Here is a 45,639-nt window from a genome sequence, read left to right on the forward strand (position 1 = left end):
GTTAGCGCTTACGGACGTCGAGAGAAATTGGCCGTCTAAATGTGTATTCGCGGCCACCGCGGTTGTGCCCAGACCCCGCCAGTTGCGGAAACTCCGGTTCCTTGGCCGCCATGAACGGAGCCAGGGCCTGACTAATAGCCTCAGCCGAAGGTGTCCCGTCCTCGCCAAGGAATGCGGACGGGTTCAGGTAGGTGGTGAAGTCCTCGGGAATCTTGATACCGGCCTGGGCCGCGTGAGCCCTGAACTCCGCCTGGATCAGCTTCCCGGCGTACTCACGGTGAAGCTCTGTCCTCAAAGTCTCGGCTGGTTCAGGTGCTGATTCGATCTGGGCGTCCTGAGTTCCTGGTGTGGCGTTGTTTTCGCTCACGCTGCAATCTCCTTGTGCATGTCGGTCCTAAGCAATGAATCCAGAGACTCGGCAATGTTCCGGTCTGCAGAACCATCGTCCTCAATGAGAGCCAGCAGCGGAACACACAGGATGCGGGTGGCCGATACGAGCATGCGCAGGCTGGGGCATGTGGCCCCCGACTCCCACCTGTAGACAGTTGATGGGGCTACATGAAGCTCATCGGCCAGTTCCTCAACAGAAAGGCCCAGAGCGATACGACGAGCCGAGAAGTAACTACGCTTGAACATCTCTCCTCCTAGCGGCGAGTTGCCTAAATGCGAATCCTTGAGCAAAAGAGACAGCCCCGGTCTCCCTGAGGTAAGGAGGAGACCGGGGCCGACTAGAGAGACTTCACAAGTTCTCTCACTAAGTATGTACGTGTCCTCTTGAGGATTTGAGGACACTCAAATGAATGGAAGAGATAGAGATCACGGCCAGAGGAAGGGACGGACTGTGCTGCCCTGGATGGCTCGCAGGTGGCAAGGCTCTCTGAGCTCCCGGCCGCCTGGCTGGCTCTCAGCAGCGTTGAGAGCCGCTCTGCGGGCTCTTTGGTACCTGAACGAGGGAGGGACGTTCACGGAGGTTCTAGCAGTACCAAGAGGGCCCATTGGGGCTTCCCTGAGGTCGCCACCTTCGGAGGAGTGGGGGGCCAAGAGCCGGCCCGCGAACCACTCGCGATAACCCTGTGACCCTCGTCTCACTTCCCGTGGGTTCTGTCCAGCATCGTGCGAGAGGACACGTACATACTCTTTGAGGGGTTCTCTATATCTACTGGCAAGACCCTCACTCCTTCACAGATAGGGATTCACCAAAAGCAAAGGCCCCCTGCTTGAGGCAGGGGGCCCGCTACTTCGCCTAGCTCAGCGGCTGATCAACCTTCTGCACCGAAGGTGCCTTAACGGTCTTCTCTGAGTAGGAATCTGGCCTGGGCTCCACCTCAAAAGTCTTCTCTCCGACCATCACAACGTATCCGGAGTCAATGAGCTGCTTACGCTTCCCATCAAGGTCGAGGGTGGGCCAGAGCTCAGAGAAGGTAAGTCCTTGGTCCCCTTCCACCCAACCAGCCTTCCTGACCGGCTTCCCCTCAAGTTCCCGCTTACGAGCCTTGTACTGGTTCATTCGGAAGCGATAACCCTCCTGGTCATCCTCCCAATCGCCTTCCTCATCCTGCTTCCGCAGACGCTCCATGCGCTTGATGATTTCGGCAAGCTCTTTGGAACTATCAGATCCGGGAACCCACACCTTCTTGGTAACCCTGTTCTGCCCGAATTTCTGAAGAAAGTGGATTTCCACCATTTCTTCGATGGGCTCGGCACGGCAGGAAATCCCCGTACAGCGGTTTTCCTTGGGCCAGGCTCCGCATTGGTAGTACCGGTAGGTGACACCCCGGAGAGTCGAGACCTTATGAATGGCCTTGGCCCCGCATCGACCGCAATGCACCACTCCATACATGGGGCTGGTCCCGTTCACTCGTCGGACGGAGGTGTGCATCCGCCGCCGGATTGCTGCTTGAAGTGACTCCCACTCATCTTCTGTGAAGACAGCTTCGGCAATCTGAATGGGCCTTCCGTCCATGCCATAGATAACTTCCCGGTTGTGCTTTTTCCGCCCCAAGAGAGTCTCATCGGTCAGGAGCTTCTTCACGGAGGTCTCCGACCAGCGCTCAGGTGTACCCTCCTTCCCGCCCCGGGCCTTGACGGGCTTCCCCTTTCGCGCCCTGGCCCTGTCTCGGGCTGTCAGGACGCCTTCCGAGTTCAGGTGCTTGGCGAGGCCGGCGAACGACTCACCTTCGATCATGATTCGCCGCATCTCGCGAAGTTCCATGACCATGCCTTCATCGAGTTCGAGGTAGGCGGCCGTCTTGCCGTCCTCGAATCTGTGCACAGTCTTGTATCCAAACGGAGGAATCCCGCCCGGCCAACGGGTGGTGAAGCGGCGCCGGTCGTGGGAGTCCTGAACACGCGCCTTGATGCGCTCCAACTCCTTGTGCGGCCCAAGGGATTTGACGTGGGCGATAGCGCGCCCCTCTGGGGTGGTCAGATCCAGAGATGGATCATCCAAGACAACCAGAGTCTTGTCCCACTCGATCACCTTGAAGACGAAGGCCATAAAGTGCGGCTCACTGCGGGAAAGTCGGTCCTGGGTGGTGACCCAGAGTTCATCCCACATTTCACGACCCTCGGGCTTGAGCCATTCGCCGAGGTCAGGGCGGGCGAACATATCCACATCACCGGACACAGACAAGTCAACGGCGGTACCGACGATCTCCACCCCCTCCCTGACGGCCCTGGTCCTGAGCTTCAGGTCCTGGTCCTCAATGGACTCCGAGCGCTCCCCCTTGTCGTCGGAGATGCGCTCCGCCAGCAGTACCCGCCTCATGCCGTCCCCTCCTCTGCGCGGCGCTGCCGCGCCCCAGCGGCCCCGGCTTCCGTGGCCGTGTGCCGTGGTTCGGCATCGTAGCGAAGTTTTGCTAAAGAGTCGTCATCCGGCCGCGCATGTACGGGTCCACGGACATGTGGAGGTTGCGCACCAGGATCCGGCCGGGAGCCGGGGCGGCGACCGGTACCTCGCGCAGGGCGAAGTCCTCGGCCACTGGCCAGCCCTGGGGACGGCGGACGAGGTGCCACTCACGGCTGACGGCGGGGATCGCGGGGGTCTCGGACATGACGCACTCCAGATCGCAAAATACTTCAGGACGTGAAACAACCATGCGCCTGGATATTTCAGGTTGTCAAGCAAATGGGTACGCTGGATCCATGCCCAGTCGTCGTGTGGATCCCCTGACCGTCGAGGTCGTCGAGCTCATCGGCACCGTCGTGGCCCGCTACCACGAGGAGTACGAGCACGCCGCCGCCAGCCACCGGCTGACCGGCGCGCAGGCGCGCGTGCTGAACCTGCTGTCGCTCGAGCCGATGGCGATGCGCCGCATCGCGCAGAAGCTGAAGTGCGAGCCGTCCAACATCACCGGGATCGTGGACCGGCTGGAGTCGCGCGGCCTGGTGGAGCGCCGGCCGGACCCGGCCGACCGGCGCGTGAAGCTGGCCGCGCCGACGGAGGAGGGCCTGCAGACGGCCGACCGGCTGCGCGAGTCCCTGGACTTCGCGCGGGAGCCGCTGGCCGGGCTGTCCACGGCCGAGCGGGCGGTCCTGCGCGACCTGCTCAAGCGGATGCTGGGCTGAGCCGCCGGCTCAGCAGAAGATCCACCAGCAGGTCTTCGGCGGCTTCGTCGGCGACGGGCTCGGCAGCGGCGGGACGGGCTGCGGCGTGCCCGTGCCCGAGGAGCTCGGCGAGGGCTGCCCCGACTGGCCGGGCTTTACGGACGCCCCCTTCCCGGAACCCTGCTGCACCCCGGGCCCGCCCGAGGCGGAGGCCGACGCCCCCGACCCGGGCTGCGCGCTGCCCCCGGCGGAGTCCCCGGACCGGGCAGGCTGCGCAGCGCTGGCGGCGGCCTTCGCGACCCCGGTGGCCTTGGCCGGCTTCACGGGGGCCGGAGCGCCGGGCCCGCCGGTACGACTGGGCAGCGGGGCCGGCTGCTGCGGACCGTCGTCGTCGGTCAGCATGACGTTCGCCGCCCGGTCGGTGTGCTCCCCGCCGGCCATCACCTGCGCCAGGGCCACCGACCCGCCGACGGCGACCGCCAGCCCGAGCCCGACGGTGGCGAGGGTCCGCCGGCGCCGGCGGTTCTCGACCCGGGCGCGGGCGCCGGGCCGGCGCCCGGTGGCGCCGGACAGCACGACGAGGGAGTCCGCCAAGGGGTCGGCGGCCTCCGGCCGGGACGCGCCCAGGGGCACGGAGGGCCCGTACGGCACGTCGGTGGAGCCGTACGGGGCGCCCGTGGAGCCGTACGGGGCGGCGGACGCGACGGGGACGCCCGGCGCGGCGGGGGGCAGGTACTCGGCCGGGGTTCCGCATCCGGCGCACGCCAGTGCGCCGTTGAGGTGCCTCCGGCAGGCGTGGCAGTAGTCCATGGCGGATGCGACGCTACGTGCTTTCACGCCACATCCGCATCGCGAGTTCGTAAAGGTCCTGTGTGGAATCGTGGTCCGCATGACACCGACGCCCCCGCCGCCGACGCCTCCGGCACCGCCGTCCGCGCCGCCGACGGGACCGGGTGCTTTCGGCCGGACCGCCTTCCAGCTGGTGCTGCTGCGGCGGATGGCCGACTTCCGGCCGGAGCTGGCCGAGGAGGCCCGGCGGCGGCTCGGCGCCTCTCTCGCCGAGCAGCGCGAGGCGAACCGGCGCTGGCAGGCGATGATCCGCTCGCCCCGCTCGCGCGGGGCCCTGGCCCGCTACCGCTCGGTGCTCGGCCCGCCGGAGTCGACGGCCCGGCGGACCATCGGCGACCTGGAGTGCGAGGCCCTGCTGTGGCCCCTGCCGCTCTGGCCCGACCTGCGCTTCGAGGTGCTGGCCGCGCCGGACGGGGCGGTGTGGAACGAGTGGCTGGTGCGCGCGCCGGGCGCGCCCGGGCCCGTACTGCGCGCTCCGGAGGACCTGCGGCCCTGGTCGGCGACGGTGGACGAGGTGGCGCGGGCCTTCGCGCCGGTGCGGCCGATGGAGGGCACCGCGCCGACGCGGTGGCGGCTGGCCTTCACCGCGCAGGGGCGGCCCTGCGTGGCGGAGTTCACGTACGGCCTGCTCCAACGGGTGTCCGTGGACGGCACCGAGCTCGACGCCCGCTGAGCGGCCACGGTGGGTGCGCGCGCTTCGCCGTCATGCGGGTGCGGGGGCACCCCGGACGCCGGGATCTGCGTTGCAGCTGTGGCCGAGGGCCACGGGGCGGTGCGCGGGGGCCGCCGGCGCGGCGGCGCGGGCGGGCGGGCGGGAGCGGCGCGAGGAGGGCCACGCCGAGCGCCGCGCAGAGTGTCAGGAGCGGCGCCGTCAGATTCTGGCGGGGCGTCAGCACCGCGTCCCCCTTACCTTGTTACGCACCAGTAGCGCGGGTGGTGCGGGCATGGCGCTGCCTGTCGGTACAGAAATCCACCCCCGTGCAGCACGTCCCGCCCCGTGTGGCGCACCCCGGCTGGAGCATCTCAACGGGCGCCATGCCCCATTCGCCCCAGAAGATATGAAATGCAACCGGCAACCGCCGGTCTTCCAGCATCAGCGCTCTCGGGAGGATCTGCCGTGACCGTCAGTCTTGAGCAGTTGCGCCGCTGCCACGTTGCCGTCGACCTCGGGGCCGCCAGGACCCGCGTGTACGTCAAGGGCGCCGGCCTCGTCGTCGACGAGCCCAGCGCGGCCGCCGTCAACACCCGCACCGGCGCGCTCATCGCCGTCGGAAGCTTCGCCGAGCGGATGACCGGCCGCACGCCCGACTACATCCGGGTCGTCCGCCCCGTCTCCGGCGGTACCGTCGTCGACATCGACATGGCCCAGCGGATGCTGCGCCACCTGCTCGGCGAGAAGCTGCGCCGCGCCCTGCGCCGCAAGCCCCGGCTGCGCGCCGCCGCCTGCACCCCGCACGACGCCGACCCCCTCGCCCAGCGGGCCGCCGTGGAGACGATGGTCGGCCTCGGCGCCCGCCGCGTCGAACTCGTCGACACCCTGATCGCGGCGGCCGTCGGCTGCGGCCTGCCCGTGGAGCAGCCGACCGCGACGATGATCATGGTGTGCGGGGCCGCCGCCACCCAGGTCGCCGTCCTCTCCCTCGGATCGATCGTCACCGCCCAGCGGATCCCCGTCGGCGGCGAGGCCATCGACCACGCCGTCGTCCAGCACCTGCGCCACGCCCACGAGCTGATGCTGCCCAGCCAGGCCGTCCGGCCCCTTCAGCTGGCCCTGCACGGCAACGGCATCACCGCCGAGGGCCCCGCCTCCACCCTGATCCACGGCCGCGACGTGGCCACCGGCCTGGCCCGCTCGGTCCACGTCGACACCGCGGCCGTCCGCGACGCCATCCACACCCCGCTCACCGCCGTCCTCGACGGCATCGGCAAGGTGCTGCGGGACTGCCCGCCGGACCTGGTCGCCGACCTGACCGACCGGGGAATCATGATGGTGGGAGGCAGCGCCCTGCTGCCCGGCCTGGACCAGATGCTGCGCGACGCCACCGGCATGCCCGTCGCCATCGCGGAGAGGCCGGACGTGTGCGCCGTGCTCGGCCTCGGCGCGATGCTCGAAGGGAAGATCGCCCCGATGGTCCTCAACCCGCTGACCGGATGAGCCCGGCCCGGGAGCCCTCACCCCCGAGCAGGGGGCCGGCCCCCCATGCTGCCGGAGGCGGTCCTCGGCGTCGGTTCGGAGCGGGACCGGGAGGCCGCCCTCCAGCACATCGCGGACTCGGCCGCCGAGCGTGCGGAGCCCGGTACGGAGCGCTCGGGGTCGTCGACCCCGAGCGCGTCCACAGTTCGCCTCCCAGGCCGCGGGGGACGACGGTGACGCGGGAGTCGGCCCTGTAGGCCCCCGGCTGCCCTGGGCCCCGGCCGCCCTTACGCCCTTCAGGGCCGCGGGGTCAGCCGGTGTTCGGGCCGGACGGCGGCCGCTGCGCCGCCCGCAGCGCGATCCGGGTGCTGGACTGGGCCACCCCGGCCTCCCGCTTGAGGCGGCGCAGCAGGGTGTCCAGCGCGGCCGGATCGGCGGCCCGGGCCCGTACGAGGTAGTCGTACTCCCCCGTCACGTGCACCACTTCGGTGATCCCGAACAGCCCGGCGACGCGCTGCTCGAACTCCTCGTTGGCGGTGTCCTGCCGGAGGACGAGGTCGATGAAGACCACGAGCCCGCCCCGGGTGTCGGCGGCCGGATCCACGATGACCGTGAATCCCCGGATCACCCCGTCGCGCCGCATCCGCCGGACCCGGTCGGCGGCGGCGTTGGCGCTGAGTCCGACGCGGACGCCGAGGTCCCGGTACGAGATCCGCGCATCCTCCTGCAGGATGCCGAGGATTTCCCTGTCGAGGCGGTCCATACCGCGATTCTCGCAGCGGCGGCCGATAATCGCTGCCGCGGCCGCCACCGCGCACCGCACCCTGCCGGGCATGACGGAACTACTGACTCCCGCCCTGGCGGGCACGGTCGCCGGGCTCGGCGTGGCGATGCCGATGGGCGCGATGAGCGTGCTGCTGCTCCAGGAGGCGATGTGCGACCGCCGCACGGCCGTGGCCGCGGCGGCGGGCATCGCGGCCGTGGACCTCGGCTACGCGGCCCTGGCCACGGCGCTGGGGCCCTGGGTGGCCTCCCACGTGGCACCGGTCGAGGCGTGGATCCGGCTGGCCGCGGCGGCGATCCTGCTGGCCATCGCCGCGCACGGCCTCCGGGGGGCCGCACGGGAACCGGAGCCTGCGGCGCCGGATCCCGGGCACACGACGGATCGCAGGGTCGGCCATGGCGGTGGCCGGGTCAGGGCCTTCGCCCGCTACGTCGGCCTGACCGCCGTGAACCCCACCACCGCCCTCTACTTCGCCGCCCTCACCACCGCCCAGGCCGCCTCCCTGCACACCGCCGCCTCCGCCGCCGCGTTCCTCACCGGCGTGGCCGCCGCCTCCCTCCTGTGGCAGCAGACCCTCGTCGCCGTCGGGTCCCTCGCCGGACGCAGGGTGCCCGCCCGGGCCCGCGTCTGGACCTTCCGCCTCGGCTACGGCCTCGTCGCCGCGTACGCCGTGAAGGTCGCCCTCCCGCTGCCGTAACCCCATAGGGTGACCCCCGTGACGACCCGTCTCTCGGCCCGCGCGGCCATCGCCTCCGTGACCGACCCCGGCAGCTTCGCCGAACTGCCCTCGCCCCCGCGGGAGTCGGCCGCCGACGGCCCGCTGGCCTGGACCGGGTACGACGCCTCCCGGGCCCGCGCCGCGGAGCTGACCGGCGAACAGGAGTCCGTGGTCGTCGGGACCGCCCTCGTCGGCGGCCGGCGAGTGGCCCTGGTCTCCTTCGAGTTCGGCTTCCTCGGCGGCTCCCTCGGCGAACGCACCGGAGACCGGCTCGAAGCGGCCTACACCCACGCCCGCGAACACCGCCTTCCGCTGGTGTCCCTGATCGCCACCGGCGGCTCCCGGATGCAGGAGGGCATGCTCGCGCTGACCCAGCTCCAGCGCGTGGCCCGGCAGTCCGTCCTGACCCGGGCCGCCGGGCTTCCCCAGATCGCCGTCCTGCGCGATCCCACCACCGGCGGCGGCTGGGCCACCCTCGGTGCCGGAGCGGACGTCGTCCTCGCGCTCCCGGGCGCCCAGGTCGGCTTCGCCGGATCCCGGGTGCGGCCCCCGGATGCCGATCCGGCGGCCTACACCGCCGAGAGCCAGTACGCCTCCGGGCACGTGGACGCGGTGGTGGAGGCCGCCCGGCTGCCCGGCGTGCTGGCCGACTGGCTCCGGATCCTGGCCGCGCCCCGCCCGTCCGGGCCGGTCGAGCCGCCGGCTGCGCTGGGCGGCGTACCCGGCGGACTGCCCCCGGCCGGCGGCTGGGACGCCGTACGGCAGGCCCGGAACCCCGGCCGGCCGCACGCCGAGGCCTACCTGGACGCGTACTTCACGCTGCGCCTGCCCCTGTCCGGGGACCGGGCCGGCGGCACCGACCCCGGGATGCTGTGCGGCTTCGGGCTGCACGGGGGCCGGGCCGTCGCGTACGCCGCCCAGTGCGGCACGGCGACCCGCCCGGCGGGATACCGCACGGCCGCCCGCGTGATCCGCCTCGCGGACCGGCTCGGCATCCCCGTCCTGACCCTGGTGGACACCCCCGGCGCGGCCAACGACGCCGCGGCCGAGCGGGCGGGGGCCGGCGCGGCCATCGCCGACACCTTCGCGGCGGTCGCGGCGGCCGCGGTCCCGGTCACCACCCTGCTCATCGGCGAGGGCGGCTCGGGCGGGGCCCTGGCGCTGGCGGCTCCGGGCAACACCTGGGTCACACCGGACAGCTACTTCTCCGTCATCGCCCCCGAGCTCGCCGCCGCCATCCTCAAGCGGCCCCCGTCCGAGGCCCCGGCCACCGCGGACCAGCTCCGCATCCGCCCCCAGGACCTGGTCGCCCTGGGCGTGGCCCGCGGCGTGGTCCCCCCGGCCTGATCCCGCCGGGGCCGGTGCCAGGGCCGCGGCCACGGCGGGATCAGGCCTGCGGCGAGCGGGCGTCGTAGCGGGCGAAGCCGCGCCAGCGGGCGGCGAGCAGCGCCACGACCAGGACGCAGGCGAGGCCGCCGCCCGTGATCGCCACCGTCGGGGAGGTGAGGTCGGCGACGGTCCCGGCGAGGAAGTCACCGAGCCGCGGCCCGCCCGCGACGACCACGATGAAGACGCCCTGGAGGCGGCCGCGCATCTCGTCCGGGGTGGCGGCCTGCATCATCGTGGAGCGGAACACCATGGAGACGGTGTCCGCGCAGCCGGCGAGGGCCAGGAAGAACAGGCCGAGCCACAGGTTCCGGGTGAGCCCGAACACGGCGAAGGCCAGCCCCCATGCGGCGACGGACAGCAGGATGGCCAGCCCGTGCCGCCGGATCCGGCCCTGCCAGCCGGAGAACAGCCCGCCGAGCAGCGCCCCGACGGCGGGCGCGGCCGCGAGCAGGCCGACGGTGGTGGCGTCGCCGCCGTACCAGAGCACGGCGATGGCCGGGAACAGCGCCTTGGGGTGGGCCAGCACCATCGCGGCCAGGTCGGAGAAGAAGGTCATCCGGACGTTGGGCCGGGTCCCGAGGAACCGCAGCCCGTCGAGTACGGACGCCCTCCCCCGCTTGCCGCCCTCCCGGTCGGGCAGCATCGCCGGCAGCCGCCACATCGCGTAGAGCGCGGCGGTGAAGGTGGCGGCGTCGATCAGGTAGGCGGCCTCGTAGCCCCAGCGGCCGACGACGAGCCCGCCGAGGACCGGGCCGAGCATCGTCCCGGAGGTCATCGTCACGGAGTTCAGCGCGTTGGCGGCGGGCAGCTGCTCGGCCGGCAGCAGCCGGGGGATCATGGCGGACCGGGCGGGCCCGTTGAGGGCCCCGCAGACCGCCTGGAGCGCGACGATCGAGTACAGCAGCCAGACCCGGTGGTAGCCGAGCAGCGCGGCGCCCGCCAGCAGCACCGACAGGGCGGTCAGGCCGACGGCGCTGTAGAGGCCGAGCTTGCGCCGGTCCACGGTGTCGGCGACGGCGCCGCCGTACAGCCCGAAGGCGACGAGCGGGACGAGCGAGAAGAGCCCCACGAGGCCGACGGCGAAGCTGGAGCCGGTGATGTCGTAGACCTGGAGCGAGATCGCGAGGGCGGTCATCGCCTGGCCCATCCAGGAGATGGTGCCGCCGACCCACAGCCGCCGGTAGTCGGCCGAGGCCCGCAGCGGGGTCAGGTCGGCGAATAACCGCGAGAAGCGCCGCGGGGGCGCGGACCCGGGGGCGGGCGTGGGCGTGGGTGCGCTCGTACCGGTCACAGCGGATGATAACCGGCGGCCGCCGGCGGCCCCCCGGCCCGGAGCGCCGCCGTTCGCGCACCCGCAACAGCCGCCCCACCCGGATCCGCGGTTGCAGACCGCGCGGATCCTTGCCGGTAACTCGCCATTGCTGCAGGACATTTGACTGAATCGGCAGGCGCTCGCCGCCTGGTGTCGGCTCATGATGAAACGACTCGTATGTCCAGGGAGGCGTAGTGATCGAACCTGGCAACAGCACCACGAGCACCGACAGCACGGGCAGCGCCGTCAACGCGGACAACGACGTCCACGCACCCCTGACGGTCGGGGTCGAGGAGGAGTTCCTCCTCGTCGACGCCCGCACCTTCCGGGTGGTCCCGGCCGCCCCCCGTGTCCTCGAAACCGCCGCGGGCCTTCCCCACGAGGTCCACGCGGAGGGCACCCGCTACCAGGTGGAAATCTCCACCCCGGTCGCCGACTCGGCCCCGAAGCTGCGCGAGGAGCTGGCGGCGCTGCGGCGCACCCTCTCCCGGGCGGCCCGCGCCCACGGCTGCCGGCTGCTGGCCGCACCCTCGCCGGTCATGGCGGTCGAGGGGCCGCTGCACCTGACGGACGACGAGCCGCGCCAGCGCGAGCAGCACCGCCGCTTCGGCGCGCTCACCGACACCCTGGTCAGCTGCGGCCGCCACATCCACATCGGCACCTTCGACGTGGACACGGCGGTCGCCGTGTCCAACCGGGTCAGACCATGGCTGCCCACCCTGATCGCGCTGGCCGCCAACTCGCCGTTCTGGGGCGGCCGGGACACGGCGCACGCCAGCTGGCGCGCGATGGCCTGGTCGGGCTGGCCCTCGGCGGGCCTGCCCCCGCACTTCACGTCCACGGCCCACTTCCGGCGCTCGGTGCAGACCCTGCTCGGCTCCGGGGCGGCCCTGGACACCAAGATGGTCTACTGGGACCTCCGCCCGTCCGGGCACTGGCCGACGCTCGAGATCCGGGCGCCCGACATGTCCTCGGACATCGACACGGCCATCCTCCAGGCCGAACTGGTCCGCGCCCTGGTGGCCACGGTCCTCGGGGAGATCGCGCAGGGGCGCCCCGAGCCGGTCGTACGGGACGACGTCCTGTACCTGGCCCGCTGGCGGGCGGCCCACGACGGGCTGGAGGGCTTCGGCCTGGACCCGTACACGGGAGCCGAACTCCCGGCGGCGGACCTGGCGGAGGCCCTGCTCGACCTGGTGGCCCCGGAGCTGGCCGCCTGCGGCGAGCTGGACCACGCGGCGGAGACCCTGGGGCGGCTGCTCCGCGACGGCTCGGGCGCCCACCGCCAGCGCGCGGCGTACGCCCGCCGCCAGGACCTGAGGGACGTACTGCGCCACCTGACGGACGAAACGGAGAACGTCTGACCCCGCCGGGCCGCAGGCGGGCCATCCCTCCGCCCGCGGCCCCGGCCCCGGACCCGGACCTGTCGTGACGATCGCCACATCCGCGGCCCCGGCACATCCGGCCCGCCCGGGAACACCAAAGCCGCAGATGCAATCGTTTCTGCACCTGCGGCTTGCGGTGGGGCGGGTGGGACTCGAACCCACGGCCGACGGATTATGAGTCCGCTGCTCTAACCGGCTGAGCTACCGCCCCTTCACGGCGTGGCGCGTACAAGTGTGCGCGCCGTCTGCCGCAGCATAGCCGCTCATACGATCTCCTGCCTCGGCTGGGCCGTGTGATCGGCTTCGCTGTCGGTGGAGACCGGTTTGAGGGCTGCCCGGTTCCACCGGCGGGGCAGAAGTTTCCGCTCGAGGGCAAAAAAGAAGAGGACCCCTCGGGGTCCTCTTCCCTCTGCTCCCCCGGCTGGACTCGAACCAGCAACCCTCCGGTTAACAGCCGAATGCTCTGCCAATTGAGCTACAGGGGATCGCGCTCCCCCGACTGGACTCGAACCAGTAACCTGCCGGTTAACAGCCGGCTGCTCTGCCAATTGAGCTACAGGGGATTGCTGCGTTGCACCGAACGGCCCACCTCCGGCCTTGCCGGGGGGCGAGCGCCCGTTGCGAGTCATAGATTAGCGCAAGCAGGGGGGTGCTCCGCCAATTGGTATCGACAGCGGGCCGGGCACCACACGACGAAGGGTGACAGGCATGCGCTACAAGGTCACGTTCGTGAGCGGACTGGCCCTCGGGTACCTCCTCGGGACACGGGCCGGGCGGGAGCGCTACGAGCAGATGAAGAAGTGCGTGCGCGAGGTCGCGCGGAACCCGGCCGTGCGGAACGCGGCCGAGACCGCCGGCCAGCAGGGGCGGCAGTACGCCGGCAAGGCGCTCACCGCGGTGGGCGAGCGGGTCGGGGACGTCCTGCCCGCCTCGGTGACCGACCGGGTGCGGGTGCTGCGCGGCCGGGCCGGCGGCTCCGCCGGCTACGAGGACGACTGGGGCACCAGCAACACCTGAGGCGGGCGGGGCAGCCGGGGTGGCAGGGGTGGCAAGGGGCGGATGAGGCTCCTGTGACACCGCCGGGCATCGTCCGATCCACCGCCCGATCCACCGCCCGATCCGCCGCCCGGGCCATCCCCCGGTCCGCCCCCTGGCTCACCCTCGTTCCACCGCTGTTCCGGAGCCGGTTCCCCCGCCGGTGCACACGGGATCCGCCGCCCTGCGGGGCGGCGGATCCCGGCCGTGTGTGCGGCAGAATTCTCCGCATGGGGATAGTCGCCGGGCTGGACAGCTCTTCCGCCTTCACTCGCATCGTCGTCTGCGACACCGACACGGGTGCCGTACTGCGTCAGGGCTACGCGCCCCATCCGCAGCCCGCCGGTGATCCCGAGAGCCTCCACCCCCACGACACGGACCCGCAGGCCTGGCTGCTCTCCCTCGGCGAAGCCGCCGGCCGCGGGCTCCTCGAAGGCGTCCAGGCCATCGGCGTCTCCGCACAGCAGCACGCGCTGCTGCCGCTGGACGCGCAGGGCGCCCTCGTACGCCCGGCCCTGGTCGGCAACGACAAGCGCGGCCAGGTCGCCGCCGCCGACCTCGTCGAGGCGCTCGGGGGCCGGCACGCCTGGGCCGAGGCCGTGGGCTCCGTCCCGCACTCCGCGCAGCCGGTGGCCAAGCTCGCCTGGCTGGCCCGCAACGAGCCCGACGCGGCCCGCCGGGTGGCGGTGCTGATGTCCCCGCACGACTGGCTGGTCTGGCAGCTGCTGGGCCGGCCCGCCCGGCGCACCACCGACCGCGGCGGGGCCTCCGGGACCGGCTACTGGTCGCCGGCGACCGGCGCCTACCGCCCCGACCTGGTCGAGCTCGCGCTCGGGCACACGGCGCTGCTGCCGGAGGTGCTCGCGCCGGCCGAAGCCGCCGGGATGACCCCGGAGGGGCTGCTGATCTCCGCCGGCACCGGGGAGACCATGGCCGCCGCGCTCGGGCTGGGCCTGGCTCCCGGGGACGCCGTGGTGTCGCTGGGCGCCTCGGGCTCCGTGATGGCCGTCCACCACTCGGCGGTTCAGGAGCCGAGCGGCCTGGTCACCTCGCTCGCCGACGGCAGCGGCATGCACCTGCCGGTGGTGAACACCTCCAACGCGGTACGGGCCCTGCGGGGCACCGCCGACCTGCTGGGCACCGATCTGGAGGGGCTGTCCGAGCTCGCGCTGAAGTCGACGCCGGGCGCGCACGGCCTCGTACTCCTGCCGTACCTGGAGGGTGAGCGCACGCCCAGCCTGCCGCACACCGCGGGCACCCTGTCCGGGCTGCGGCGCGACTCGATGAAGCCGGAGCACCTGGCGCGGGCCGCGTTCGAGGGCATGCTGTGCGGGCTGGTCGACGCACTCGACGTGCTGCGCCTGCGCGGGGTCGAGGTCCGCCGGGTGTTCCTGCTGGGTGCGGCGGCCGAGCTGCCCGCCGTGCAGGCCTCGGCCCCCGGGCTGTTCGGTACGCAGATCGTCGTACCGGCGCCGGCCGACTACGCGGCGCTGGGCGCGGCACGCCAGGCGGCGTGGGCGCTCGGGGTGCAGCAGGGGACGCTGGCCCCGCACACCCCGCCGGTGTGGCCGGCGCCGACCGCGCAGGTCTTCGAGCCGGGCGAGGACTACCCGGCCTGGCAGGCGGTGCGCCAGCAGTACATCGCGACGCGGGAGCAGCTCCACCCGGGCGCCTTCCAGGCGTAGGGCGGCGCGGCAGAGGTCGTAGGGCCGTCTCCTGGCCGACTCCTCCTTTTGACCGGGCTTTGCGAAAACCGGTGGGGTTTGCACGCACACGTGGCCGAAGATGGGGTGCCCCCCTCGACCGTGCCGACCGGAGCCTGCGCGTGCTCATACGACTTCTGCGGACCCATCTGGGTCCGTACCGGAAACCCCTCGTCCTGCTGGTCCTGCTGCAACTGCTCCAGACCAGTGCGAGCCTCTACCTCCCCACGCTGAACGCGGACATCATCGACCAGGGTGTCGTCCACGGCGACACCGGCTACATCCTGCGCTTCGGCGCGCTGATGCTCGGTGTCTCCCTCGTCCAGCTGGTCTGCAACGTCGGCGCCGTCTACTACGGCGCCCGCACCTCCGCCGCCTTCGGCCGCGACATCCGCGCCGCCGTCTTCGACCGGGTGCAGAGCTTCTCCGCACGGGAGGTCGGCCAGTTCGGCGCGCCGTCGCTGATCACCCGTACGACGAACGACGTGCAGCAGGTCCAGATGCTGGTGCTGATGACCTTCACCCTGATGGTCTCGGCGCCGATCATGTGCATCGGCGGCATCGCCATGGCGTTCTCGCTCGACGTGCAGCTGTCGGGCGTGCTGCTGGCCGTGGTGCCCGTCCTCGGCCTGTCCGTCGGCGCGATCGTCTGGCGGACGCGTCCGCTGTTCCGCTCGATGCAGGAGCGCCTGGACGTCGTGAACCGGGTGCTGCGCGAGCAGATCACCGGCAACCGGGTGATCCGCGCGTTCGTCCGCGACGACTACGAGAAGGAACGCTTCCGCGGCGCCAACACCGAGCTGACCGACGTCGCGCTCGCCTCCGGCCGGCTGCTCGCGCTGATGTTCCCCACGGTGATCGTGGTCGTGAACATCTCCAGCGTCGCCGTGATCTGGTTCGGCGCGATGCGCATCGACAGCGGCGGCATGGAGATCGGCCAGCTGACGGCCTTCCTCGCCTACCTGATGCAGATCGTCATGTCCGTGATGATGGCCACGTTCATGTTCATGATGGTGCCGCGCGCCGAGGTCTGCGCCGAGCGCATCCAGGAGGTCCTGGACACCGACTCCAGCGTGGTCCCGCCCGCCGAGCCGGTGACCGGCGTCTCCCGGGCCGGAGTGCTGGAGCTGCGCGGCGCCGACTTCCGCTACCCGGGTGCCGAGGCCCCCGTGCTGCGCGGGGTGGACCTGGTGGCCCGCCCCGGCGAGATCACCGCGGTCATCGGCTCCACCGGCAGCGGCAAGTCCACGCTGCTGGGACTGGTCCCGCGGCTGTTCGACGCGACCGGCGGCCGCGTGCTGGTCGACGGCGAGGACGTACGCCGGCTCGACCCCGAGCTGCTGGCCGAGACGGTCGGCCTGGTGCCGCAGAAGCCGTACCTGTTCTCCGGGACGGTCGCCTCCAACCTGCGCTACGGGCGCCCCGACGCCACTGACGACGAGCTCTGGCACGCCCTGGAGGTGGCGCAGGCCGCGGAGTTCGTCTCCGCGCTCGAAGGCGGCCTGGACGCGCCCGTCACCCAGGGCGGGACGAACGTCTCCGGCGGCCAGCGCCAGCGCTTGGCCATCGCCCGCACGCTGGTGCAGCGCCCGGGCATCTACCTCTTCGACGACTCCTTCTCCGCGCTGGACTACGCGACGGACGCGGCGCTGCGCGCGGCGCTCGCCCGCGAGACGGAGGACGCGACGGTCGTCATCGTCGCCCAGCGGGTCGCGACGATCCGCGAAGCCGACCGGATCATCGTGCTCGACGAGGGCCGTGTCGTGGGCGAGGGACGCCACCACGAGCTGATGGCCGGCAACGAGACCTACCGGGAGATCGTGCTCTCCCAGCTGACGGAGGCGGAGGCCGCATGAGCGGGCCCGGAGGACGGATGATGGCGGGACCGGCCCAGCGGTCCCTGGACTTCAAAGGCTCGGGCAAGCGGCTGCTGCGGCAGCTCGCACAGGACCGGGCCAAGCTGTGGGGCATGGTCGCCGCGGTCTTCGGCAGCGTCGTCTGCACGGTGATCGGCCCGAAGATCCTCGGCCACGCCACCGACCTGGTCTTCGCGGGGATCGTCGGCCGGCAGATGCCGGCCGGGACCACCAAGGAGCAGGCGCTGGACGGGCTGCGCGCCAAGGGCGAGGACGGCATGGCGGACATGCTGTCCGGCACCGACTTCACCCCCGGCCAGGGCATCGACTTCGGTGCTGTCGGGGTGGTGGCGGCCTGGGCGCTGGCGGTCTTCGTACTGGCCGGCCTGCTGATGCTGGTGGCGACGCGGCTGTCGAACCACATCATGAACGGCACCGTGTACCGGATGCGCGAGGAGCTCCAGGACAAGCTGGCGCGGCTGCCGCTGTCGTACTTCGACCGGCAGAAGCGCGGCGAGGTGCTCAGCCGGGCCACCAACGACATCGACAACGTCGGGCAGACGCTCCAGCAGACGATGGGACAGCTGCTCAACTCGCTGCTGACGATCGTCGGCGTGCTCGCGATGATGTTCTGGATCTCGCCGCTGCTGGCGCTGGTCGCCCTGGTGACGATCCCGGTGTCGGTCGTCGTCGCCGCGAAGATCGGCAAGAAGTCTCAGCCGCAGTTCGTGGCGCAGTGGAAGTCCACGGGTGCGCTCAACGCGCACATCGAGGAGATGTACTCCGGCCACACGCTGGTGAAGGTCTTCGGCCGGCAGAAGGAGTCCGCGGCCGTCTTCGCCGAGCAGAACGACGCGCTGTTCCGGGCCTCGTTCAAGGCGCAGCTGGTCAGCGGCATCATGCAGCCGGTGATGTTCTTCATCTCGAACATCAACTACGTGCTGGTGGCGGTCGTCGGCGGGCTGCGGGTGGCCTCGGGCAGCCTGTCGATCGGTGACGTGCAGGCCTTCATCCAGTACTCGCGGCAGTTCTCCATGCCGCTGACGCAGGTCGCGTCGATGGCGAACCTGGTGCAGTCCGGCGTGGCCTCGGCGGAGCGGGTGTACGAGCTGCTCGACGCCGGGGAGCAGGAGCCGGACGTCGCGGTTCCGGAGCGTCCGGAGAAGGTCCGCGGCCAGATCACGCTGGAGAAGGTGGCGTTCCGCTACGAGCCGGACAAGCCGCTGATCGAGAACCTGTCGCTGGCCGTCGAACCCGGCCAGACCGTCGCCATCGTCGGCCCGACCGGTGCCGGCAAGACCACGCTGGTGAACCTCCTCATGCGGTTCTACGAGGTCACCGGCGGCCGCATCGCGCTCGACGGGGTGGACATCGCGAAGATGACCCGCGAGGAGCTGCGCGGCGGCATCGGCATGGTGCTCCAGGACACCTGGCTGTTCGGGGGCACCATCGCGCAGAACATCGCGTACGGGGCCTCGCGCGAGGTCACGCGCGCCGAGATCGAGGAGGCGGCGCGGGCCGCGCACGCCGACCGGTTCATCCGTACCCTGCCGGACGGCTACGACACCGTCCTGGACGACGAGGGCGCGGGGGTCAGCGCGGGCGAGAAGCAGCTGATCACCATCGCCCGGGCGTTCCTGTCGGACCCGGTGATCCTGGTGCTCGACGAGGCGACCAGCTCGGTGGACACCCGTACCGAGGTGCTGATCCAGAAGGCGATGGCGCGGCTCGCGCACGGCCGCACGTCGTTCGTGATCGCGCACCGGCTTTCCACGATCCGGGACGCGGACGTGATCCTGGTGATGGAGAACGGCTCCATCGTGGAGCAGGGCACGCACGGGGAACTGCTGGCGGCGCAGGGCGCGTACGCGCGGCTGTACGCGGCGCAGTTCGCGCAGGCGGTCGCCGAGGTCGACTGACCGGCCGCGGCATGCGGGCGCGGGGCGGGGCGGAGTCCGGCGGGGCGGTGTCCGGCGGTGCCGGACCTGTCCCGCCCCCGCCGTACGCCGGGCCCGCTGTCAGTCGAGGTAGCCGCGGAGCTGGTCGGCGAAGGCGTGGTCACGCAGCTTGCCCAGGGTCTTGGACTCGATCTGGCGGATGCGCTCGCGCGTCACGCCGAAGATGCGCCCGATCTCCTCCAGGGTGCGCGGCCTGCCGTCGGCCAGCCCGTACCGCAACTGGACGACCTTGCGCTCGCGCTCTCCGAGGGTCGACAGGACCGCCTCCAGGTGCTCGCGCAGCAGGAAGAAGGCGGCGGACTCCATGGGCGAGGCCGCGTCGCCGTCCTCGATCAGGTCGCCGAGGGCGACGTCCTCCTCCTCGCCGACCGGCGCGTGCAGCGAGACCGGCTCCTGCGCGAGGCGCAGCACCTCCAGCACCCGTTCCGGCGTCAGCTCCAGGTGGACGGCGACCTCTTCGGCGGTGGGCTCGTAGCCCCGCTCCTGGAGCATGCGCCGCTGGACCCGCACGACGCGGTTGATGAGCTCCACCACGTGGACGGGCACGCGGATGGTGCGTGCCTGGTCGGCGAGGGCCCGCGACATCGCCTGCCGGATCCACCAGGTGGCGTACGTGGAGAACTTGTAGCCGCGGGTGTAGTCGAACTTCTCGACGGCCCGGATCAGCCCGAGGTTCCCCTCCTGCACGAGGTCGAGCATGGTGAGGCCGCGGCCCACGTACCGCTTCGCGACGGAGACGACGAGCCGGAGGTTCGACTCGATCAGGCGCCGCTTGGCCATCCGCCCCATCACGACGAGCTTGTCCAGGTCGAGGGCGAGCCGCAGGTCCAGGTCGGGGGTGTTGCCCTGCTTCTCCTCGGCGAACAGCCCGGCCTCGACGCGCCGCGCGAGCTCGACCTCCTCGGCGGCGGTGAGCAGCGGGATCCGGCCGATCTCGCGCAGGTACTGGCGGAACAGGTCGGCGGAGGGCCCGGTCCCGGCGCCGTCGGCGCTTCGGCGCTGCTCGGGCAGCTGCTCGATCAGCACCAGCACCTCGGGCTCGTCGTCCTCGTCCTCGGCGGCCGGCCGGCTGCCGGGCTCGATGTCCGACCCGGGGTCCGTCCGGGGGGCTGTCCGGGGGGCTGTCCGTTGGTCTATCCGGGGGTCCGTCCCGGGCTCGGGATCGGCCTCGGGGTCCCCGCCCTCCGGGGCCTGGGCCGCGACGGCGTGGACGGGCGGGCTCACGTTGACGGTCAGGATCCGGGTCTGCACGGGGGCGACCTCCAGGGCTCCGAGGACGGTGGCACCGCACCTCAGTGTGGGGTACGGCACATCGCCGCCACGAGGGGCGTGCGGGCACTTTCTGAGTCCGGTGCGTGACCGGATGGTTACCCGCCGCGGAGAACCCCGATGCGGATCGGACGCATGTCCGACGCGATCGCTGCGCGCGGCACCGCACGGGCGGCACCGCGCAGTCGGTGTGCGGCTACTGCGCCGGCTCCACGCGGACCGCGCAGACCTTGAACTCCGGCATCCGGGAGACGGGGTCCAGGGCCGGGTTGGTCAGGGAGTTGGCGCGGCCCTCGCCCGGCCAGTGGAACGGCATGAAGACCGTGTCCGCGCGGATGGCGTCCGTGATGCGGGCCGGGGCGACGGCGCGGCCGCGGCGGGAGGTGACGGCGAGCGGGTCGCCGTCGGCCACGCCGATACGGGCCGCCAGGCGCGGGTGGAGCTCCACGAACGCGCCGGGGGCGGCCGCGTTCAGCTCCTCGACGCGGCGGGTCTGGGCCCCCGACTGGTACTGGGCGACGACCCGGCCGGTGGTGAGCAGGATCGGGTAGTCGGCGTCCGGGACCTCGGCCGCCTCGCGGTGGGAGACGGGGACGAAGCGGGCACGGCCGTCGTCGGTGGCGAAGCGGTCCAGGAAGAGCCGCGGCTCCCCCGGGGAGCCCTCGGGGCAGGGCCAGAAGACGCCCTGCTCGCTCTCGATGCGGGCGTACGAGATGCCCGCGTAGTCGGCCGGGCCGCCGGCCGAGGCGCGGCGGAGCTCCTCGAAGACCGCCTCGGCCTCGGTCGGGAAGCCCTTCTCGACGCCGAGGCGGGCCGCCAGTCCCTGCAGGACCTCCAGGTCGCTGCGGACGCCCGGCGGCGGGGTCAGGGCCCGGCGGCGCAGCAGGACGCGGCCCTCCAGGTTGGTGGTGGTGCCGGTCTCCTCCGCCCACTGGGTGACGGGCAGGACCACGTCGGCGAGGGCCGCGGTCTCGGAGAGGACGACGTCCGCGACGGCCAGGAAGTCCAGCGCGCGGATGCGGTCCTCGACGTGTGCGGCGCGGGGGGCCGAGACCACCGGGTTGGAGCCCATCAGGAGCAGGGCCCTGACGTCCGTGCCGAGGGCGTCGAGGAGTTCGTACGCGCTGCGGCCCGGGCCCGGGAGGGTGTCGGGGTCGACGCCCCACACCCCGGCGACGTGGGCCCGTGCGGCCGGGTCGGCCAGTTTGCGGTAACCGGGGAGCTGGTCGGCCTTCTGGCCGTGCTCGCGGCCGCCCTGGCCGTTGCCCTGGCCGGTGAGGCAGCCGTAGCCGGAGAGCGGGCGGCCGGCGCGGCCGGTGGCCAGGCACAGGTTGATCCACGCGCCGACGGTGTCGGTGCCCTTGGACTGCTGCTCGGGGCCCCGGGCGGTGAGGACCATCGCGGAGGACGGGGCGCAGAACAGTGAGACCGCCTCGCGCAGTTTCGGCACGGGGACGCCGGTGATCCGCTCGACCAGCTCCGGCCAGTGCGCCATCGCCGCCGCGCGGGTCTCCTCCCAGCCGGTGGTGCGCTCGGCGATGAACTCCTCGTCGGTGTGGCCCTCGGCGACGACCAGGTGCAGCAGGCCCAGCGCGAGGGCGAGGTCCGTGCCGGGGCGGGGGGCCAGGTGCAGGTCGGCCTGCTCCGCGGTGCGGGTGCGGCGCGGGTCGACGACGATCAGGGTGCCGCCGCCCTCCTTCAGCTCGGTGAGGTAGCGCAGGGCGGGAGGCATGGTCTCGGCGAGGTTGGAGCCGACGAGGATCACGCACCCGGTGCGGGGGATGTCCTCCAGCGGGAAGGGCAGCCCGCGGTCCAGGCCGAACGCCCGCTGGTGGGCGGCCGCCGCCGAGGACATGCAGAAGCGGCCGTTGTAGTCGATCTGCGAGGTGCCGAGGGCGACGCGGGCGAACTTGCCGAGCGCGTACGCCTTCTCGTTCGTCAGTCCGCCGCCGCCGAAGACGCCGACCGCGTCCGGGCCGTGGGCGCGCCGGGTGCGGTCGAGGCCCGCGGCGACGGCGTCGAGGGCCTCCTCCCAGGTGGCTGGCTCGAGCCGGCCGGCGTGGGTGCGGACGAGCGGCTCGGTCAGGCGCACCCGGGAGGAGAGCACGGCGGGGGCGGTGCGGCCCTTGCCGCACAGCGCGCCCCGGTTCACGGGGAAGTCGGCCCGCTCCTCCACCGCTGCCGGGTCCGCCCCGTCCGGCGTGGGGCGGAGCTTCATGCCGCACTGGAGCGCGCAGTACGGGCAGTGCGTGGCGGTGGCGGTGTCGGGCGTGTGCATGGAGCCAGCGTGCGGCGGCGGTGTTACGCGGGCCGCCGCCTGACGGTTACACCTCCTGTACGGGCACCTCAGCGCGCCCGCCGCCGCCCGGTGAGGCCCGGGCCCCGGGCCCCCTGCCGGCCAGCCCGAAGCCCCTCCGGGCCGACGCCCACCGGGCCGCCGGGCCGCCAGGCCGCCAGGCCGCCAGGCCGCCAGGCCGCCAGGCCGCCAGGCCGCCAGGCCGCCGAACCGTCACCGGCCGGTCAGGTTCCGCACGGTCAGGCCGGCCGTCCAGCCGCCGTCGACCGCCAGCTCGGCGCCGGTGACGTACGCAGCGGCGTCGGAGAGCAGGAAGGCGACCGCGGCGGCCGTCTCCTCGGGTACTCCCACGCGGCCCAGGGGGGCGCCGGGGAAGTTGCCCGCGCCGGGCCGGATGCCGATCTGCGCGGTCATCGGGGTCAGCGTCATGCCGGGGTGCACGGAGTTGACCCGGATCCCCGCCTCGGCGAGCTCCACCGCGCCGATCTTGGACAAGCCGCGCACGCCCCATTTGGAGGCGCCGTACCCGGCGGTGAGGGCCATGCCGGTGAGGCCCGCCGCGGAGGAGATGTTCACGATGGAGCCGCCGCCGTTCGCCCGCAGCAGCGGGATCGCGGTCCGGATGCCGATGAACACGCCGACCAGGTTGGTCTCGACGACCCGGCGGAAGTTCTCGACGCTCTCCTCCTCCAGAAGCGTGCCGGCGGCTATGCCCGCGTTGTTGACCAGCCCGTCGAGCCGGCCGAACTCGGCCACGGCGTGGTCGAGGGCGGCCTGCCAGTCGGCCTCGTTGGTGACGTCGTGCCGCAGGAACCGCGCCGCGCCGCCGAGCTTCGCGGCCGTCTCCGCGCCCTCCGCCTCCAGTACGTCGGTGATCAGCACCCTGCCGCCGCCGTCCACGACGGCCTGCGCCGCCGCCGCGCCCAGACCCCGGGCCCCGCCGGAGACGACCACGGCCTTGCCGCCCAGATCCACCACCGCCACGCTTCCCACCCCTGCCTTCGCACCCGACCGGTCCGCGGCTGCCCGGCGCGGCACCCCGGCGGTGATCGCCGACAGTGGCCCGCCCGGCAGCGCCGCGTCAGTCTCGCAGAGCGCCCAGGGCCCGGGGTACGCCCTGCTCCTTCGGCCCGAGGAAGTACGGCGCCGGCTTGAACGCCGCGTCCAGGGCCGCCTTGCCCGCCGCGAACACCTCCCGGGTGCCGCCGTAGTACCAGGTCGCGTCGTGCTCGTCGTCCACGCCGACCCCGTACGAGTCCACGCCCGCCGCCCGGCACAGGGCGACGGCCCGGCGTATGTGGAAGCCCTGGCTGATCAGCACCGCCCGCTCGACCCCGAATATCTCCCGGGCCCTGACGCACGAGTCCCACGTGTCGAACCCCGCGTAGTCGCTGACGACATGCGCGTCCGGCACCCCGTGCCCGGTGAGGTACGTGCGCATCGCGCTCGGCTCGTCGTACTCGGTGCGGCTGTTGTCCCCGGTGACGAGGACGACCTTCACCTTGCCGGTGCGGTACAGCTCCACGGCCGCGTCGAGACGGCGGGCCAGGTACGGGGTCGGCTTGCCGTTCCACAGCCCCGCCCCGAACACCACCGCCACCTCGGCGGGCGGTGTGTCGGCCGTGCCGTGCAGCCGGTCCGCGGCCACCGCGTGCGTCCACGCCGAGGGCAGCAGCGCCAGCACGCAGCCCGCCATCACCGCCTGCACGGCCCGCCGCCGGCCGCGCACCCCGCGCGGCGGCCGCAACCGCAGCACGGCCGCCGCCCGCCTCGCCCGGTCCCGCATCCCCGTCACCCCCGTGATCCTCGTAATCCTCGTAATCCTCGTGATCCTCGTGATCCTCGTGGTCTTCATGTCCGATCCCCCCGCCGCTCGCCCCGGCCGCCCTGTCCAGGTGCCCTGCGCCCGCCGCACACACCGTTCACACGCGTCGTTCGCACACATTGACGATCAAGTCCGCCGCCCGAGTTCCCCCCTCCCCCTCTTTCACTCGGACGAATGACCGAGTGAGCACCCTGCAAACACCCGTCATACCGGCGCAACGCCCCTGCAATCTGCACCCCGCAGGATCGGTTCATGACGGAGCCGGTGCACCCTCCCGAGTCCCCTTCCCTCCCGCTTCCCGCCGCCACGGCCGCTGAGCTGCTGACCCGGATCACCGCCCGACTCGGCACGCAGCTGCGCGGACTGCGCCCGCAGGGGGCCCGGTCCCACGGAGTCCACGCATGCAGCCCACCCTCGTCGCCGTCGCCCACGGCAGTCGCGACCCGCGCGCCCTCCCCACGGTGCAGGCCCTGCTCGAGCGGATCCGCGAGCTCCGCCCCCGCCTCGACGTCCGGCTCGGCCACATCGAGCTGAACCGGCCGCTGCTCGCCGACACCCTGTGGCGCACCCCCGGCCCGGCGGTGCTCGTCCCCCTGCTCCTCGGCCGCGGGTACCACGTCAAGCGGGACCTGCCCGCGGCCGCAGCCCGGCACGCCGACGCCCGCGTCGCCGCGCCGCTCGGCCCGCACCCGCTGCTCGTCGAGGCCCTCTACGAGCGCCTCCTGGAGGCCGGCTGGAGCCCGGAGGCCCACACCGCCGTCGTGCTCGCCGCCGCCGGCTCGCGCGACCCCGACGCGGCGGCCGACACCCGGCGCACCGCCGCCCTGCTCTCCGAGCGCCTCGGCGGGACGGCCGTCGTACCGGCCTACGCCTCCGCCGCGGTGCCCGCCGTGCCCGACGCGGTCCGGGCCCTGGCCTCCCGGGGCCACCACCGGGTCGCCGTGGCCTCGTACTTCACCGCCCCGGGCCGCTTCGCCGCGCAGAGCGCCGCCGCCGCGACCGGCCCGGCGGCCGCCCCGCTCGGCGACCACCCGGCGCTGGCCCGCCTCGTACTGCTGCGCTACGACCAGGCCCTGGCCGCCCGGCGGACCCGGACCCCGCTGGAACTCGCCACAGCCTGAGGACCGCGCGGGTTCGGATCGCTCGGATTGTCGGTGTCTCCGGTTACCGTCGGACCATGGAAGGCATGGCAGGCACCGCACCCGTCCGACCGCACGGCACCGCCGGCCCCGGAGGCCCGGGAGGTCCGGGAGGCTCCGGAGGCCACTACTCCCCCGCCGACACCGAGCGCTGGGCCCCCGAGCCCGACAAGCGCCCCGGCCGGACCGCCTTCCAGCGCGACCGCGCCCGCGTGCTGCACTCGGCCGCGCTGCGCCGCCTCGCCGGGAAGACCCAGGTCGTCACCCCCGGCAGCCGCTCGTACGACTGGGACGCCAGCCCCCGCACCCGGCTGACGCACTCGCTGGAGTGCGCCCAGGTCGGCCGCGAGCTCGGCGCGGCCCTCGGCTGCGATCCCGACCTGGTCGAAGCGGCCTGCCTCTCGCACGACATGGGCCACCCGCCCTTCGGGCACAACGGCGAGGAGGCGCTGAACGAGTTCGCCAAGGACTGCGGCGGCTTCGAGGGCAACGCCCAGTCGCTGCGCCTGCTGACCCGCCTGGAGCCGAAACGGTTCACGGCCGACCCGGCGACCGGCGCGCCCGTCAGCGTCGGGCTCAACCTCACCCGGGCCTGCCTGGACGCCGCCACCAAGTACCCCTGGGCCCGCGGCGGCCACCCCACCGACCCCGACTCGGTCAAGTTCGGCGCGTACGAGGACGACCTGCCCGTCTTCGCGTGGCTGCGGCACGGCGCGCCCGCCGGCCGCAAGTGCTTCGAGGCGCAGGTCATGGACTGGTCGGACGACGTGGCCTACTCCGTGCACGATTTCGAAGACGGCCTGCACGCCGGGCACGTCGACCCCAACCTCCTGTTCGCCGAGCCGGAGCGCGCCGCGATCCAGCAGGTCGCGATCGGCCGGTACGTCCCCGCCGGCACCGACCCGGAGGAGCTGCGCGATGCCCTCGACCGGCTGATGGAACAGGAGTGGTGGCCGCACGGCTACGACGGCTCGGCCGCCGCCCAGGCCCGGCTGAAGGACGCCACCAGCCAGCTGATCGGCCGGTTCTGCCTGGCCGCCGAGGGCGCCACCCGCGGGGCGTACGGCTCCGGCCGGCTGAGCCGGTACGCGGCCGAGCTGGTCGTCCCGCGCGAGACGCGCAACGAGTGCGCGGTCCTCAAGGCGGTCGCCGACCTGTACGTGATGCAGCGCGACGAGCAGGAACGCCTGCGCGCCGACCAGCGCATCGTCCTGGCCGAACTTGCGGAGGCGCTGCTCGCCCGCGCGCCCGAGGGCCTGGACCCCCAGTTCCGTGCGATCTTCGACGCGGCCCCGGACGACAAGGCCCGCAAACGCGCGGTCATCGACCAGATCGCGTGCCTGACGGACGCATCGGCGCGCTCCCTGCACGCCCGTCTCACCCACCGCACCCGCCGCGCCCGCCGCACCGAAGGGTGATCCGATCGGGCCACTCCCCCTTCACGCGGCAGGCCCGGTGCGGGACGCTCGCATGTGGTTGCAAGTGGCGGTGAGGTTATGAGGAGGCATCAGGTGGTCGACGCACACCGGACGTTCGTCATCGTCGGCGCAGGGCTGGCCGGGGCCAAGGCGGCGGAGACGCTGAGGTCGGAGGGGTTCACGGGGCGGGTGATCCTGATCGGCGACGAGCGCGACCACCCGTACGAACGGCCCCCGCTGTCCAAGAGCTACCTGCAGGGCAAGGAGGAGCGCGACAGCGTCTTCGTCCACGAGGCGTCCTGGTACGCCCGCGCCGACATCGAGCTGCACCTCGGCCAGCCCGCGGTGCACCTGGACCGGGAGGCGAAGAAGGTCGTCCTCGGCGACGGCACCGCGCTGCCCTACGACAAGCTGCTGCTGGCCACCGGCGCCGAGCCGCGCCGCCTGGACATCCCGGGCACCGCCCTGGCCGGGGTGCACCACCTGCGCCGGCTCGCGCACGCCGAACGGCTGCGGGCCGTCCTGGCCGGCCTCGGCCGGGACAACGGGCACCTGCTGATCGCGGGCGCCGGCTGGATCGGCCTGGAGGTCGCCGCCGCGGCCCGCGAGTACGGGGCCGAGGTCACCGTGGTGGAGCCGCTGGCCACCCCGTTGCACGGGGTGCTCGGCCCGGAGATCGGCCGGCTCTTCGCCGACCTGCACGCCGAGCACGGCGTCCGCTTCCACTTCGAGACGCGCCTCACCGAGATCGTCGGGCACGACGGCATGGTGCTCGCCGCCCGGACGGACACCGGCGAGGAGCTCCCGGCGCACGCGGTGCTCGCCGCGATCGGCGCCGCCCCGCGGACGGCGCTGGCCGAGACCTCCGGACTGGCCCTGGTCGACCGGGAGCACGGCGGCGGTATCGCCGTGGACGCCTCGCTGCGCACCTCGGATCCGGACATCTACGCCGTCGGGGACGTTGCCGCCGCCCACCACCCGCTGCTGGGGACCCGGCTGCGCGTCGAGCACTGGGCGAACGCGCTCAACGGGGGCCCGGCCGCCGCGCGGTCCATGCTCGGGCAGGAGATCAGCTACGACCGGGTGCCGTACTTCTTCTCGGACCAGTACGACGTGGGCCTGGAGTACTCGGGATACGCCCCGGCGGGCGGCTACGACCAGGTCCTGATCCGCGGTGACGCGGCCAAGCGGGAGTTCATCGCGTTCTGGCTGTCGGACGGGCGGGTGCTGGCCGGTATGAACGTGAATGTGTGGGATGTCACGGACGACATCCAGGCCCTGATCAGGTCGAAGGAGCAGGTCGACCGCGAGGCCCTGGCGGACCCGTCGGTTCCGCTGAGCTCGCTGGCGGCGGGCCGGGGCGCCTGAGGGTTTTCCCGCGTCCGGCCGTAGACTTCACGGGTGGCAGGACGGATCAACGACGACGACGTGAAGGCGGTACGGGACGCGGTCCCGATCGACGCCGTGGTCTCCGACTACCTGCAGCTGCGCAACGCCGGCGGCGGCAACCTCAAGGGCCTGTGCCCCTTCCACGACGAGAAGTCCCCGTCCTTCCAGGTCAGCCCCAGCAAGGGCCTCTACCACTGCTTCGGCTGCCAGGCGGGCGGGGACACCCTCGACTTCATCATGAAGATCGACCACCTGTCGTTCTCGGAGGCGGTCGAGCGGCTGGCCGCCCAGGCGGGCATCACGCTGCGCTACGAGGAGGGCGGCTACACCGCGGGCACCAGCGGCCGCGGCGAGCGGATCCGGCTGGTCGAGGCGCACAAGGCGGCCGCCCGGTTCTACATCGACCAGCTGAACGGCGCCGAGGCGGAGATCGCCCGCAGGTTCCTGGCCGAGCGGGGTTTCGACCAGGCCGCGGCCGCGTACTTCAGCGTCGGCTACAGCCCGGCCGGCTGGGACCACCTGACCCGCTTCCTGCGCGGCAAGGGCTTCACCGACCGGGAGCTGATCACCTCGGGCCTGTCCCAGGACAGCCGCAGCGGCAAGCCCATCGACCGCTTCCGCGGCCGGCTCATGTGGCCGATCCGCGACATCAGCGGCGAGGTGGTCGGCTTCGGCGCGCGCAAGCTGCGCGAGGACGACAACGGCCCGAAGTACCTGAACACGCCCGAGACGGCGATCTACAAGAAGTCCCAGGTGCTCTACGGCATCGACCTGGCGAAGAAGGAGATCGCGCGGACCTCGCGGGCGGTGGTCGTCGAGGGGTACACCGACGTGATGGCCTGCCACCTGGCCGGGGTCACCACCGCGATCGCGACCTGCGGCACCGCCTTCGGCGGCGAGCACGTCAAGATCCTGCGCCGGCTGCTGATGGACAACGCCACGGCCGAGGTGATCTTCACCTTCGACGGCGACGCCGCCGGGCAGAAGGCCGCGCTGCGCGCTTTCGAGGACGACCAGAAGTTCGCCGCCGAGACCTCGATCGCCATCACCCCGGGCGGCATGGACCCCTGCGACCTGCGCCTGGCCCAGGGCGACGAGGCCGTGTCCACACTGGTGGAGTCGCGTACTCCGCTGTTCGAGTTCGCGCTGCGGCACATCGTGTCCCGGCACAACCTGGAGAACCCTGCGGGCCGCGCGGCCGCGCTCGACGAGGCCGCCCCGGTCGTCGCCGGCATCAAGAACATCGCGATCCAGCACGAGTCGGCGGTCCAGCTGGCGGGCATGCTCGGCATCCGTGACGAGCAGTTCGTGGTCAAGCGGGTCGCGCAGCTGGCCCGCTGGGCGCGCGAGCGCGGCGGCCGGCCGGGCGCCGCCGGGGACCGGCCGGCGGCCGGGCCGGGCCGCTCGTACGAGGCCGTACCGGCGCCGGCCGCCCCCGCGGGCGGTCCCGCGCTCAACCTGCGCAACCCGGTCCACGTGACGGAGCGCGAGCTGCTCAAGCTGGCCCTCCAGCGGCCCGAGCTGGTCTCGCCGGCGTTCGACGCGTACGGGGTGGACGAGTTCACCGCCCCGCCGTACGCGGCGGTCCGCCAGGCCATCCTGGACGCGGGCGGCGTCTCGCCCGGCGCCGGGGACTACCTGGCCCGGGTCCGCGACGCGGCGCCGAACGACACCGTCCGCGCGCTGGTCACCGAGCTGGCGGTGGAGGCCATCCGCTCCCGGACGGTGGACGAGGTCTACGCCGGGGTCCAGCTGGTCCAGGTCCGGCTGCGCGCGGTCGACCGCCGGGTCCACGAGATCACCGGCACGATGGCCCGGCTGGGCCCGCAGGCGCCGCCGGAGCAGCTGGCGGCGGTCCAGGAGGAGCTGTGGGTCCTCCAGCAGTACGGGCAGCGGCTGCGCAACCGCGGCGCCGAAGGGCTGTAGCCGCCGCGGGGGCGGTCAGCGGGGCGGGAGGGACCGGCCGGGCGTCCGGCGGCCGAGCCAGTCGCCGCCGGGTATCTCCGTGCCCGACTCGCGCAGCCTGCGGGCCAGCGGCGGGGCCGCCAGGTAGACCCACGCGCGGGTGCGCGTGCCGTCCGGGCGGACCGCGTCGCACCGGACCCGGTCGTAGACGTTCAGCGGCAGGCCGGGGCCGTGGTACTCCTCCAGCCGGTCCAGTTCGGCCAGCAGCGTCCCGTATGCGCCCGGCGCCGCGGTGATCAGCTCGCCCACGATCTCCGCCCCTTCCCGCCGGACGGCGTACGGGTATCCGGGGCCGTCGTACAGGAGCGCGCCGGGGAGCCGGGCGGGCTCCTCGGCCGAGGTGCGGCCGCGCAGGAACAGGGCGTGGTTGGCCTCACCGGGCCGCAGGGTCCCGTACACGAAGAAGGGCAGCTCGGCGGGGACCGGCTCCGGCGCTCCTCCGGGATGCTCCGGCCGGCCGGCTGCCGAGGTCGCTGATGTCACGGGGCCCTCCCTCTCGTGGTCCTGGACCCGGTTCCGGGTCTCCCCGGGCCCCTCCACCGTACGCACCGCTGCGCCGCGGCCTCCCGGCACCGGGGCCGGCGCCCGGCGCGGGCGTGGGGCCGCGCCGGGTCACCCGGACGGACCGAGTCCCCCGTACGGCCGAATCGGTGGCTGCGACCTGCGGGAACACCGGCCGGTCCGGCTGAACTGACGTGGCATCAGCAGGCGGGTGCCCACGAGGAGGGGTTACCACGGGAGCACGACCTCGTGTCTCCAGGAGCCACCATGCGCCGTCGCACCGCCCACGTGCTCACCATCACCGCGCTCACCGCCGCCGCGTTCGCCGGCCCGGTCGCCGGTGCGGTCGCGGGCGGGGCCGCCGCCGCGGACCTCGGCAGGCCCGGATCCGCCCCGGGCGACTTCGCCGTCCTGGAGGTCCGGCCCGCGTCGGCCGCCCCGGGGGCCACGGTCGCCGCGAACACCACGGCCTGCGGGTCGGGCGGGCACGCCGACGGCGACGCGACGATGGTCGGCGGCGGCCGCTTCACCCTGCTGCCGGACACCCGCCAGGAGGTGGTCGCCGGGCAGTTCCAGGTCGCCCGCGACACCCGCCCCGGCACGTACAGCATCGGCGCGACCTGCGCCGACGGGAAGTACGCCACCGGGGACCTGGTCGTCACCGCACGCGGCCCCCAGGGCCACGTGCGCACCGGGGTGGGCGGTGGCACGACCACCACCGCGAACCCCGTCCGAATCACGGCGGGAGCGGCATTGCTGGCCGCGGCCGCCGTCGGCGGTACCTGGCTCCTGCGTCGCCGGGCGAGCGGCACGCGGAGCTGACGGGCGCCCACCGCGGCCCGGCCGCGGTCCGACCGGTACCGCCCCCCCGTCGCCCGCCCCGCGAGGTCCCCCCCGTTCGCGGGGCCGGGCGACGGCCTGTCACACGCAGAACACGCCGTACCCGCCGTACACCGAGGGGGCATCCCATGGGCGCCAGCCAGGCCGGCCGCGGCGGGCTCGTCGCGCTCACCGCCTGCATCGGCGTCTGGCTCGTCGGCACCGGCTCCGGCGAACCGGTCCGGCCCCCGCTCCCCTCCCCCGCCGAGGCCCTGAGCTCCACCGGACAGGCACGCTACCCGGGCAGCATCGACCCGCTCCCCGGATCCCCGCCGACCCGGATCCGGATCCCGTCCATCCGGGTGGACGCCCCGCTGACCGGGCTCGGCCTGGCCCGCGACGGCAGCCTCGACGTGCCGCCGCCGGCCCGCCGCGACCTGGCGGGCTGGTACCGGGACGGCACCACCCCGGGCGCCGCGGGCACGGCCGTCGTCGTCGGCCACGTCGACCACGCCTCCGGGCCGGCGGTCTTCTACCGGCTGGGCGCGCTGCGCCGCGGGGCTGCCGTCGAGGTGCGGCGCGCGGACGGGCGTACGGCCGTGTTCACCGTCCACGCGGTCCAGGTGTACGACGCGAAGCACTTCCCGGACACGCGCGTGTACGGGCCCTCGCCGCGCGCCGAGCTCCGGGTGATCACCTGCGGGGGCGGCTTCTCGCCGCGCACGGGATACCAGGGCAACGTGGTCGTCTTCGCCCACCTGACGGGGACGTACTGACGGCGGTGTACCGACGGCCCGGCCCGGGGCCGTCGGGGCCTCACCGTCCCCCGGCCGCCGCGCTGAGGTGGGCGTTCCGTTCGGGTAACAAGCGCGATGCCGAGGGGAAACAGCCTCCCCGCACGCTCGTGTCATGACCTCGGAGCAGCAGCGTGTGGTGGTGATCGGCGGCGGCCTCGCGGGCCTCAGGCTCGCGCAGCGGCTGGGCGCGAGCCCGGCCGTGCGGGTCACCGTGCTCGGCGAGGAGTCGCACGTCCCGTACAACCGGGTGCTGCTCGCCGAGGTCCTCGCCGGCCGGTACGCACCGGAGGTCGCCGCCCTTCCGGATCCCGGCCCGGCACTGCGGCGGGGGGTACGGGCCGTCCGGATCGACCGGGCCACCCGGACGGTGCACTGCGACGACGGCAGCACGGAGCCGTACGACGCCCTGGTCCTGGCCACGGGCTCCAACGCCGTGCTCCCGCCGCTGCGCGGGCTCTTCGAGCCCGAGGGCCTCGCCGGAGCCGGCGCCGCCTCCCGGGGGGACCGGGAACTCCCGGACGGGGTCCACGCGTTCCGGACCATGGACGACTGCCTGGCACTGTCGGCGGCCGTGGCGGCCGGGCCGGGCGTGCGCGCGGTGGTGATCGGCGGAGGCCTCCTCGGCGTCTCCGCGGCCCGCGCGCTGGCCGAGCGCGGCGCACAGGTCGTCCTGGCCCAGCAGGGCGAGCGCCTGATGGAGCGCCAGCTCGATGCGGAGGCCTCGGCGCTGCTGCACGCCCATCTGACGGCCCTCGGCATCGAGATCCACACCGAGTGCCGGGTCCGCGGACTGAGCACCTCCTCCGCCCGCCCCGGCACGGGCACCGCCGCCGGCCGCCGGGTCACCGGCGTCGAACTCGCCGACGGCTACCGCCTCGACGCCGACCTCGTCGTCCTGGCCTGCGGCGTCCGCCCGCGCACCGGCCTGGCCCGCGCCGCCGGGCTCACCGTCCGCACCGGCATCGTGGTGGACGACCGGCTGCGGACCGACGACCCGCGCATCCACGCCGTCGGCGACTGCGCCGAGCACGCCGGCCGGGTGTACGGCCTGGCCGGCGCCGCGCTGGAGCAGGCCGACTCCCTCGCCGCCCTCCTGACCGCCACCCTCCCGACCGGCAGCCTCCCGACCGGCGCCCTCCCGACCGGCGGCGGCGACGCCGCCGCCCCGCCGCCCGGCTACACCGGAACCCGCGCCCTGACCCGCCTGACCCTCGCGGCCGGCGGCACCGGCCCGCTCGACCTCGCCGCCTTCGGCGAGACCACCCCCCTCCCGGGCGACGACGTGGTCCGCCTCTCGGACGCCACCCGCCGGACCTACCGGAAGGTCGTCGTCCGCGGCGACCGCCTCGTCGGCGGTGTCCTCCTCGGCGAGCTCTCCAGCGTCGGCGCCCTCGCCCGCAGCTGGGAGGACGAGGAAGTCCTGACCGACCTGTTCCACCTGCTCACCGACGACGGAGGCTCCTGATCATGGCCGCATCCACGCCCACCCCCGCCATCGTGCTCATCGGCCACGGCATGGTCGGCCAGCGCTACCTGGAGGCGCTCGCCGAGCGCGGGGCCACCGCCACGCACCGGATCACCGTGCTGTGCGAGGAGCCCCGGCCCGCCTACGACCGTGTGCACCTGACCTCGTACTTCTCCGGCACCAGCCCCGAGGACCTCTCCCTCACCCCCGCCGGCTTCATGGAGCAGCACGGGATCGACCTGCACCTCGGCGACCCGGCCGAGAGCATCGACCGCGAGGCCCGTACCGTCACCTCCCGCTCGGGGCGGGTGTTCCCGTACGACGTCCTCGTCCTGGCGACCGGCAGCTACCCGTTCGTGCCGCCCGTGCCCGGCAAGGACGCCCCCGGCTGCTTCGTCTACCGCACCGTCGAGGACCTCCTCGCCATCGAGGAGTACGCCGCGAACTGCACCTCCGGCGCCGTCGTCGGCGGCGGCCTGCTCGGCCTGGAGGCCGCCGGCGCCCTCCAGGGGCTCGGGCTCCCCACCCGGATCGTGGAGTTCGCGCCCCGCCTGATGCCCGTACAGGTCGACGAGGGCGGCGGCGCGGCCCTGCTGCGCACCATCGAGCGCATGGGCCTGACCGTGCACACCGGCGTCGGCACCCAGGAGATCCTCACCGGCGAGGACGGCCGCGTCAGCGGAATGCGGCTCTCCGACGGCTCCGCCGTCGACACCGGGCTCGTCGTCTTCTCCGCCGGCGTCCGCCCCCGCGACCAGCTGGCCCGCGACGCGGGCCTGACGGTCGGCGAGCGCGGCGGCATCGCCGTCGACTCCCGCTGCCGCACCTCCGACCCGCGCGTCTACGCCGTCGGCGAGTGCGCCCTGGCCGCCGACGGCCGGGTGTACGGCCTGGTCGCCCCCGGCTACGAGATGGCCGAGACCGCCGCCGAGGACCTGCTGGGCCGGGAGAAGGAGTTCACCGGGGCGGACCTGTCCACCAAGCTGAAGCTGCTCGGCGTGGACGTGGCCTCCTTCGGAGACGCCCACGGCGCCACCGAGGACAGCCTCGACGTCGTCTACTCCGACTCCCGCTCGGGCGTCTACAAGAAGCTTGTGGTCTCCCCCGACGGGGTGCTGCTCGGCGGGGTCCTGGTCGGCGACGCCGACGCGTACGGGCTGCTGCGCCCGCTCACCGGCAGCGTCCCGCCCGTCAGCCCGGACCAGCTGGTGCTGCCCGCGGGACTGTCCCCGGCCGCGCAGCTCGGCCCGTCCGCGCTCCCCGACACGGCGGTCATCTGCTCCTGCCACAACGTCACCAAGAAGGCGATCACCGCCTGCACCACCCTCCCCGAGGTCAAGAAGTGCACCAAGGCGGGCACCGGCTGCGGCGGCTGCATCAAGGTGATCGAGCAGCTGCTGCCCGCCCCCGCCGACAAGGGGCTGTGCGGCTGCTTCCCGTTCACCCGCGCCGAGCTGTACGAGATCGTCCGCACCCGGCGGCTGACCTCGTACGAGCAGCTCCTCGACGGCCACGGCCGGGAGGCGGCCCGCGGCGGCGACGGCTGCGAGGTCTGCAAGCCGGCCGTCGGCTCGATCATCGCCTCGCTCGCCCCCACCCTGGGCGCGAGCGGCTACGTCCTCGACGGGGAGCAGGCCTCCCTCCAGGACACCAACGACCACTTCCTCGCGAACCTCCAGCGCAACGGCTCGTACTCGGTCGTCCCGCGCATCCCCGGCGGCGAGATCACCCCGGACAAGCTCATCGTGATCGGCGAGGTCGCCCGCGACTTCGGGCTCTACACGAAGATCACCGGCGGACAGCGCATCGACCTCTTCGGCGCGAGCGTGGACCAGCTCCCGCGGATCTGGGCCCGGCTCGTCGACGCCGGCTTCGAGTCCGGGCACGCGTACGGCAAGGCGCTGCGGACCGTGAAGTCCTGCGTGGGGCAGACCTGGTGCCGCTACGGGGTCCAGGACAGCGTGCGGATGGCCATCGACCTGGAGCTGCGCTACCGGGGCCTGCGCGCCCCCCACAAGCTCAAGTCGGCGGTGTCCGGCTGCACCCGCGAGTGCGCGGAGGCGCAGAGCAAGGACTTCGGCGTGATCGCCACCGCCAACGGCTGGAACCTGTACGTCGGCGGGAACGGCGGGGCCACCCCGCGCCACGCCGACCTCCTCGCCCAGGACCTGTCCGACGCCGAACTGGTCCGGCTCATCGACCGGTTCCTGATGTTCTACATCCGCACCGCGGACCGGCTGGAGCGGACCTCCACCTGGCTGGACCGGCTGGAGGGCGGCCTGGACCACCTGCGGGACGTCGTCGTGCACGACTCCCTCGGGCTGTGCGAGGAGCTGGAGTCGCTGATGGCGGACCACGTCGCGAACTACCGCGACGAATGGGCGGAGACCTTGGAGGACCCGGAACGGCTGCGCCGGTTCGTCTCCTTCGTCAACGCGCCCGGGGCCCCGGACCCGACCGTCCGGTTCGTGCCCGAACGCGACCAGGTCAAGCCCGACCTGGCGATCCTGACCGGCCGGCAGCCGCTGGAAGCCGTGGGAGGCACCCGATGACCGTGGAACTGCAGGTGGACGAAGGCTGGCTGACGGTGTGCGAGCTGTCCGACATGATCCCGGGGCGGGGGGTGGCGGTGCTGCTGCCCGACGGCAGCCAGGCCGCGGTGTTCCTCGGCCGCTCGGGATGGACGTACGCCATCGACAACCGGGACCCCTTCACGGGCGCGGCGGTGCTCTCCCGGGGGCTGGTGGGGTGCGTGGAGGGCAGGCCCTTCGTGGCCTCGCCGCTGCTCAAGCAGCGCTTCGACCTGGCGACGGGGCGCTGTCTGGACGACGAGGAGGTGTCGGTCCGGACCTATCCGGTGCGGACCGCCGTGACCTCGGCCGCCGTGGCCTAGCGGGGGCCTCGGGGAGCGGGGGCGGGGGCGGGGGTGGCCCGGCCGGCCGCGGGCACGGGGGAGCGCAGGGGACCACGACGCACGGGGGCACTCCACGGCGGCAGGGGCGGGCGGGCTTCGGTACCGCGTGACTACCCGGCCGTGGGCGCGGTCCTTCCCGGTGGGCCCCGGCGTACGGGAGCGCGCCGGAGGGCCCGGGGGTCATCGCGATCCCCGGGCCCTCTCGGCGTGCTCCGGTCCCGGCGCGCGGTGGTGCCGGGCGGTGGTGCGGTGGTGCCGGGCGGTGGTGCCGGGCGGTGGTGCCGCCGCCCGGTCAGGCCGCCGAGCGGAGCCGCAGCGCGGCGAGCGGGACGAAGCCCGTGCCGCCCTCGCGGTGCAGCGGGGCGTCCGCTCCGGCCAGCCGCCGGTGCAGGGCCAGCGCGATCCGCTCGCCCATCGCCTTGGCCCGCTCCGCGACGGGCCCCCGGTGCAGTCCGTCCACGGCGGCGCGCCAGAGCTGCACCCAGCGGCCGAAGTCCTCGGCCGTCATGGCCCGTGCCGCGTGCAGCGCGGCGTGCGGGGCGAAGGGGTCACGGCCGTAGGAGGCGCTGCGGAACAGGGCCCGTTCCCAGAAGTCGGTGATCCGGGGCAGGTGGGCGTCGAGGTCCGTGCCGGCGATCTCCGTGAAGAAGGGGCCGATCCGCCCGTCGGCGAAGGCGGCCGTGTAGAAGCGGCGCAGCACGACCTCGAGGTCGGCGCGGCCGCGGATGTCGTGGTCGGCGGCGGAGGGGTCCATGGCCCCAGCATCCTCGCCGACGCGGGGGCCGGCCAGGGCTCGAAGTCCCTGATACGTCCGGGATGCGTCACATCGCGTCGGGGGGCTCCGTCACGCAAAGCGCACGGGCGCCGATGGCGTGGCGGCGTACGAGACCTTCCGGGAGGAACACCCGGGTGGCTGGAAATCGCCGCTGCGGGGCGGATCTTGCGCCGGATTCCGAACGCGGAGTACCGGATATCGGCGCGCACCGCACCCCGAAACGGCCCCGGGCACCTCCGGGCGGGACCCGCACCGCGGGCCGCCCCGCCCCCGTACCCGGGCCGTGTGGACCCGGGTACGGGGCTGCGGCGGGCGCTACGAGGCCACCGCGCCGCCCTTGAGGAGCGCGGCCCCCAGCGGCGTCACCGTGTGCAGGACGGCGTTTCCCCGGCGCAGGGTGGTCACCAGTCCGGCCTCGCGCATCACGCAGGCGTGCTGGCTCGCGGAGGCCAGCGAGACCCCGGCACGGCGGGCGAGCTCGCTGGTGGTGGCTCCGTCGCCGATGGCCCGCAGCACCACCGAGCGGGTGTGCCCGACGAGCTTGCCCAGGGTGCGCTGGCGCTGCTCCTCCAGGGGGCGAATCGATTCGCTTCCGGTGGGCGCCGAGGCCAGCTGCGCCGCGGCCGGGTAGACCAGCACGGGCGGCAGCTCCGGGTCGTGCAGGGTCACGGCCGTGCGCCGGCAGAAGAACGACGGCTGGAGCAGCAGCCCCCGCCCGCGCAGCCACACGTCGCGGTCCACTGGGTAGTCGCATTCCAGGACCGGGGCCCGCCAGCGCAGCATCGGCGGCAGCGAGGCCAGCAGTTCGTCCGCGCCGCCGTCCAGCAGGGCCCGGCCGCGCGCGGCCCGCTCGGCCTCGATCTGGGCCTGGATGTGGTTCCAGTACGGGGCCACGGCCGCCCGGTGGTAGCCGCGCAGCTCGGCCAGCAGCCTCGGCAGGTGCTGCGTGCCGCCGTCCATGAACTCCCGCAGCCGCCGCGGCACCCCCGTGTCCGCGCCGCCTCCCGCGCCCGGGGGCATGCCGAAGGCGGCACCCACCCGCGCGCCCGCCCCGAGCAGGGCCAGCTCGCGCCGGATCCGCTCCGGGTGCAGCCCGCGCAGCGCGTCGAGGCCCACGTCCCACCCGTACTGCCCCTCCGCAGGGGTCAGGAAATCGGGGAAATAGCCGCGACTCGGTATGAGCGCGCCGAGCAAGCGTGTTTCACCATTCAACCTGCTGCGGGTTTCCGTTCGCCATTCACCGAAGAGCCGGGCATCACGCCGGTCTCTTAAGCGGTGAAAACTCAGAATCGTTTCCCACAACGCATCGGGACGCCCTGCCATCCGCACGCGTGCCAGGTCCACTCCAGTGAAATGGATACGCAGCACCGAACCCCCACCTGTGCAACCGCAATCCCCCCGCCCCATGAGTATGCACGCCGTCACACGACGTCACCACGCCCTTTCGGCCACAGTTGAAACCCCTTTCGGCGGGGGCGTGACAACCGAAATGCTGTACTCCGCCAGGCACACTCCAGTGCGACCGAAACGCTCCGTGAAGGCCGTGGGGGGCTTTGCGGGGCCTGGCGGTCGGTCGCACCGGGATGCGCCGACGTGCCTGGCGGATTGACAGCAGGCGGTGGACGGGTGGGGATCCGTCCACCGCCTGCTGGCGTAAAGATTTGTTGAACAACAAAGAATTGCCCGCCTGCCCTCGGGGGTCAGGGAACCCGGGGGCAGGCGGACTCTCAGGGGCCCTCAGCGGGCCTCAGGCAGGTTCAGCGGCTGTCGCTGCCCGTCGCCTCGGCGGCGGCGCGACCGGCCTCCAGACGCGCCACCGGAATCCGGAACGGCGAGCAGGAGACGTAGTCGAGGCCGACCTCGTGGAAGAAGTGGACGGACTCGGGGTCACCGCCGTGCTCGCCGCAGACGCCGAGCTTGAGGTCGGGGCGGGTGGCCCGGCCGGCCTGTGCCGCACTGCGGACGAGGGCGCCGACGCCGTCCTTGTCGATGGTCTCGAACGGCGAGACCCCGAAGATGCCCTTCTCCAGGTAGGCGGTGAAGAAGCTGGCCTCGACGTCGTCGCGGGAGAAGCCCCACACCGTCTGGGTCAGGTCGTTCGTGCCGAAGGAGAAGAACTGTGCGGCCTCGGCGATCTGCGCGGCGGTCAGGGCGGCGCGCGGCAGCTCGATCATCGTGCCGATGGTCAGCCTGAGGTCGACGCCGGTGGCGGCCTCGACCTCGGCGATGATCGCGTCGGCCTCCTCGCGGACGATCTCCAGCTCCTGGACGGTGCCCACGAGCGGGATCATGATCTCGGCGCGCGGGTCGCCCTTGGCGTTCTTGCGCACGGCCGCGGCCTCGGCGATCGCCCGGACCTGCATGGCGAACAGGCCGGGGATGACCAGGCCGAGGCGGACACCGCGCAGGCCCAGCATCGGGTTCTGCTCGTGCAGCTTGTGCACGGCCTGGAGCAGCCGCAGGTCGTTCTCGTTGTGGTCCTTGCGGGCCTCGGCGAGGGCGACGCGCACCGACAGCTCGGTGATGTCGGGCAGGAACTCGTGCAGCGGCGGGTCGAGCAGGCGGACGGTGACGGGCAGGCCGTCCATCGCCTCGAACAGCTCGATGAAGTCCTTCTTCTGCAGCGGCAGGAGCTCGGCGAGGGCGGCCTCGCGCTCGTCCTCGGTGTCCGCGAGGATCAGGCGCTCGACCATCTCGCGGCGCTCGCCGAGGAACATGTGCTCGGTGCGGCACAGGCCGATGCCCTGGGCGCCGAAGCGGCGGGCGCGCAGCGCGTCCTCGGCGTTGTCGGCGTTGGCCCGCACCCGCAGCCGGCGGACGCGGTCCGCGTAGGCCATGATCCGGTGGACGGCCTGGACCAGTTCGTCGGCGTCGTCGGCGCCGGCGTGCATACGGCCCTCGAAGTACTCGACGACCGGGGACGGTACGACGGGCACCTCGCCCAGGTACACCTTGCCGGTGGAGCCGTCGATGGAGACGACGTCACCCTCCTCGATGACCCGGTCGCCGACCGTCATGCGGCGGCGCTTGGTGTCGACGTCGAGCTCTTCGGCGCCGCAGACGCAGGTCTTGCCCATGCCGCGGGCGACGACGGCGGCGTGCGAGGTCTTGCCGCCGCGGGAGGTCAGGATGCCCTCGGAGGCGATCATGCCGTCGAGGTCGTCGGGGTTGGTCTCGCGGCGGATGAGGATGACCTTCTCGCCGGAGCGGGACCACTTGACGGCCGTGTAGGAGTCGAAGACGGCCTTGCCGACCGCCGCGCCCGGGGAGGCGGCGATGCCGCGGCCGAGCAGTTCGGTCTTGGCGTCCTCGTCGAAGCGCGGGAACATCAGCTGCGCGAGCTGGTGGCCGGTGACCCGCTGGAGGGCCTCGGCCTCGTCGATCAGGCCCTGGTCGACGAGCTGGGTGGCGATGCGGAACGCGGCGCCGGCCGTGCGCTTGCCGACACGGGTCTGGAGCATCCACAGCTGGCCGCGCTCGATCGTGAACTCGATGTCGCAGAGGTCCTTGTAGTGGGTCTCCAGCGTCTCCATGATCTGCATCAGCTGGTCGTAGGACTTCTTGTCCAGCTGCTCCAGGTCGGCGAGGGGCACCGTGTTGCGGATGCCGGCGACGACGTCCTCGCCCTGCGCGTTCTGCAGGTAGTCGCCGTAGACGCCCTGGTGGCCGCTGGCGGGGTCGCGGGTGAAGGCGACACCGGTGCCGGAGTCGGGGCCGAGGTTGCCGAAGACCATCGAGCAGACGTTGACCGCGGTGCCCAGGTCGCCGGGGATGCGCTCCTGGCGGCGGTAGAGCTTGGCGCGGTCGGTGTTCCAGGAGTTGAAGACCGCCTCGACGGCGAGGTCGAGCTGCTCGCGGGCGTCCTGCGGGAACTCGCGGCCGGCCTCCTTTGCGACGATCTTCTTGAAGACCTTGACCAGCTTCTTCAGGTCGGCGGCGTCGAGGTCGGTGTCGACGGTGACCTTCTTGGCCTCCTTGGCCGCGTCGAGGGCGTCCTCGAAGAGCTCGCCCTCGACGCCGAGGACGGTCTTGCCGAACATCTGGATGAGGCGGCGGTACGAGTCCCACGCGAAGCGCTCGTTGTCGGCCTGGGCGGCGAGGCCGACGACGGAGGCGTCGGAGAGGCCGATGTTGAGGACCGTGTCCATCATGCCGGGCATCGAGAACTTGGCGCCGGAGCGGACGGAGACCAGCAGCGGGTCGTCCGACTGGCCGAGCTCCTTGCCCATCTTCGCTTCGAGGGCGGCAAGGTGGGCGCTGACCTCGTCGCGGAGGGCGGCCGGCGCCTCACCGCTCTCGAGGTAGACCTTGCAGGCCTCGGTCGTGATGGTGAAGCCGGGAGGGACCGGCAGACCCAGGTTGGTCATCTCGGCGAGGTTGGCTCCCTTGCCGCCGAGAAGGTCCTTGAGGTCGCGGTTCCCCTCGGTGAAGTCGTAGACGAACTTCTGGTTCTTGTTTTCCGACACGGGTCTCGACTCCTCGAGGACTCGGTGGCTGCCCTGACGGCGAGGAACATACCCAGATCGAAGGCTTCTGGGTACGTCCACTTGGCCGTCATACGGCCGTAACCACTCGTGCGCCCCCGGATCGAAAGTAACTCACCGGTAGCCGAAACCTCTCAAGAGCGTTCACCTCCCGAAGGATGAGATCCCTACGAAGGCTTGACTACGCTCGAATGAGCGATCATCGATACATTTGCGTTCAAGAGTTGAACAAACAAAGGGTGGCACCCAGTGCCACCCTTTGGAAGTCTTAGCCGTGATTTTCGCGCTCATGTGAGCGCAACCCCACCCATGCGTGGCGTATGTCACGCCGCCGACGGCATAGTTTGTCAGCTGATTCTCAGCCTCCGGACGTGTCCAGCTCGGCGTCCTCACCCACTCCGGCACAGTCGTACGGATCCTTCAGCCAGCCATCCGGGAGGACAACCCGGTTGTTTCCGGACGTACGGCCGCGGGGGCCGTCCGCACCCTCGGGCCAGGGCTGGTCCAGGTCCAGCTCGCTCAGATGAGCATTGAGCTCGGCCAGCGAGGAGGTGACCGCCAGCTTCTTGCGCATCTCGGAACCCACCGAGAAGCCCTTCAGGTACCAGGCCACGTGCTTACGGAAGTCGATCACCCCGCGCGCCTCGTCGCCGATCCACTCGCCGAGCAGCTCCGCATGCCGGTGCATGGTCGCCGCGACCTCGCGCAGCGCGGGCCGGTGGAAGTCCTCCGGGCGCCCCTCGAAGGCCGCCACGAGGTCGTTGAACAGCCACGGGCGCCCCAGGCAGCCGCGGCCCACCACGACGCCGTCGCAGCCCGTCTCGCGGACCATGCGCAGTGCGTCCTCGGCGCACCAGATGTCGCCGTTGCCGAGCACGGGGATCTCCGGGACGTGCTCCTTGAGCCGGGCGATGGCCTCCCAGTCCGCGGTGCCGCCGTAGTGCTGGGCGGTGGTGCGGCCGTGCAGGGCGATGGCGGTGACGCCCTCCTCGACCGCGATCCGGCCGGCGTCCAGGTAGGTGAGGTGGTCGTCGTCGATGCCCTTGCGCATCTTCATGGTCACCGGCAGGTCGCCGGCGCCCGCGACCGCCTCGCGGAGGATGGCGCGCAGCAGGTTCCGCTTGTACGGCAGGGCGGAGCCGCCGCCCTTGCGGGTCACCTTGGGGACCGGGCAGCCGAAGTTGAGGTCGATGTGGTCGGCACGGTCCTCCTCGACGATCATGCGGACCGCCTTGCCGACCGTCGCGGGGTCGACCCCGTACAACTGGATCGAGCGGGGCTTCTCGGCCTCGTCGAAGTGGATCAGCTGCATGGTCTTCTCGTTGCGCTCGACCAGCGCCCGGGTCGTGATCATCTCGCTCACGAACAGCCCCTTGCCGCCGCTGAACTCGCGGCAGAGGGTGCGGAACGGGGCGTTGGTGATGCCGGCCATGGGCGCGAGCACCACCGGGGGCTGCACGGTGTGCGGGCCGATCGCGAGGGGGGCGGGGAGCGTGGTCATCCCCCCATTGTCGCCCAGCGGGCTCCCGGCACACATCTCTTTAGTTAGGCGTACTATCGGAACGGGGGGCGGGGGCTCGACGCGGACTGGATCGGGCGCCGCCGGGTTTCGCCGCGCGCCCGGCCTCTTCACGGCCGACTCGCCGCCGCTCTGCTCGCTCACGCCGGGGCCTGCACCGGCTCGCCGCCTTTCGGCCGCCCCCTTCAGTGGGGCCGCGGAGGCCGCGATCAGCGCCTTCGCCAGGCTGTTCATGCCGCTCACGGCCGCGCCGGCCTTCGCGCGCCAACCCCTGTCCGACCCGCCGGTCGCCTCCGCGGGCCGCGGCCACCATGTTCCCCTTCCGTCCCCCGAGGCCGCCGCAGACACCCCCTCCGACCTCCTTCCGCACCCCACCCCACCATGACGGGTGACAGATATTGAAATCTGTCACCCGTCATGCCATTCTCGTTCCATGGACACGAACCAGAGCACCCGCCCGACCACCACCCACCGCCTCCGCACCCTCGGCGCGACCGGACCGGCCGTCTTCCCGCTCGGCCTCGGCTGCATGGGCATGTCCGCGCTCTACGGCGAGGCCGACCGGAGCGAGTCGATCGCGACCATCCACGCAGCACTGGACGCCGGCGTGACACTGCTCGACACCGGCGACTTCTACGGCATGGGCCACAACGAGCTGCTCATCAACGAAGCCCTGCGCACCGCGCCGGCCTCCGCCCGCGAGCAGGCGCTGACCAGCGTGAAGTTCGGCGCGCTGCGCACGGTCGAGGGCAGCTTCACCGGCTACGACGGCCGCCCGGAGGCCGTGAAGAACTTCCTGGCCTACTCGCTCCAGCGGCTGGGCCGGGACCACATCGACATCTACCGGATCGCCCGCGTGGACCCGGACGTGCCGATCGAGGAGACGGTCGGCGCCATCGCCGAGGCCGTCGAAGCGGGGCACGTGCGGCACATCGGCCTGTCCGAGGTCGGGGCGGACACCCTGCGCCGGGCTGCGGCCGTGGCGCCCATCGCGGACCTCCAGATCGAGTACTCGCTGATCTCCCGCGGCATCGAGCGCGAGATCCTGCCGGCCGCCCGCGAGCTGGGCATCGGCGTCACCGCGTACGGGGTCCTCTCCCGCGGCCTGATCAGCGGCCACTTCACCCGCGACCGGGAGCTGGCGCCCGGCGACTTCCGCGGCATGAGCCCCCGCTTCCAGGGCGAGAACCTCCGGCGCAACCTCGACCTGGTCGAGGCGCTGCGCAAGGTCGCCGGCTCCAAGGGCATCAGCGTGGCCCAGACCGCCATCGCCTGGGTTCTGTCGCGCGGCGAGGACATCGTCCCGCTGATAGGCGCCCGCCGCCGGGACCGCCTCGCCGAGGCACTCGGTGCCATGAACGTGGAGCTGACGCAGGCCGACCTCATAGCCATCGAAGACGCGGTCCCGGCCGGAGCCGCCGCCGGCGCCCGCTACCCGGAGGCCCAGATGGCCCACCTCGACAGCGAGCACTGAGGCGGCTGTACGGTCGTACCCATGCCACCCGCTGCCGCCGCGCCCCTGACCCCCGAGCGCATCCTCGAAACCACCGAAGAGGTGCTGCGCCGCTACGGCCCCACCAAGGCCACGGTGGTGGACGTGGCGCGCGCCCTGGGCGTCAGCCACGGCAGTGTCTACCGGCACTTCCCGTCGAAGGCCGCGCTGCGCGAGGCCGTCACCGACCGCTGGCTCGCCAAGAGCGTCGACCGCCTGGAGGGGATCACCTCCGCTCCCGGCGAGAGCGCCCCCTCCAAGCTGGAGTCATGGCTGGAGGCCCTGTTCGACGCCAAGCGCCACAAGGCGGGTGACGACCCCGAGCTGTTCGCGACGTACACGGTGCTGCTCGCCGAGAACAGCGGGGTGGTCGACCACCACCTGAGCCAGCTGATCGGCCAGCTGGGCCGGATCATCGCCGAGGGGGTCGAGGCGGGCACGCTCGCCGCCCCGGACGTTCCGGCCGCCGCCCGCGCGGTGTTCGACGCCACCGGGCGGTTCCACGACCCCCAGTACGCGGCCGAGTGGAGCTCGCCCACGATCACCGACGAGTTCGAGGCGGTCACCGCCCTCGTGATCCGGGGTCTGCGCGCCTGACGCGCCACGGACGGCACGCCGGAGAGCACCGCCTGGCGGAACGGCCCGTGGCAGTTCGACGGGTTCCGCCACGCTCGGCGGGCCGGCGCTGTGGACCGCGCACTCACTACGGCAAGCGCTCGAAGGCCGAGGGTGAGCGCCGCGCCGCCGCGGCGGAGGCCGCCGCCCGGGCCGCCGCGGTCTGGTCGCGGCGAACACGACGGTGGGCCAGGGCGCAGCACCCCCCCCCAACCCCCCGCCCCCCCCCCCCCAGCCCCCGGGCCTCGGGGACGACGTACATGCGCTTCAGCTCGGCGTCGCCGTCCG

The 45,639-nt window shown here is 72.9% G+C and carries 36 protein-coding genes, 3 tRNA genes and 1 pseudogene; 21 read left to right on the forward strand and 19 right to left on the reverse strand.

Going from position 1 to position 45,639, the window contains the following annotated elements; translation table 11 throughout:
- Position 1: 1 nt before the first annotated feature.
- From AC068A_RS17885 to AC068A_RS17900, 4 genes and pseudogenes are all read right to left on the reverse strand, one after another.
- Entirely contained in the window at positions 2-367 is a 366-nt protein-coding gene (locus tag AC068A_RS17885) for a hypothetical protein (RefSeq protein ID WP_478585910.1), read from the reverse strand.
- Positions 364-636, reverse strand: coding sequence for a helix-turn-helix domain-containing protein (locus AC068A_RS17890; protein ID WP_478585912.1), 273 nt, complete (start codon positions 634-636; stop codon positions 364-366). Before AC068A_RS17890 ends, AC068A_RS17885 begins: the two co-directional genes overlap by 4 nt.
- 607 nt (positions 637-1,243) lie before the next feature.
- Entirely contained in the window at positions 1,244-2,767 is a 1,524-nt protein-coding gene (locus AC068A_RS17895; protein ID WP_478585913.1) for a recombinase family protein, read from the reverse strand.
- A 103-nt stretch (positions 2,768-2,870) separates the two neighbouring features.
- Positions 2,871-3,053: pseudogene (locus AC068A_RS17900) on the reverse strand (NADP-dependent oxidoreductase); the annotation flags it as partial.
- A 91-nt stretch (positions 3,054-3,144) separates the two neighbouring features.
- Between AC068A_RS17900 and AC068A_RS17905 the strand changes: the two are divergent.
- Positions 3,145-3,567, forward strand: coding sequence for a MarR family winged helix-turn-helix transcriptional regulator (locus tag AC068A_RS17905; protein ID WP_478585915.1), 423 nt, complete (start codon positions 3,145-3,147; stop codon positions 3,565-3,567).
- A gap of 9 nt (positions 3,568-3,576) precedes the next feature.
- Here the strand turns inward: AC068A_RS17905 and AC068A_RS17910 are convergent, their stop codons facing one another.
- A complete protein-coding gene (locus AC068A_RS17910) occupies positions 3,577-4,383 on the reverse strand; it encodes an SCO2400 family protein (RefSeq protein ID WP_478585917.1) in 807 nt (268 codons plus the stop codon).
- 52 nt (positions 4,384-4,435) lie between these two features.
- On the opposite strand from AC068A_RS17910, the gene AC068A_RS17915 reads away from it, so the two are divergent.
- Both AC068A_RS17915 and AC068A_RS17920 read left to right on the forward strand, forming a co-directional pair.
- On the forward strand, positions 4,436-5,068 hold the full coding sequence (locus tag AC068A_RS17915) for a hypothetical protein (RefSeq protein WP_478585919.1): 633 nt from the start codon (positions 4,436-4,438) through the stop codon (positions 5,066-5,068).
- A 444-nt stretch (positions 5,069-5,512) separates the two neighbouring features.
- Positions 5,513-6,550: a rod shape-determining protein gene (locus AC068A_RS17920; protein WP_478585921.1), complete on the forward strand. Its 1,038-nt coding sequence runs from the start codon at positions 5,513-5,515 to the stop codon at positions 6,548-6,550.
- Between the two features lie 289 nt (positions 6,551-6,839).
- On the opposite strand, the gene AC068A_RS17925 is transcribed toward AC068A_RS17920, so the two are convergent.
- Entirely contained in the window at positions 6,840-7,292 is a 453-nt protein-coding gene (locus AC068A_RS17925) for an Lrp/AsnC family transcriptional regulator (protein WP_478585923.1), read from the reverse strand.
- 70 nt (positions 7,293-7,362) lie between these two features.
- Between AC068A_RS17925 and AC068A_RS17930 the strand changes: the two genes are divergently transcribed.
- Together AC068A_RS17930 and AC068A_RS17935 are read left to right on the forward strand one after the other, a co-directional pair.
- Entirely contained in the window at positions 7,363-8,010 is a 648-nt protein-coding gene (locus AC068A_RS17930; protein WP_478585925.1) for a LysE family transporter, read from the forward strand.
- An 18-nt stretch (positions 8,011-8,028) separates the two neighbouring features.
- Positions 8,029-9,378: a carboxyl transferase domain-containing protein gene (locus AC068A_RS17935; protein WP_478585927.1), complete on the forward strand. Its 1,350-nt coding sequence runs from the start codon at positions 8,029-8,031 to the stop codon at positions 9,376-9,378.
- Positions 9,379-9,418: 40 nt separating this feature from the next.
- Here AC068A_RS17935 and AC068A_RS17940 read toward each other — a convergent pair whose 3' ends face one another.
- Positions 9,419-10,711 (reverse strand): MFS transporter, encoded by a 1,293-nt coding sequence (locus tag AC068A_RS17940; protein ID WP_478585929.1) that lies wholly within the window; start codon positions 10,709-10,711, stop codon positions 9,419-9,421.
- Between the two features lie 215 nt (positions 10,712-10,926).
- On the opposite strand from AC068A_RS17940, the gene AC068A_RS17945 reads away from it, so the two are divergent.
- Positions 10,927-12,096, forward strand: a complete 1,170-nt coding sequence (locus AC068A_RS17945; protein WP_478585931.1) for a carboxylate-amine ligase — start codon at positions 10,927-10,929, stop codon at positions 12,094-12,096.
- A gap of 158 nt (positions 12,097-12,254) precedes the next feature.
- Here the strand turns inward: AC068A_RS17945 and AC068A_RS17950 are convergent.
- The 3 genes from AC068A_RS17950 to AC068A_RS17960 all read right to left on the reverse strand — a co-directional run bounded on the left by AC068A_RS17950 (position 12,255) and on the right by AC068A_RS17960 (position 12,680).
- Positions 12,255-12,328 (reverse strand) — tRNA-Ile (locus tag AC068A_RS17950).
- A gap of 201 nt (positions 12,329-12,529) precedes the next feature.
- Positions 12,530-12,602 (reverse strand) — tRNA-Asn (locus AC068A_RS17955).
- 5 nt (positions 12,603-12,607) lie between these two features.
- Positions 12,608-12,680: transfer RNA gene (locus tag AC068A_RS17960), tRNA-Asn, on the reverse strand.
- Positions 12,681-12,825: 145 nt separating this feature from the next.
- Between AC068A_RS17960 and AC068A_RS17965 the strand changes: the two genes are divergently transcribed.
- The 4 genes from AC068A_RS17965 to AC068A_RS17980 all read left to right on the forward strand — a co-directional run bounded on the left by AC068A_RS17965 (position 12,826) and on the right by AC068A_RS17980 (position 18,630).
- Complete coding sequence (locus AC068A_RS17965; protein WP_478585933.1) at positions 12,826-13,134, forward strand: YtxH domain-containing protein; 309 nt, start codon at positions 12,826-12,828, stop codon at positions 13,132-13,134.
- Positions 13,135-13,382: 248 nt separating this feature from the next.
- Positions 13,383-14,837: an FGGY family carbohydrate kinase gene (locus tag AC068A_RS17970; RefSeq protein ID WP_478585935.1), complete on the forward strand. Its 1,455-nt coding sequence runs from the start codon at positions 13,383-13,385 to the stop codon at positions 14,835-14,837.
- A 140-nt stretch (positions 14,838-14,977) separates the two neighbouring features.
- Positions 14,978-16,711, forward strand: a complete 1,734-nt coding sequence (locus AC068A_RS17975) for an ABC transporter ATP-binding protein (protein WP_478585937.1) — start codon at positions 14,978-14,980, stop codon at positions 16,709-16,711.
- Complete coding sequence (locus AC068A_RS17980) at positions 16,708-18,630, forward strand: ABC transporter ATP-binding protein (protein ID WP_478585939.1); 1,923 nt, start codon at positions 16,708-16,710, stop codon at positions 18,628-18,630. The genes AC068A_RS17975 and AC068A_RS17980 overlap by 4 nt, the downstream gene beginning before the upstream one ends.
- Before the next feature lie 99 nt (positions 18,631-18,729).
- Here AC068A_RS17980 and AC068A_RS17985 read toward each other — a convergent pair whose 3' ends face one another.
- The 4 genes from AC068A_RS17985 to AC068A_RS18000 form a co-directional block, all read right to left on the reverse strand.
- Positions 18,730-19,980 carry an RNA polymerase sigma factor gene (locus AC068A_RS17985; protein WP_478585941.1) on the reverse strand — a complete coding sequence of 417 codons (1,251 nt, stop codon included), beginning with the start codon at positions 19,978-19,980 and terminating at the stop codon, positions 18,730-18,732.
- A gap of 154 nt (positions 19,981-20,134) precedes the next feature.
- Positions 20,135-22,216, reverse strand: coding sequence for a molybdopterin oxidoreductase family protein (locus tag AC068A_RS17990; RefSeq protein ID WP_478585942.1), 2,082 nt, complete (start codon positions 22,214-22,216; stop codon positions 20,135-20,137).
- Positions 22,217-22,447: 231 nt separating this feature from the next.
- Positions 22,448-23,212, reverse strand: a complete 765-nt coding sequence (locus AC068A_RS17995) for an SDR family oxidoreductase (protein ID WP_478585979.1) — start codon at positions 23,210-23,212, stop codon at positions 22,448-22,450.
- Positions 23,213-23,315: 103 nt separating this feature from the next.
- The gene (locus AC068A_RS18000) at positions 23,316-24,020 is read right to left on the reverse strand and encodes a SanA/YdcF family protein (RefSeq protein ID WP_478585981.1); all 705 of its coding nucleotides are present in this window, start codon (positions 24,018-24,020) and stop codon (positions 23,316-23,318) included.
- Positions 24,021-24,460: 440 nt separating this feature from the next.
- On the opposite strand from AC068A_RS18000, the gene AC068A_RS18005 reads away from it, so the two are divergent.
- The 4 genes from AC068A_RS18005 to dnaG all read left to right on the forward strand — a co-directional run bounded on the left by AC068A_RS18005 (position 24,461) and on the right by dnaG (position 29,931).
- Positions 24,461-25,180: a sirohydrochlorin chelatase gene (locus tag AC068A_RS18005; protein ID WP_478585944.1), complete on the forward strand. Its 720-nt coding sequence runs from the start codon at positions 24,461-24,463 to the stop codon at positions 25,178-25,180.
- Positions 25,181-25,236: 56 nt separating this feature from the next.
- Positions 25,237-26,616 (forward strand): deoxyguanosinetriphosphate triphosphohydrolase, encoded by a 1,380-nt coding sequence (locus AC068A_RS18010; RefSeq protein ID WP_478585946.1) that lies wholly within the window; start codon positions 25,237-25,239, stop codon positions 26,614-26,616.
- Between the two features lie 93 nt (positions 26,617-26,709).
- Positions 26,710-27,984 carry an NAD(P)/FAD-dependent oxidoreductase gene (locus AC068A_RS18015; protein WP_478585948.1) on the forward strand — a complete coding sequence of 425 codons (1,275 nt, stop codon included), beginning with the start codon at positions 26,710-26,712 and terminating at the stop codon, positions 27,982-27,984.
- Between the two features lie 33 nt (positions 27,985-28,017).
- Positions 28,018-29,931, forward strand: coding sequence for a DNA primase (gene dnaG / locus AC068A_RS18020; protein ID WP_478585950.1), 1,914 nt, complete (start codon positions 28,018-28,020; stop codon positions 29,929-29,931).
- Between the two features lie 15 nt (positions 29,932-29,946).
- Here dnaG and AC068A_RS18025 read toward each other — a convergent pair whose 3' ends face one another.
- The gene (locus AC068A_RS18025) at positions 29,947-30,381 is read right to left on the reverse strand and encodes a gamma-glutamylcyclotransferase family protein (RefSeq protein ID WP_478585983.1); all 435 of its coding nucleotides are present in this window, start codon (positions 30,379-30,381) and stop codon (positions 29,947-29,949) included.
- 357 nt (positions 30,382-30,738) lie between these two features.
- Between AC068A_RS18025 and AC068A_RS18030 the strand changes: the two genes are divergently transcribed.
- The 5 genes from AC068A_RS18030 (at position 30,739) to nirD (ending at position 36,445) form a co-directional block, all read left to right on the forward strand.
- A complete protein-coding gene (locus tag AC068A_RS18030) occupies positions 30,739-31,293 on the forward strand; it encodes a hypothetical protein (protein ID WP_478585952.1) in 555 nt (184 codons plus the stop codon).
- Between the two features lie 146 nt (positions 31,294-31,439).
- Positions 31,440-32,066 (forward strand): class F sortase, encoded by a 627-nt coding sequence (locus AC068A_RS18035; RefSeq protein WP_478585954.1) that lies wholly within the window; start codon positions 31,440-31,442, stop codon positions 32,064-32,066.
- 133 nt (positions 32,067-32,199) lie between these two features.
- A complete protein-coding gene (locus tag AC068A_RS18040; RefSeq protein WP_478585955.1) occupies positions 32,200-33,552 on the forward strand; it encodes an NAD(P)/FAD-dependent oxidoreductase in 1,353 nt (450 codons plus the stop codon).
- 2 nt (positions 33,553-33,554) lie between these two features.
- On the forward strand, positions 33,555-36,104 hold the full coding sequence (gene nirB / locus AC068A_RS18045; protein WP_478585957.1) for a nitrite reductase large subunit NirB: 2,550 nt from the start codon (positions 33,555-33,557) through the stop codon (positions 36,102-36,104).
- Positions 36,101-36,445 carry a nitrite reductase small subunit NirD gene (gene nirD / locus AC068A_RS18050; protein WP_478585958.1) on the forward strand — a complete coding sequence of 115 codons (345 nt, stop codon included), beginning with the start codon at positions 36,101-36,103 and terminating at the stop codon, positions 36,443-36,445. The genes nirB and nirD overlap by 4 nt, the downstream gene beginning before the upstream one ends.
- Before the next feature lie 313 nt (positions 36,446-36,758).
- Here the strand turns inward: nirD and AC068A_RS18055 are convergent, their stop codons facing one another.
- The 4 genes from AC068A_RS18055 to dusB form a co-directional block, all read right to left on the reverse strand.
- A complete protein-coding gene (locus AC068A_RS18055) occupies positions 36,759-37,220 on the reverse strand; it encodes a group III truncated hemoglobin (protein ID WP_478585959.1) in 462 nt (153 codons plus the stop codon).
- Positions 37,221-37,556: 336 nt separating this feature from the next.
- A complete protein-coding gene (locus AC068A_RS18060) occupies positions 37,557-38,609 on the reverse strand; it encodes an ArsR/SmtB family transcription factor (protein ID WP_478585961.1) in 1,053 nt (350 codons plus the stop codon).
- A 389-nt stretch (positions 38,610-38,998) separates the two neighbouring features.
- Positions 38,999-41,707, reverse strand: a complete 2,709-nt coding sequence (ppdK, locus tag AC068A_RS18065) for a pyruvate, phosphate dikinase (protein WP_478585963.1) — start codon at positions 41,705-41,707, stop codon at positions 38,999-39,001.
- Between the two features lie 376 nt (positions 41,708-42,083).
- Positions 42,084-43,226: a tRNA dihydrouridine synthase DusB gene (gene dusB / locus AC068A_RS18070; protein ID WP_478585965.1), complete on the reverse strand. Its 1,143-nt coding sequence runs from the start codon at positions 43,224-43,226 to the stop codon at positions 42,084-42,086.
- A gap of 451 nt (positions 43,227-43,677) precedes the next feature.
- Here dusB and AC068A_RS18075 point away from each other — a divergent pair, with 451 nt between their 5' ends.
- Both AC068A_RS18075 and AC068A_RS18080 read left to right on the forward strand, forming a co-directional pair.
- Complete coding sequence (locus AC068A_RS18075; protein WP_478585967.1) at positions 43,678-44,718, forward strand: aldo/keto reductase; 1,041 nt, start codon at positions 43,678-43,680, stop codon at positions 44,716-44,718.
- 21 nt (positions 44,719-44,739) lie between these two features.
- Entirely contained in the window at positions 44,740-45,333 is a 594-nt protein-coding gene (locus AC068A_RS18080; RefSeq protein ID WP_478585969.1) for a TetR/AcrR family transcriptional regulator, read from the forward strand.
- Positions 45,334-45,639: the final 306 nt, after the last annotated feature.

The sequence above is a fragment of the Streptomyces sp. NPDC043854 genome (assembly GCF_056436005.1).

Excerpts from the sequence above, each read along its gene's own strand:
- AC068A_RS18040 (WP_478585955.1), top strand. The coding sequence starts at position 32,200 with ATGACCTCGGAGCAGCAGCGTGTGGTGGTGATCGGCGGCGGCCTCGCG.
- AC068A_RS17890 (WP_478585912.1), bottom strand. The coding sequence starts at position 636 with ATGTTCAAGCGTAGTTACTTCTCGGCTCGTCGTATCGCTCTGGGCCTT.
- dusB (WP_478585965.1), bottom strand. The coding sequence starts at position 43,226 with ATGACCACGCTCCCCGCCCCCCTCGCGATCGGCCCGCACACCGTGCAG.
- AC068A_RS18035 (WP_478585954.1), top strand. The coding sequence starts at position 31,440 with ATGGGCGCCAGCCAGGCCGGCCGCGGCGGGCTCGTCGCGCTCACCGCC.
- nirB (WP_478585957.1), top strand. The coding sequence starts at position 33,555 with ATGGCCGCATCCACGCCCACCCCCGCCATCGTGCTCATCGGCCACGGC.
- AC068A_RS18000 (WP_478585981.1), bottom strand. The coding sequence starts at position 24,020 with ATGCGGGACCGGGCGAGGCGGGCGGCGGCCGTGCTGCGGTTGCGGCCG.
- AC068A_RS18005 (WP_478585944.1), top strand. The coding sequence starts at position 24,461 with ATGCAGCCCACCCTCGTCGCCGTCGCCCACGGCAGTCGCGACCCGCGC.
- AC068A_RS17905 (WP_478585915.1), top strand. The coding sequence starts at position 3,145 with ATGCCCAGTCGTCGTGTGGATCCCCTGACCGTCGAGGTCGTCGAGCTC.
- AC068A_RS18075 (WP_478585967.1), top strand. The coding sequence starts at position 43,678 with ATGGACACGAACCAGAGCACCCGCCCGACCACCACCCACCGCCTCCGC.
- AC068A_RS18080 (WP_478585969.1), top strand. The coding sequence starts at position 44,740 with ATGCCACCCGCTGCCGCCGCGCCCCTGACCCCCGAGCGCATCCTCGAA.
- nirD (WP_478585958.1), top strand. The coding sequence starts at position 36,101 with ATGACCGTGGAACTGCAGGTGGACGAAGGCTGGCTGACGGTGTGCGAG.
- AC068A_RS18030 (WP_478585952.1), top strand. The coding sequence starts at position 30,739 with ATGCGCCGTCGCACCGCCCACGTGCTCACCATCACCGCGCTCACCGCC.
- AC068A_RS17980 (WP_478585939.1), top strand. The coding sequence starts at position 16,708 with ATGAGCGGGCCCGGAGGACGGATGATGGCGGGACCGGCCCAGCGGTCC.
- AC068A_RS17970 (WP_478585935.1), top strand. The coding sequence starts at position 13,383 with ATGGGGATAGTCGCCGGGCTGGACAGCTCTTCCGCCTTCACTCGCATC.
- AC068A_RS17915 (WP_478585919.1), top strand. The coding sequence starts at position 4,436 with ATGACACCGACGCCCCCGCCGCCGACGCCTCCGGCACCGCCGTCCGCG.
- AC068A_RS17990 (WP_478585942.1), bottom strand. The coding sequence starts at position 22,216 with ATGCACACGCCCGACACCGCCACCGCCACGCACTGCCCGTACTGCGCG.
- AC068A_RS18010 (WP_478585946.1), top strand. The coding sequence starts at position 25,237 with ATGGAAGGCATGGCAGGCACCGCACCCGTCCGACCGCACGGCACCGCC.
- AC068A_RS17925 (WP_478585923.1), bottom strand. The coding sequence starts at position 7,292 with ATGGACCGCCTCGACAGGGAAATCCTCGGCATCCTGCAGGAGGATGCG.
- AC068A_RS17895 (WP_478585913.1), bottom strand. The coding sequence starts at position 2,767 with ATGAGGCGGGTACTGCTGGCGGAGCGCATCTCCGACGACAAGGGGGAG.
- AC068A_RS17930 (WP_478585925.1), top strand. The coding sequence starts at position 7,363 with ATGACGGAACTACTGACTCCCGCCCTGGCGGGCACGGTCGCCGGGCTC.
- AC068A_RS18055 (WP_478585959.1), bottom strand. The coding sequence starts at position 37,220 with ATGGACCCCTCCGCCGCCGACCACGACATCCGCGGCCGCGCCGACCTC.
- AC068A_RS17965 (WP_478585933.1), top strand. The coding sequence starts at position 12,826 with ATGCGCTACAAGGTCACGTTCGTGAGCGGACTGGCCCTCGGGTACCTC.